This is a genomic window from Nocardioides sp. (assembly GCA_037045645.1).
Lineage (GTDB): Bacteria > Actinomycetota > Actinomycetes > Propionibacteriales > Nocardioidaceae > Nocardioides.
In genome coordinates, this window is sequence record JBAOIH010000001.1 from 687194 (window position 1) to 744864 (window position 57671).

Annotated in this window: 58 protein-coding genes and 2 pseudogenes (2 of these 60 running past the window's edge); 45 read left to right on the forward strand and 15 right to left on the reverse strand. The window is 67.3% G+C overall.

From position 1 onward, the window contains the following. The 3 genes from V9G04_03315 to V9G04_03325 all read left to right on the forward strand — a co-directional run. Positions 1-150, forward strand: the end of a protein-coding gene (locus V9G04_03315) for a class I SAM-dependent methyltransferase (GenBank protein ID MEI2712334.1). 1254 nt of this gene lie to the left of the window's left edge; 150 of the gene's 1404 nt are visible here — the last part of the coding sequence; the start codon falls outside the window, past its left edge; it ends in the stop codon at positions 148-150. A gap of 116 nt (positions 151-266) precedes the next feature. Continuing rightward, positions 267-827 carry an NADPH-dependent FMN reductase gene (locus V9G04_03320; protein ID MEI2712335.1) on the forward strand — a complete coding sequence of 187 codons (561 nt, stop codon included), beginning with the start codon at positions 267-269 and terminating at the stop codon, positions 825-827. A gap of 21 nt (positions 828-848) precedes the next feature. After that, positions 849-1907 carry a family 43 glycosylhydrolase gene (locus V9G04_03325; GenBank protein MEI2712336.1) on the forward strand — a complete coding sequence of 353 codons (1059 nt, stop codon included), beginning with the start codon at positions 849-851 and terminating at the stop codon, positions 1905-1907. Between the two features lie 64 nt (positions 1908-1971). Here the strand turns inward: V9G04_03325 and V9G04_03330 are convergent, their stop codons facing one another. After that, entirely contained in the window at positions 1972-2295 is a 324-nt protein-coding gene (locus V9G04_03330; protein MEI2712337.1) for a multidrug efflux SMR transporter, read from the reverse strand. Between the two features lie 75 nt (positions 2296-2370). On the opposite strand from V9G04_03330, the gene V9G04_03335 reads away from it, so the two are divergent. From V9G04_03335 to V9G04_03345, 3 genes and pseudogenes are all read left to right on the forward strand, one after another. Continuing rightward, on the forward strand, positions 2371-2922 hold the full coding sequence (locus tag V9G04_03335) for a TetR/AcrR family transcriptional regulator (GenBank protein MEI2712338.1): 552 nt from the start codon (positions 2371-2373) through the stop codon (positions 2920-2922). 24 nt (positions 2923-2946) lie between these two features. Continuing rightward, positions 2947-3519, forward strand: a pseudogene (locus V9G04_03340) (thioesterase family protein). Between the two features lie 112 nt (positions 3520-3631). After that, positions 3632-3742 carry a hypothetical protein gene (locus V9G04_03345; GenBank protein MEI2712339.1) on the forward strand — a complete coding sequence of 37 codons (111 nt, stop codon included), beginning with the start codon at positions 3632-3634 and terminating at the stop codon, positions 3740-3742. Positions 3743-3754: 12 nt separating this feature from the next. Here V9G04_03345 and V9G04_03350 read toward each other — a convergent pair whose 3' ends face one another. Next, a complete protein-coding gene (locus V9G04_03350; GenBank protein MEI2712340.1) occupies positions 3755-4930 on the reverse strand; it encodes a hypothetical protein in 1176 nt (391 codons plus the stop codon). A 54-nt stretch (positions 4931-4984) separates the two neighbouring features. Here V9G04_03350 and V9G04_03355 point away from each other — a divergent pair, with 54 nt between their 5' ends. From V9G04_03355 to mmuM, 5 genes are all read left to right on the forward strand, one after another. Continuing rightward, positions 4985-5263: a hypothetical protein gene (locus tag V9G04_03355; protein ID MEI2712341.1), complete on the forward strand. Its 279-nt coding sequence runs from the start codon at positions 4985-4987 to the stop codon at positions 5261-5263. 5 nt (positions 5264-5268) lie between these two features. Next, positions 5269-6171 carry an N-acetyl-1-D-myo-inositol-2-amino-2-deoxy-alpha-D-glucopyranoside deacetylase gene (mshB, locus tag V9G04_03360; GenBank protein ID MEI2712342.1) on the forward strand — a complete coding sequence of 301 codons (903 nt, stop codon included), beginning with the start codon at positions 5269-5271 and terminating at the stop codon, positions 6169-6171. A 66-nt stretch (positions 6172-6237) separates the two neighbouring features. After that, positions 6238-7977, forward strand: coding sequence for a VanW family protein (locus tag V9G04_03365; GenBank protein MEI2712343.1), 1740 nt, complete (start codon positions 6238-6240; stop codon positions 7975-7977). A 4-nt stretch (positions 7978-7981) separates the two neighbouring features. Next, positions 7982-8158, forward strand: a complete 177-nt coding sequence (locus tag V9G04_03370; protein MEI2712344.1) for a homocysteine S-methyltransferase family protein — start codon at positions 7982-7984, stop codon at positions 8156-8158. After that, positions 8130-8840, forward strand: coding sequence for a homocysteine S-methyltransferase (gene mmuM, locus V9G04_03375; protein ID MEI2712345.1), 711 nt, complete (start codon positions 8130-8132; stop codon positions 8838-8840). The genes V9G04_03370 and mmuM overlap by 29 nt, the downstream gene beginning before the upstream one ends. Here the strand turns inward: mmuM and V9G04_03380 are convergent, their stop codons facing one another. Next, positions 8841-9671, reverse strand: a complete 831-nt coding sequence (locus tag V9G04_03380) for a GNAT family N-acetyltransferase (protein MEI2712346.1) — start codon at positions 9669-9671, stop codon at positions 8841-8843. A 169-nt stretch (positions 9672-9840) separates the two neighbouring features. Here V9G04_03380 and fdxA point away from each other — a divergent pair, with 169 nt between their 5' ends. The 4 genes from fdxA (at position 9841) to V9G04_03400 (ending at position 13432) form a co-directional block, all read left to right on the forward strand. Then, entirely contained in the window at positions 9841-10167 is a 327-nt protein-coding gene (gene fdxA, locus V9G04_03385) for a ferredoxin (GenBank protein ID MEI2712347.1), read from the forward strand. Further along, positions 10164-11267, forward strand: a complete 1104-nt coding sequence (gene dapC / locus V9G04_03390) for a succinyldiaminopimelate transaminase (protein MEI2712348.1) — start codon at positions 10164-10166, stop codon at positions 11265-11267. The genes fdxA and dapC overlap by 4 nt, the downstream gene beginning before the upstream one ends. A 147-nt stretch (positions 11268-11414) precedes the next feature. Beyond that, positions 11415-12983, forward strand: a complete 1569-nt coding sequence (locus tag V9G04_03395) for a nidogen-like domain-containing protein (GenBank protein ID MEI2712349.1) — start codon at positions 11415-11417, stop codon at positions 12981-12983. Continuing rightward, a complete protein-coding gene (locus V9G04_03400; GenBank protein MEI2712350.1) occupies positions 12980-13432 on the forward strand; it encodes a hypothetical protein in 453 nt (150 codons plus the stop codon). Before V9G04_03395 ends, V9G04_03400 begins: the two co-directional genes overlap by 4 nt. Positions 13433-13497: 65 nt before the next feature. Here V9G04_03400 and V9G04_03405 read toward each other — a convergent pair whose 3' ends face one another. Beyond that, on the reverse strand, positions 13498-14373 hold the full coding sequence (locus V9G04_03405; protein MEI2712351.1) for a hypothetical protein: 876 nt from the start codon (positions 14371-14373) through the stop codon (positions 13498-13500). Positions 14374-14481: 108 nt separating this feature from the next. Then, positions 14482-15417 carry a 2,3,4,5-tetrahydropyridine-2,6-dicarboxylate N-succinyltransferase gene (gene dapD / locus V9G04_03410; GenBank protein ID MEI2712352.1) on the reverse strand — a complete coding sequence of 312 codons (936 nt, stop codon included), beginning with the start codon at positions 15415-15417 and terminating at the stop codon, positions 14482-14484. Between the two features lie 152 nt (positions 15418-15569). Here dapD and V9G04_03415 point away from each other — a divergent pair, with 152 nt between their 5' ends. The 10 genes from V9G04_03415 to V9G04_03460 all read left to right on the forward strand — a co-directional run bounded on the left by V9G04_03415 (position 15570) and on the right by V9G04_03460 (position 27328). Continuing rightward, positions 15570-16730, forward strand: a complete 1161-nt coding sequence (locus V9G04_03415; GenBank protein ID MEI2712353.1) for a hypothetical protein — start codon at positions 15570-15572, stop codon at positions 16728-16730. Positions 16731-16741: 11 nt separating this feature from the next. After that, on the forward strand, positions 16742-17953 hold the full coding sequence (locus tag V9G04_03420) for a hypothetical protein (GenBank protein MEI2712354.1): 1212 nt from the start codon (positions 16742-16744) through the stop codon (positions 17951-17953). A gap of 104 nt (positions 17954-18057) precedes the next feature. Then, positions 18058-19203: a hypothetical protein gene (locus V9G04_03425; protein ID MEI2712355.1), complete on the forward strand. Its 1146-nt coding sequence runs from the start codon at positions 18058-18060 to the stop codon at positions 19201-19203. A 552-nt stretch (positions 19204-19755) separates the two neighbouring features. Beyond that, on the forward strand, positions 19756-20388 hold the full coding sequence (locus V9G04_03430) for a hypothetical protein (GenBank protein ID MEI2712356.1): 633 nt from the start codon (positions 19756-19758) through the stop codon (positions 20386-20388). A gap of 345 nt (positions 20389-20733) precedes the next feature. Next, positions 20734-23934: an isoleucine--tRNA ligase gene (gene ileS / locus V9G04_03435; protein MEI2712357.1), complete on the forward strand. Its 3201-nt coding sequence runs from the start codon at positions 20734-20736 to the stop codon at positions 23932-23934. A gap of 74 nt (positions 23935-24008) precedes the next feature. Beyond that, the gene (dapE, locus tag V9G04_03440; GenBank protein MEI2712358.1) at positions 24009-25106 is read left to right on the forward strand and encodes a succinyl-diaminopimelate desuccinylase; all 1098 of its coding nucleotides are present in this window, start codon (positions 24009-24011) and stop codon (positions 25104-25106) included. Beyond that, the gene (locus V9G04_03445; protein MEI2712359.1) at positions 25099-25851 is read left to right on the forward strand and encodes a TIGR00730 family Rossman fold protein; all 753 of its coding nucleotides are present in this window, start codon (positions 25099-25101) and stop codon (positions 25849-25851) included. The genes dapE and V9G04_03445 overlap by 8 nt, the downstream gene beginning before the upstream one ends. Further along, positions 25851-26153 carry a DivIVA domain-containing protein gene (locus tag V9G04_03450; GenBank protein MEI2712360.1) on the forward strand — a complete coding sequence of 101 codons (303 nt, stop codon included), beginning with the start codon at positions 25851-25853 and terminating at the stop codon, positions 26151-26153. Before V9G04_03445 ends, V9G04_03450 begins: the two co-directional genes overlap by 1 nt. Positions 26154-26155: 2 nt before the next feature. Next, positions 26156-26575 (forward strand): hypothetical protein, encoded by a 420-nt coding sequence (locus V9G04_03455; protein MEI2712361.1) that lies wholly within the window; start codon positions 26156-26158, stop codon positions 26573-26575. Next, positions 26576-27328 carry a M14 family zinc carboxypeptidase gene (locus V9G04_03460; protein ID MEI2712362.1) on the forward strand — a complete coding sequence of 251 codons (753 nt, stop codon included), beginning with the start codon at positions 26576-26578 and terminating at the stop codon, positions 27326-27328. It begins immediately after the preceding gene. Between the two features lie 4 nt (positions 27329-27332). On the opposite strand, the gene V9G04_03465 is transcribed toward V9G04_03460, so the two are convergent. Then, positions 27333-28133 carry an enoyl-CoA hydratase-related protein gene (locus V9G04_03465; protein MEI2712363.1) on the reverse strand — a complete coding sequence of 267 codons (801 nt, stop codon included), beginning with the start codon at positions 28131-28133 and terminating at the stop codon, positions 27333-27335. A 146-nt stretch (positions 28134-28279) separates the two neighbouring features. Between V9G04_03465 and V9G04_03470 the strand changes: the two genes are divergently transcribed. After that, a complete protein-coding gene (locus tag V9G04_03470; protein ID MEI2712364.1) occupies positions 28280-28447 on the forward strand; it encodes a DUF3117 domain-containing protein in 168 nt (55 codons plus the stop codon). A 4-nt stretch (positions 28448-28451) separates the two neighbouring features. Then, the gene (locus V9G04_03475) at positions 28452-29993 is read left to right on the forward strand and encodes a leucyl aminopeptidase family protein (GenBank protein MEI2712365.1); all 1542 of its coding nucleotides are present in this window, start codon (positions 28452-28454) and stop codon (positions 29991-29993) included. A gap of 6 nt (positions 29994-29999) precedes the next feature. Here V9G04_03475 and V9G04_03480 read toward each other — a convergent pair whose 3' ends face one another. Next, positions 30000-30674: an O-methyltransferase gene (locus V9G04_03480; GenBank protein ID MEI2712366.1), complete on the reverse strand. Its 675-nt coding sequence runs from the start codon at positions 30672-30674 to the stop codon at positions 30000-30002. Positions 30675-30788: 114 nt separating this feature from the next. On the opposite strand from V9G04_03480, the gene sigE reads away from it, so the two are divergent. Genes sigE through V9G04_03495 form a run of 3 tightly spaced genes read left to right on the forward strand, consistent with a single transcriptional unit; the run spans position 30789 to position 33435 of the window. After that, positions 30789-31460, forward strand: a complete 672-nt coding sequence (gene sigE / locus V9G04_03485) for an RNA polymerase sigma factor SigE (protein ID MEI2712367.1) — start codon at positions 30789-30791, stop codon at positions 31458-31460. After that, positions 31457-31942, forward strand: coding sequence for a zf-HC2 domain-containing protein (locus V9G04_03490; GenBank protein MEI2712368.1), 486 nt, complete (start codon positions 31457-31459; stop codon positions 31940-31942). The genes sigE and V9G04_03490 overlap by 4 nt, the downstream gene beginning before the upstream one ends. Continuing rightward, positions 31939-33435, forward strand: a complete 1497-nt coding sequence (locus tag V9G04_03495) for a trypsin-like peptidase domain-containing protein (protein ID MEI2712369.1) — start codon at positions 31939-31941, stop codon at positions 33433-33435. The genes V9G04_03490 and V9G04_03495 overlap by 4 nt, the downstream gene beginning before the upstream one ends. A gap of 25 nt (positions 33436-33460) precedes the next feature. Here V9G04_03495 and V9G04_03500 read toward each other — a convergent pair whose 3' ends face one another. Beyond that, the gene (locus V9G04_03500) at positions 33461-33700 is read right to left on the reverse strand and encodes a helix-turn-helix domain-containing protein (protein MEI2712370.1); all 240 of its coding nucleotides are present in this window, start codon (positions 33698-33700) and stop codon (positions 33461-33463) included. A 151-nt stretch (positions 33701-33851) separates the two neighbouring features. On the opposite strand from V9G04_03500, the gene V9G04_03505 reads away from it, so the two are divergent. Together V9G04_03505 and V9G04_03510 are read left to right on the forward strand one after the other, a co-directional pair. Beyond that, positions 33852-34544 (forward strand): hypothetical protein, encoded by a 693-nt coding sequence (locus V9G04_03505; protein ID MEI2712371.1) that lies wholly within the window; start codon positions 33852-33854, stop codon positions 34542-34544. A gap of 10 nt (positions 34545-34554) precedes the next feature. Then, positions 34555-35826, forward strand: a complete 1272-nt coding sequence (locus V9G04_03510; protein ID MEI2712372.1) for a hypothetical protein — start codon at positions 34555-34557, stop codon at positions 35824-35826. Here the strand turns inward: V9G04_03510 and V9G04_03515 are convergent. Both V9G04_03515 and V9G04_03520 read right to left on the reverse strand, forming a co-directional pair. Beyond that, positions 35789-37117, reverse strand: a complete 1329-nt coding sequence (locus V9G04_03515) for a hypothetical protein (GenBank protein ID MEI2712373.1) — start codon at positions 37115-37117, stop codon at positions 35789-35791. The two genes, V9G04_03510 and V9G04_03515, sit on opposite strands and share 38 nt — an antisense overlap. A 1-nt stretch (position 37118) precedes the next feature. Further along, positions 37119-37556 (reverse strand): hypothetical protein, encoded by a 438-nt coding sequence (locus V9G04_03520; protein ID MEI2712374.1) that lies wholly within the window; start codon positions 37554-37556, stop codon positions 37119-37121. Positions 37557-37685: 129 nt separating this feature from the next. On the opposite strand from V9G04_03520, the gene V9G04_03525 reads away from it, so the two are divergent. The 4 genes from V9G04_03525 to V9G04_03540 are packed head-to-tail and all read left to right on the forward strand — an operon-like array spanning position 37686 to position 41380. Beyond that, positions 37686-39131, forward strand: a complete 1446-nt coding sequence (locus V9G04_03525; GenBank protein ID MEI2712375.1) for a wax ester/triacylglycerol synthase family O-acyltransferase — start codon at positions 37686-37688, stop codon at positions 39129-39131. A gap of 1 nt (position 39132) precedes the next feature. Next, positions 39133-39456, forward strand: a complete 324-nt coding sequence (locus V9G04_03530; GenBank protein ID MEI2712376.1) for a hypothetical protein — start codon at positions 39133-39135, stop codon at positions 39454-39456. Between the two features lie 41 nt (positions 39457-39497). Continuing rightward, complete coding sequence (gene pruA, locus V9G04_03535; GenBank protein MEI2712377.1) at positions 39498-41132, forward strand: L-glutamate gamma-semialdehyde dehydrogenase; 1635 nt, start codon at positions 39498-39500, stop codon at positions 41130-41132. Positions 41133-41164: 32 nt separating this feature from the next. Then, complete coding sequence (locus tag V9G04_03540) at positions 41165-41380, forward strand: hypothetical protein (protein ID MEI2712378.1); 216 nt, start codon at positions 41165-41167, stop codon at positions 41378-41380. On the opposite strand, the gene V9G04_03545 is transcribed toward V9G04_03540, so the two are convergent. Together V9G04_03545 and V9G04_03550 are read right to left on the reverse strand one after the other, a co-directional pair. Then, positions 41337-41813, reverse strand: coding sequence for a DUF2505 domain-containing protein (locus V9G04_03545; GenBank protein MEI2712379.1), 477 nt, complete (start codon positions 41811-41813; stop codon positions 41337-41339). The genes V9G04_03540 and V9G04_03545 overlap by 44 nt on opposite strands. Next, positions 41813-42292 (reverse strand): DUF2505 domain-containing protein, encoded by a 480-nt coding sequence (locus V9G04_03550; protein ID MEI2712380.1) that lies wholly within the window; start codon positions 42290-42292, stop codon positions 41813-41815. The genes V9G04_03545 and V9G04_03550 overlap by 1 nt, the downstream gene beginning before the upstream one ends. Positions 42293-42381: 89 nt before the next feature. Here V9G04_03550 and V9G04_03555 point away from each other — a divergent pair. The 3 genes and pseudogenes from V9G04_03555 to V9G04_03565 all read left to right on the forward strand — a co-directional run bounded on the left by V9G04_03555 (position 42382) and on the right by V9G04_03565 (position 49623). Next, positions 42382-47323 (forward strand): annotated as a pseudogene (locus V9G04_03555) (NAD-glutamate dehydrogenase). Positions 47324-47335: 12 nt separating this feature from the next. Beyond that, positions 47336-48739 (forward strand): amidase, encoded by a 1404-nt coding sequence (locus V9G04_03560; protein MEI2712381.1) that lies wholly within the window; start codon positions 47336-47338, stop codon positions 48737-48739. A gap of 11 nt (positions 48740-48750) precedes the next feature. Further along, positions 48751-49623, forward strand: coding sequence for an SDR family NAD(P)-dependent oxidoreductase (locus V9G04_03565; GenBank protein MEI2712382.1), 873 nt, complete (start codon positions 48751-48753; stop codon positions 49621-49623). An 80-nt stretch (positions 49624-49703) separates the two neighbouring features. Here V9G04_03565 and V9G04_03570 read toward each other — a convergent pair whose 3' ends face one another. Both V9G04_03570 and V9G04_03575 read right to left on the reverse strand, forming a co-directional pair. Next, entirely contained in the window at positions 49704-50570 is an 867-nt protein-coding gene (locus tag V9G04_03570) for a Ku protein (protein MEI2712383.1), read from the reverse strand. A 1-nt stretch (position 50571) separates the two neighbouring features. After that, positions 50572-51330 carry a VOC family protein gene (locus tag V9G04_03575; GenBank protein ID MEI2712384.1) on the reverse strand — a complete coding sequence of 253 codons (759 nt, stop codon included), beginning with the start codon at positions 51328-51330 and terminating at the stop codon, positions 50572-50574. Positions 51331-51391: 61 nt separating this feature from the next. Between V9G04_03575 and V9G04_03580 the strand changes: the two genes are divergently transcribed. Genes V9G04_03580 through ligD (V9G04_03590) form a run of 3 tightly spaced genes read left to right on the forward strand, consistent with a single transcriptional unit; the run spans position 51392 to position 54820 of the window. After that, on the forward strand, positions 51392-52987 hold the full coding sequence (locus V9G04_03580) for an AMP-binding protein (protein MEI2712385.1): 1596 nt from the start codon (positions 51392-51394) through the stop codon (positions 52985-52987). Positions 52988-53000: 13 nt separating this feature from the next. Next, positions 53001-53927 (forward strand): non-homologous end-joining DNA ligase, encoded by a 927-nt coding sequence (gene ligD / locus V9G04_03585; protein ID MEI2712386.1) that lies wholly within the window; start codon positions 53001-53003, stop codon positions 53925-53927. Beyond that, positions 53924-54820, forward strand: coding sequence for a non-homologous end-joining DNA ligase (ligD, locus tag V9G04_03590; protein MEI2712387.1), 897 nt, complete (start codon positions 53924-53926; stop codon positions 54818-54820). Before ligD (V9G04_03585) ends, ligD (V9G04_03590) begins: the two co-directional genes overlap by 4 nt. 15 nt (positions 54821-54835) lie before the next feature. On the opposite strand, the gene V9G04_03595 is transcribed toward ligD (V9G04_03590), so the two are convergent. Then, complete coding sequence (locus V9G04_03595) at positions 54836-55288, reverse strand: gamma-glutamylcyclotransferase family protein (protein ID MEI2712388.1); 453 nt, start codon at positions 55286-55288, stop codon at positions 54836-54838. A 47-nt stretch (positions 55289-55335) separates the two neighbouring features. Between V9G04_03595 and lpdA the strand changes: the two genes are divergently transcribed. The 3 genes from lpdA to V9G04_03610 form a co-directional block, all read left to right on the forward strand. Next, complete coding sequence (lpdA, locus tag V9G04_03600) at positions 55336-56742, forward strand: dihydrolipoyl dehydrogenase (protein ID MEI2712389.1); 1407 nt, start codon at positions 55336-55338, stop codon at positions 56740-56742. A 149-nt stretch (positions 56743-56891) separates the two neighbouring features. Further along, on the forward strand, positions 56892-57521 hold the full coding sequence (locus V9G04_03605; GenBank protein MEI2712390.1) for a hypothetical protein: 630 nt from the start codon (positions 56892-56894) through the stop codon (positions 57519-57521). Positions 57522-57606: 85 nt separating this feature from the next. Then, positions 57607-57671: the 5' portion of an NAD(P)H-quinone dehydrogenase gene (locus tag V9G04_03610; protein MEI2712391.1), read on the forward strand. Its footprint extends 1336 nt past the window's final position; 65 of the gene's 1401 nt are visible here — the first part of the coding sequence; the start codon lies at positions 57607-57609; its stop codon lies off the right edge, out of view.

A 57671-nucleotide genomic window follows, 5' to 3' on the forward strand; every position in this document is an offset into this window, starting at 1 on the left:
ATCATCGGCGTGCAGAATCTGGCTGCCGACGAGTCGCTCGTCCCCGAACTCCAGGCGTGGGGCTACCGCGTCGCGGGGGAGACCCGCCGACCACACCGGACGAGCGGGCTGACGTACACCGCGTTCTGGATCGACCGCCCCGTGGAATGAATCCGGATCGAGGGTGGTTGAGCCTTCAATCAAATCCCGATAGTCCAGTGCGAAATGGTTGCCCTCGGCACGAAAATACGACCATTTCGCACTGGACTACCCAAGAAGGAGCAAGCATGAAGATCGCGATCATCGTCGGCAGCACCCGCCCGGGCCGTGCTGGCTCAGCCGTTGGCGCCTGGGTCAAGGAGCAGGCCGATGCCCGCGGTGGTCAGGCGACCTACGACCTGCTCGAGCTCGCCGACTTCGAGCTCGACCTGCTCAACGAACCCACGGTCCCCGGTGCCGCGAACCGGGAGTACGAGAACCCGAAGACGCGCGAGTGGAGCAAGGTCATCGACTCCTACGACGGCTTCGTCTTCGTCACCCCGGAGTACAACCACGGAGTCCCGGCAGCCCTCAAGAACGCCGTCGACGTGCTCTATCCCGAGTGGAACCACAAGGCGATCACGTTCGTGGGGTACGGCGCCGCGTCCGGTGTCCGCTCCGTCGAGCACTGGCGCCAGATCGTGGCCAACGCGATGATGCAGGCCACCCGGGCCCAACTCGAGCTCTCGGTGTTCACCGACTTCGGCGAGAACGGCTTCGCGCCGAGCGAGCGCCGTGAGGGCGAACTGAAGACCGCCCTGGATCAACTCGAGGCGCTGACCGGCGCGGTGAAGCAGCTTCGCGGCTGACCACCGCCTACCATCCGCCGCGTGGACAGGCGCGGCGGATGGGGATTGGTCGGTCTGCTGGTGGGCGCTCTGGTCTGGACCGCGGGCCCGGCAGTGGCCAAGCCCGAGCCTCCGCGGCCGATCCTCAACGAGAACTTCCCCGATCCGGCGGTCGTGGCGACCGGCTCGGGCCTGGTCGGTTTCGCGACCGGCGAGTTGACCCCGGCCGCGTGGGCGACGAGTGAGCGTGGCCGCTGGCAGCGCAATGGTCCGGCGCTCACGCGCCTGCCCGATTGGTCCAGCGAGGGCGGCGTGTGGGCCGTCGATGTCGTACGCGCTGGCGGTCAGTGGGTGATGTACTACGCGGCGCCGGTCGACGGGATCGTCGAGTACGGCCGGTGCATCGGCGTGGCGGTAGCCGCACGGCCGCGCGATCGCTTCCGACCGGTCGGCGGACGACCGCTGGTGTGTCCGGAGTACGCCGACACCCCGCGTGCGGAAGACACCATGGAGCCGGTGGACGTCAGCCTTCCGCGGGCCGGTGTGATCGACCCGAGTCACTTCACCGACCTCGACGGCATGCCGTACCTGCTCTACAAGACCGACCGGATCCCCTCGTCGATCCGGATCGTGCCGCTGTCCGACGACGGCCTGCACGTACGCAAAGGGTTGATCAGCCAGGAACTCTTCCGCGTCGACGGAGTCTTCGAGAATCCCCACATCATCCGTCGCCCTCGCGACTTCGTGATGTTGGTGTCGCGGGGCGACTGGACCAAGTGTGAGTACCGCACGGACTGGATCAGGTCGCCGTCGCTGGTCGATTGGTCGGTCGTCCAGTCCGGCATCCTGCTGGAGAAGCGCACCTCGGGGCTATGCGGTCCAGGCGGTGCTGATCTCGTCGAGATCCCGGGGAAGAAGCAACCGCGACTGTTCTTCCACGCGTGGACGTGTCATCGCCGCCCCGAGCCGTGCCGCGGTCCCAAGGAGACCAAGTGGGATCACCACTGGAAGCGCTACCAGGGCGTGCGCGCCCTCTATGCCGCGCGCGTCGGGTGGCGCCAGGGGCGGCCACGCATCGCCGGCTGGGTCTCCGGCCGCTAGCCCGCGTGCGCGACCCGGTGGTTGCGGAGGGTGCTGAAGGCACCCGTCTCGAAACCACCACCGCTCAGTGCGCACCTACCAGGTTGAGGCCGATCACCCCTGCCACGATCAGCCCCAGCGACGCGGCCTTCCACGCCGACATCTGCTCGCCGAGCGCCAACACGCCGATCACCGCCACGAGTGCGGTGCCCAGGCCAGACCAGATGGCGTACGTCGTGGACACCGGGATGGTGCGGACGACCAGTGTCAGCAGCCAGATCGACACGGCGTAGCCCGCGACGACCACCGCAGTCCAACCAGGGTTGGTGAAGCCCTCCGCGCGGGGCAGGAGCGCGGTCGCCACCACCTCCACGGCGATCGCAACAGCGAGCAGCAGGGCGGCGCTCATGACAGGTTCTCCTCGAGTTCATTTGTAGCGGTCGCTACATCAGTGCAGAAATGTAGCATCTGCTACGTTGCGAGTGTGAGTCGTCGCGACGAGATCTTGGACGCCTCGGTGGCGTACGTGCTCCAGCACGGCCTGATCGGGTTGACCTTGCGACCTCTCGCCGCGGAGATCGGCACCAGCGACCGGATGCTGATCTATCACTTCGAGTCGCGTGATTCCCTCGTCGCCGCAGTCGTCGCCAGAATCGGCGACCAGGGGACTGCCGCGTTGGACGCGATGCCGGCCGCACCATCCGTACGTTCGGCAGTCAACCGGCTCTGGGCGGCCTTCCAGAAAGACCCGCTGCGGCGCTGCCAGGACGTCTATCTCCAGGCCGCCGCAACCGGCCTGATCGGCACCGAACCCCACCGCACGCTGGCGAGGGAGTCCAATGCGCGCTGGACCGAGGCGCTGGCGTCGTACCTGCGCCGCAGTGGCGCACCGCCGCGGCGCGTCCATCGCATCGTGACCCTCGTGGACTCGGCGCTCTACGGCTTCCACCTCGACCTCGCCACCGACCGGCCGGACGAACTCGCGCGTGGCGTGGATGATCTGGCGCGGGCCGCCCAGGCGCTCGCCATCGCCTGAACAGCGCTGACTACGCTGCGACGCGTGACAGCTGAATTCGACCGCGACACCGCCATCACCCGCGTCGACAACACCACCTTCACCGCGCAGATCAGTGCGGGCTGGGCCATCGGCGAGGCCGTCAACGGTGGCTATCTGCTGGCCCTGCTCGGGCGGGTTCTGCGAGAGGTCACCGACAAGCCGGACCCGTTGGTCGTGTCGGCCTACTACCTCGGCCCCACCCTGGGCGGCGAGGCGACGATCTCGACCCGAGTGGTGCGCGACGGCAAGGGCACCGCCACGTTGGCCGCCGATCTGGTCCAGGAGGGCCACACCCGGATCACCCTGTTGGCGACCTATGGCCGCCTCGACGTGCTGCCCGACGACGTCCGCACCACCGCCGTCGAGCCCGACCTGCCGCCTTTGGAGAAGTGTCTCGGCCCGGGTGACGCGCCCGGCGCGGTGGTGCCGGAGATCATGAATCGCTTCGACCTTCGCCTCGACCCCGACACCGTCGGCTGGGCGTTGGGAGCGCCGAGCGGGCGCGGCCTGCTGCAGGGCTGGTTCCGTCTCCACGACGAGCGCGAACCCGATCCACTCTCGCTGCTGCTCGTGGTCGACGCACTTCCGCCGGTGACCTTCGACCTCGGCATGATGGGTTGGGCCCCGACGATGGAGGCTCACCGCGCACGTACGCGCAGAGCCCGCGCCCGGCTGGCTCAAGGTCAAGATCACCACGCACAACGTCGCGGGCGGTCTCTTCGAGGAGGACTGCGAGGTCTGGGACTCGACCGGGCGACTGGTCGCCCAGAGTCGGCAGCTGGCCAAGCAGCCCCGTTGAGTCGGGGCAGCGTCACCCGCGACGCCCGAAGCGCCCCTTGATCAGCCGCTTCCAGGACCGCTCCAGATGCAGCGGCAGATCGCGTACCCAACCCTGCTTGTCCAGCCAGCGTTGGCGCTCCAAACGGCGCCGCTTCATCGCATAGACCCAGCGCCGACGAGGGTGCTCACTGACCGACCACAAGGTGTCGGTCTCGGGCCAGTACGACAGATCCTCGGGCCCCATCGGAGTCGCGAAGAGATGCTCCCGCATCCGCGTGCCGGATCCGACGAACATCGAGCCCGGAGCCCAAGGCCCGCGCGAGACGCTGACGTAATACTGCCCCCCGACGAGCACGGCCCCCTGCATCTGCCGGATGCCGCTCTCGTCGATCGCGATCGGTCGTGAGAAACCGTCCTCACCCGTCTCCAGGAGTCGAGTCGAGGCATCGAGGTGGAATCGCGCCAGTCGGGTCGACTGCCTGCCCCGGCCGTACTCCCCGGCGACGATCACCGGCGGCTCGGCGCTGCGATCCAACGACAGGAACGAATAGCGCAGTTGCTCGCGCTTGTCGTGCGACACCGCCTTGTAGCGAAAACGCACCGGCAACACGAAGTGGTGGCCATAGGACGCAACGCGGCCGTTGTCGAGGATCCCGAACTTCTCCGGCACCTCGTTGTCGTTGTCGACTCGCATGATGTCGTCCACCCGGCAGGTCACGAACCCGCGCGAGGTCGCGGCGATGTGCAGATAGGGACCGCACCACACGATCCCTCCGGCGTGGATGCGTACGGGTTCCAGGCGCAACCTCTTGTCCTTGCCGAGGATCGGCTCCACCAGCAGCACGTGGCGATAGCGCAGCGTGTCGAGGTCCAAGAAGGTCACCCGCGAACCCATCTTCGCCTTCGAATACCAGGTCAGGACCACCACATTGCGATCCAGCGCGATCACCTCGGGGTCGCTGGCCTCCGAGGAGTTCGTGATGCCTTGGGGCCACCACGACTCGTCCCGCTGGTCATAGCGGTCGAAGGCGTACGCCCGACTCACCGCGCGCCCGATCCGGCGTGGGACGACCGCTCGGCGCGCCCGGTACTTGAGGTTGTCGAGCACCTCGTCGAGACCGGCGGCGCCACCCAGCAGACCAGCGAGCGCGGCGATCTCGTCGACATTCTCGTCGGTGCGCTCCAGATGCAGGCCGGAAGTGGTCACGGCGAGCAGGCTAACGCGCTCCCCGGCGAGGGATGTCGCGCTAACGTCGCGCTCGTGCGCGGCATCTTCTTCGACCCCGACGACGCCCAGAGGGTGGCGGCTCGACTGCGTACGGACGGGTACTGCGCCGAGGTCGCCCAGGAGCGCCTGGCCGGAGAGGACGACGACGAGGGCCATCCGTGGGCCGTCCTCACCGACGCTCCGGAGTTCGTCCTGGAGATGCTGGTCGACGAGTACGACGGGTGGCTCGACACAGGGGAGCCCGAGCAGCCCGCGACTGCGCTGACCCTCCCCACCGCCCCTCAGCGGATCAAGCGCCGGCCTTTAGAGTGACGGCCGTGTCTGACAAGCGACTGCTCCTCGTCCACGCCCACCCCGACGACGAGTCGATCAACAACGGCGCCACCATGGCCAAGTACGTCGACGCGGGCATCGACGTCACGCTGGTCACCTGCACGGCAGGAGAGATGGGTGAGGTGCTGGTCCCCGACCTGGCACACCTGGCGTACGAGCAGGACGGCGGACTGGGCGAGCACCGCAAGGACGAGTTGGCCGAGGCGATGGCGGTCCTCGGCGTCACCGACCACCGATTCCTGGGCGGCTTCGGGCGCTTCCACGACTCCGGCATGGCCTGGCACGAGGACGGCCACGCCGTGGCCGGTGAGGTTCACGCCGACAACGCGTTCTGGCACGCCGACCTCACCGAGGCCGCCGACGAGTTGGTGAAGGTGATCCGCGAGATCAAGCCGCAGGTGCTGGTGACGTACGACCAGTTCGGCGGCTACGGCCACCCCGACCACATTCAGGCGCACCGGGTCGCGATGTACGGCGCACTGCTCGCTGCCGCCCCCTCGTACCGTCTCGACCTCGGCGAGCCGCATGACATCGCCAAGATCTATTGGACTGCGATGAGTGAGGGCCGGATGCGCGAGAGCCTGCGCCAGCTTCGCGAGTCCGGTGACACCGAGACCTTCAAGGGCATGGAACCCGACGGCAAGCTGCCGCCGTTCGTGACACCGGACGAGTTGATCAACGCACGCATCGACGGCGCCGCGACCGTGGGGCGCAAGATGGAGGCGCTGGCCAAGCATCGGACTCAGGTGCAGGCAGACGGACCCTTCTTCCAAGGTGCGGAGTCGGGACACTCGTGGTGGTCAGACGAGTTCTATCGCCTGGTCAAGGGCACCCCAGGGCCGGTCGACGACGAGGGATTCGAGCCCGATCTCTTCGCCGGAATGTGACGCGCCGCGCAGTCTGAAGAATCGGCTTGCCCAAGGCTGCGCCCGTAGGCTGACGCGGTGATCGGCATGAGGGACGCGAGTGAGCAGAAGAAGGAGAAGAAGGGCTACGGAGCCGTCTTCTTCGTCGTGACGATGCTGCTCGCGCTAGGCGCCGGGGGATATGTCGCGGCCTGGTATTTCGCCAATGACCGCACCCCGCACGGCACCGTCGTGGACGGCATCCGCCTGGGCGGCATGACCCACGACAAGGCGATCAAGACCCTCCAGGACGGCCTGGCCGAGCGCGCCGAGCAGCCGTACGACATCCAGGTCGGCGCGGAGACCGAGCGCGCCACCGCCGACGAGTTCGGTCTGTCGGTGGACTACGAGGCGACCGTCGACGAGGCGGGAGCGCAGCGCAGCTGGGATCCCGAGTGGCTGTGGCACTTCTACACCGGCGGCGACGACATCGAGGCTGTCAAGGCCGTGGACGACACCGACATGGACGCCTTCCTCAGCCGGCTCGCCGACACGGTCGACAAGCCCGCCAAGGACGGAGCGGTGAAGTTCCGCCCCGATGGGTTCAAGGTCGACCAGGCCGTCGACGGCGTCGAACTCGATCGCGCCACCGCTCGCACCGCCCTCCGGGACGCCTTCCTCGGTGAGGACACCGACATAAGCCTCCAGGTCGAGACGGTCAAGCCCGACATCGACGCGGCGGCAGTGCAAAGGGCCGTCGACGAGTTCGCGAACCCGGCGATGTCCGCGCCCGTGACCGTACGTTTCGGCCAGGCCGAGGTGCGGCTCAAGCCCAGTGACTATGCGACCGCGCTGAGCCTGGAACCCAAGAATGGCGAACTGACCCCGACTCTGGACGCCGAGGTGCTGGGGGAGAAGCTCAGCGGGTTGGTCTCCGGCAACGCTGCCCCGGTCGACGCCTCGATCAGGCTCGTCAACGGCAAGCCGGTGATCACCGACTCCAAGCCCGGCGTGACGTACGACCCCGCAGACCTCAACAAGCGCTTCCTCAAGCTGGTCACACGCCCCGAGGACAAGCGTGAGATCAAGGTGAAGTCGACAGTCGCGGAGCCGGAGTTCACCACACAGGACGCCAAGGCGCTCGGCATCAAGGAGCAGGTGTCGACCTTCACGACCTACTACCCGCACGCCGACTACCGCAACATCAACATCGGTCGCGCCGCAGAACTGGTCAACGGGACCGTCCTGGAGCCGGGGGAGATCTTCTCGCTCAACGACACGGTGGGCGAACGCACTGTGGCCAACGGTTTCACCGAGGGCTACATCATCTCCAACGGCATCCTCGTACAAGACCTCGGCGGTGGCGTCTCCCAGATGGCGACGACGACCTTCAATGCGATGTTCTTCGCCGGTCTGAAAGACATCGAGCACAAGCCGCACTCGTTCTACATCGACCGCTATCCGGTCGGTCGTGAAGCGACGGTGGCCTGGGGGGCGGTGGACCTGAGGTTCCAGAACGACACCCCCTATGGCATTTACATCAGTGCCCACGTCACCCCCAGCACGTACTCGTCCTCGGGCGTCGTCACGGTGTCGATGTATTCCACCAAGATGTGGAACATCACCACCAGCAACAGCGAGCGCTACAACTTCACCCAGCCCAAGGTGCGCAAGATCGACACCCAGAAGTGCCACCCGAACACCGGGTACGGCGGCTTCGAGATCAACGTCTATCGCAACTTCGCACCCGTGGCACCCAACACCGAGACCCGCGCTCGCGAGACGTTCCACACGACCTACACGCCCAGCGACACGGTCATCTGTACGCACCCCAACCCGGTCGACTGATCTGATGGACCTGGTCGAGGCCATCGCTCAACGCACTGTCGTCCTCGACGGTGGGCTGGCCACCTTGTTGGAGGCCCACGGCCATGATCTGTCGTCCGATCAGTGGTCGGCGCGGCTGCTGAGCGACGACCCGGACGCGATCCGGCGGGCGCATCTGGAGTTCTTCGCAGCCGGGAGCTGAGGTCGCCACAACGGCGTCCTATCAGGCCGCACCTGATGCGACCGAGGACCTTCGGCTCAGTGTGCAGCTGGCCCGGCAAGCCCGCGACGAGCATGGCTCCGGCTGGGTGGCTGCCAGCGTCGGACCCTATGGCGCGATCCTCGCCGACGGCTCCGAATACCGCGGGGACTACGGCCTATCGGTGAGGCAGTTGCGTGACTTTCATCGTCCGCGCCTCGACACGCTCATCGACGCCGGAGCAGATGTGCTGGCCATCGAGACCGTCCCCTGTTTGACCGAGGTCGAAGCGGTGCTGGCGCAGATCGCGGGCTCAGGAATGCCCGCGTGGTTGTCATTGACCTCAGCAGACGGCCGCACCACGCGAAATGCGGAGCCTCTCCGCGATGCTTTCGAGATGGCGTATTCGATCGACGAGGTGAAAGCGGTCGGAGTCAACTGCTTGCCTCCCGCGCACGTGTTGGCGGCTCTGGACGTTGCTTCGGTCGCTGGCAAACCTCTCGTGGCATATCCCAACTCGGGCCAGGGTTGGGACGCGCAAGCGCGTACCTGGACCGGGGAGTCGGCATTCACAACCGACGACGTCACGTCGTGGCAGCAGGCCGGCGCGCGCCTGATCGGCGGCTGCTGTCGAGTGGGACCGGCCGACATCAGCGCGGTCGCCGCTCAGGTAGTCGCGGATTGACTAAGGAGCCAGATAGCGATAGCGGTGATGGACGGTGAACCCGAGCCGTTCATAGAGCCCCAGAGCGGGCGTATTGTCCGCGAGCACCTGGAGATAGGCCGTACGCGCGCCCTGCTCGGCACCCCACTCGAGAAGGGTCGCCACCATGGCCAGGCCGATGCCGTGTCGGCGACGGTCCGGTGTGACCTCCAGACCGGCAAGTCCCACCCAGTCGTGCGACAACACCGCGCGCCCGGAGGCATCGTCGCGGAAGGTGGCGTACGCCTGCTCGCCTTCGTCCAGGAGTTCGATAGCGAACGAGGGCGGGTCCCCGAGCAGTCGCGCGGCCCGGGCGATGGAGCCGATCATGAACAGACTGTCCGCGTCAGTGCTCTCGGGGCCCCAGCCGTGCTCCAGGAGAAGTCGCTCCTCGTCGGAGTCCGGCAGGACGCACGCGATCGGTCGGCGGCCACGCGCCGCGTACCAACTCGTCACCGCGCTCACCGACGGGTGTGGCCCGGTCAGCGCGAGCACCGAGTTGGGTCGCCGGCGCTGGGCGAAGGCAGCCGAGCTGCGCAACAACCACGGCCCGAGGGCCTCGACCTCCAGATCGGGGAACAGGGTCGAGGCGATCTCGTGCACTTCGCGCGGTGAGAGCCTGGAATGCACAGGTGGTCGCGGTGGCACCGGTTTGCCCGAGACGATGTCGCGGATCAGGAAGGTCGCAGCCGACCCGTCCTCGCGACGTACGACGACCGAACCGTCCTGCCAGGACTCGCAGACCCCGAGCACATCGGTCATGGCGGGACCGCCCGTGGGCCCGACCTGCCCGGTGAGGAGTCGACGGATCACGACGCGTTGTCCGACTACGTGGGGTCCCAGAAGGTGGCGACCCGTGGCTTCCATGGCAACGGATTCTCCCATCCTCGTCCCGAATGGCGGGGTTGGGCCATGTAGTCCTCGGCCAAGGTCTAGGCTGCGAGGTAGTGCATCGCCCTCATGACCAGTTTGGAGGACTCAGGTGACCTACGTCATCGCTCAGCCGTGTGTCGACCTCAAGGATCGTGCCTGTGTCGACGAGTGTCCGGTCGATTGCATCTACGAGGGAAAGCGGATGCTCTACATCCACCCCGACGAGTGCGTCGACTGTGGTGCGTGTGAGCCGGTCTGCCCGGTCGAGGCGATCTTCTACGAAGACGACACTCCGGAGGAGTGGAAGGACTTCTACGACGCCAACGTGCACTTCTTCGACGACCTCGGCTCACCCGGCGGCGCCGCCAAGTTGGGCGTGATCGACAAGGACCACCCCATCGTTGCGGCACTCCCGCCGCAAGAGCACGACGAGTGACGGTCTCGTCCCGACTGCCTGACTTCCCCTGGGATGGGTTGGCCGAGCATGCAGCTCGCGCCCGGGCCCACGAAGGTGGAATCGTCGATCTCTCGGTCGGGACTCCGGTCGACCCCACCCCTGAGGTCGTCCGAGATGCGCTCGCCGCAGCCGCTGACTCGCCGGGTTATCCGGTCACCATCGGTCTGCCCGAGACGCGGCGTGCAGCCGCGCGCTGGCTCGAACGCCGTTTCGGTGTCGTGGGCCCACGAGCGGACTGGGCACTCGACGGCGTACTCCCCACGATCGGTTCCAAGGAACTGATCGGCTCGCTGCCGGTACACCTCGGCGTCGGCGCAGGCGACCTGATCGTGCAACCTGCGCTGGCCTACCCGACGTACGAAGTGGGCGCCGCGCTCGCCGGCGCGCGCATCCTGGCCGCCGATTCGTTGACCGCGATCGGGCCGGAGCGTCCCAAGATCATGTGGATCAACTCGCCGTCCAACCCGACGGGCAAGATCCTTCCGCTGGAGCACCTGCGCAAGGTCGTGGAGTGGTGTCGCGACCGAGGCACCCTGCTGATCTCCGACGAGTGCTATCTGGAATGTGCCTGGGACGAGCAGCCGCTCTCGGTGCTGCACCCCGATGTCTGTGGCGACAGCCACGACGGCATCTTGACCGTGCATTCACTCTCCAAGCGCTCCAACCTCGCCGGCTACCGCTGTGCCTTCGTCGCCGGTGACCCGGCCGTCGTGGCCGAGTTGCTGGCCGTACGCAAGAACCTCGGCCTGCAGGTGCCTGGACCGCAGCAGCACGCGATGATCGCCGCCCTCGACGACGACGCCCATGTGGTCGCGCAGCACGCGACCTATGCCGCTCGTCGCGTCAAGTTGCGCGAGGCACTCGATCGCGCGGGTTTTCGGATCGACCACTCGCAGGGCTCGCTGTATCTGTGGGCGAGCCGCGACGAGGACTGTTGGACGACGGTCTCGTGGCTGGCTGATCGCGGGATCCTGGTCGCGCCGGGTGCGTTCTACGGCTCCGGCGGCGCTGCGCACGTCCGGGTGGCGTTCACCGCTTCCGACGAGCGGATCGAGGCGGCGGTCTCGCGGCTGACCTGACTCCGGACCACGCGCTGGCAAAGGTGTCGCAAAGTTTGTGCGGTTCTCGCCCGGCAGCGTCTTCGCGGGCCTAGCGTCCCTCTATTCACCCGCGCCCGCGGGTTTCGGAAACAGGGGGATTACGTGAAACGCAAATGGTCTTCGTTAATGGCGAGCACGGCCCTCGTGGCCGGCATGCTCGTAACGGGTGTGATGCACGCGGCGGACGCGGCGGGCTCGGGCGCCGTCCAGGACCTGGCAGGCTGCCGGGCCAACAGTCTGGCCGCGAACGACGACGGGTCGACCGCACTGGTGCCACTCGGGTTCCCGATCAGAATGAACGGCGTCGAGCACTCCGAGGTCTATGTCAACAACAACGGCAACGTCAGTTTCGACAAGCCCTATTACGAATACACGCCGTTTGACTTCACCGCCACCGGCAGCATCATGTTCGCCCCCTTCCTGGCCGATGTCGACACCCGTGCGGGAAACGTTGTCACCTATGGCCAGACCAGCGTCGCTGGTGCGCCGGCATTCTGCGTGAACTGGATCGGTGTCGGCTATTTTGCTGAGCACATCGACAAGACCAACAGCTTTCAGTTGCTCATCATCAACCGAGGCAACGGCGACTTCGACCTGGTCTACAACTATGACCAGATCCAATGGGAGACCGGAGATGCGAGCCAGGGGGACAACGGCCTCGGTGGCACGTCAGCGGCGGTCGGGCACAGTTCTGGGGACGGCGTTCCTGAGACCAACGTCATGTTGCCGGGGTCGTTCGTCAACGGGGCGCTGCTCGATGGTGGAGCGCAGTCCTTGGTCGGGCACGGCACTGGTGCGATGCCCGGACGCTATGTGACCGAGTTCCGCGACAACGGAACGCAAGCAGGCACCGTGCACGGAGTGGTGCGCTCGGGTGCCTCGGGTGCGGCCGAACCGGTGTCTGGGGTCAGCGTCCAGTTGTGCGACTCGGCAGGACTGTGTCGCGTCGTCTTCTCGGGCGGGCAGGGCCAGTACACGTTCGCTCGGGTTCCAGCGGGCACCTACACCGTAACCACGGGTGCCACCGGCTACTACGAAGGGAGTTCACGCACGGTCACGGTGAACTCCGGCGCGGGCGACTATGTCTTGGACCTCACGATGGGTGCTGCGCTCACACCGCTGCCTTCGGGCTGGTTCACCGATGGGAACTCCACCGAAAGTGACGTGCCGATCACCTGGACCAACCAGCCGACCACTGTGACCTCTCCGCCGATGTGCGACGGAGCTGGCACGTGGGAGGTGCGCGCACGCAACACCGTCCTTGCCAGTGGGGTGCTCACCAAGACACCGGACCCGGATAACCCGGGCAAGATCATCTACAGCGCCACGGTGCCGCCCCTGACAGCCAATGTGGGCGTGGCGCGCGTGTTCACCGTCATCCGCTGCGTTGGCGGGCGCAGTGCGCCGCTGGCCTCCACTGCTGAGGCTGACGACATCGTGGAAGAGTTCTCGCTCTTCGTGAACCCGGCCATCAGGGTGCTGGATTCGGCGGGCGCGACGGTGAGCGGTGCACAGGTCACCTTGGAGCGGGCAGCGGAGGCCGGGGGCAGCTTGCGCCGATCCCCATGGATTCGCCGCTGCTGGCAGCCAGTTCCACGGACAACCCGCAGACCACCAATGCCGCGGGCGTGGTGGGTTGGGATGTCGTGGCCGGCTATTACCGAGTGGTCGCCGAATTCGCCCACTGCACGGTGACCTCGCCGATTCGCAATGTGCCACACCAGTCCCTGGAGTTCGACATTGCCTTCGCCCAGACGCGGGCGGGCTGCGAGGGTGCGCCCGAACCCTCCACGAGCCCGACGGTCGCCCCGACGACCAGCCCCACCGCGGTCCCACCGTCCCCCACGCCCAACCCGCAATGTGCGGTCAACCAGGCGGCGTACGACTCCCTGGTGGCGCAGCTCGCCACCGCGACCGGCCAGCAGGCCAAGGCGGTGAAGAAGGTCAAGAAGCTGACCAAACAGGTCAAGAAACTGAAGCGAAAGCTGAAGTCGGCCACGGGTGCCACGAAGGTCAAACTGACCAAGCAGCTCAAGAAGGCCAAGAAGAAGTTGGCTAAGGCGAAGAAGGTCCGCAAGGCGGCGAACGCCAACGTCAAGGACCTGACCGCGAAGGTCGCAGCCGCCAAGGCCAAGTTGTGCTGACGACTGTCTGATCGGGGGCGGGGGTGGTCTCGTCGAGGCGACTCGGCGGGCCACCCCGGTCCGACTTATTCGAACACGTCGACGTGGACGTGGTCACGGTGCTCAAGGATCGCCTGGTCACCCTTCGAGGACGACGGGATCCGATAGTTGGTCCACCCGTCGGCCGATCTCGATCCCGCATGCCAGATGCGGTCGTCGAAGATCACCGTGGCGATGTCGAGACGCTCGGCCTGGGCGATGAGATATTGCGCGATCGCCCATCCACGACGCTTGTTGGCGGTGCTGATCGGGCGTACGAAGATGTCGAGCGCGCGGCCCTCGTAGTGAGCCGAACCGGACATGTGTCCCGACGAGACGCCACGCGGCTCGAATCCCCCCAGCGGCACGTCGCCGAAGACCTCCAGCACCTCCTGGCGTACGACATCAGCACGCGTGGTCAGACCGACAGCGTTCAGCGCGGCCGACGATCCTTTCGCGTCCGGGTGGAGTGTGCAGGTGAAGGCGCCGCCACGGGTCTCGCCCGTCAGGGCGCTGGCCAGCGCGCGCGCATCCTGCTCGTGATCGGCGTACGCCTCGGGGAAACCGGAGCGTTGCACCTCCTGCGCCGCCTCGGTGATCCGCATCGTCTCGTAGCCGGGCACCTTCACCAGTGCGTCATAGAACTTGTTGATCGCATACTCGCGATCCATGATCTGCGCGCGGCTGCCCCACCCCTGGGACGGTCGCTGCTGGAAGAGCCCGATCGAGTCCCGGTCGCCATGGTCGAGGTTGTAGAGCTTCGATTCCTGGTACGCGGTCGCCAGTGCGATCGAGGCGGCCCGCGCAGGCAGCCCCCGACGTACGGACATGGCTGCGATCAGGGCGGCGTTCTCGGCCTGTTCCGGGTCGATCGTCACCTCGTGGCCGTTCACTTCGGCGCTACAGCCATCGGGGTCGGGCAACGGCCCTACCCCCTCGCGCAGTGCCACGAAGGCTGCGACGACCAGCACCAGGGCACCGATCGCGACGAACACGATCTTCGCCAGCCGCCTGACCACGAGCTTCCCGGCCTAATTCGCGTGCAGGGCCGCGTTGAGCTCGATGCCCTGGCCCTGGCGCGCGACAGCCTCGACCGCGCCGCTGACCGAGTTGCGACGGAACAAGATGTTGGGCAGGCCAGAGAGTTCGGCCGCCTTCGCCACGCGCGGCTCGGCACCGACCACCGTGACCTTGGTGCCGGCGGTCAGGTAGAGACCGGCCTCGATCACGCAGTCGTCCCCGAGCACGATGCCGCAGCCGGAGTTGGCGCCCAGCAGGCAACGTTCGCCGATGGAGATCACTGTGGTACCGCCACCGGACAGGGTGCCCAGGATCGAGGCGCCACCGCCGATGTCGGTGCCATCGCCCACGACCACACCCGCCACGATGCGGCCCTCCACCATCGAGGTGCCCAGAGTCCCGGCGTTGAAGTTCACGAACCCCTCGTGCATCACGGTGGTGCCCGACGCGAGGTGGGCGCCGAGCCGGACGCGGTCGGCGTCGGCGATGCGTACGCCGCTGGGCACGACGTAGTCGACCATCCGCGGGAACTTGTCCACTCCGAACACGGTCACGTGATGGCCGCTCGCGCGTAGGCGCGCGCGGGTCGCTTCGAAATCTTCGACGGCACATGGTCCGGCACTGGTCCACACCACGTTGGTCAGCAGCCCGAAGACGCCGTCCATGTTGAGGGTCTGCGGCTGCTTGAGACGAGTGGAGAGCAGGTGGAGTCGCAGCCACACGTCCGCGGTGTCGACGGCCGCCGAGGACAGGTCGGCGATCTCGACCAGCCGGACCTCACGGCGTACGCCTCGAACCTCATCGGTGCCCTCCAGAGCAGTCAACTCGGAAGGAGTCACGCTGCCGTCGAACGTACCGAGCGCGGGGCGCGGGAACCACGCGTCGAGCACGGTTCCGTCGTCGGTCACAGTGGTCAGCGCGTGGCCCCAGGCAGCGTTCAGTGTCACCCGGAGGAGTGTACGGAGCACGGGGTCACCCACGGCCACGACCTCGCGGTCAGCGGGCGGAAGTTCTCCCCGTTCGGTAGTGGGCGCGAACCACTTTGCCCTAGCGTGCGTCCAACTGCTGACGTGCTCTCGCGAGTTGAGGAACGATTCCCATGCCACACCCCCTTCGCCACTACGCCACCGGCCTGATTGCGGCCGGAGCACTGGCCGTATCCCCCTTGGCCGTATCCCCCTTGGCCGTCACCCCCCTGGCAGCGTTCGCCGCCCCGGCCGATCCGACTCCCCAGCAATACTCGGTGGCAGGCATCATCACCGACCACGCCGCCGGCATGCCGGTCTCGGGCGCCACCGAGAAGACGAAGATTGTCAGCGCGCGCGTCTCGGGAAGCTACGACGGCCGCACCGTGCTGCTCATCAACGTCGCAGGCGACGTGCCGCGCAGATCCGCGTTCCCCGTCGGCTGGGGAGCGGGGACCATGGTGGACGGCAAGTGTGAACTCGCCATCACCAAGACCGAGAAGATCCAGACCGACTACTTCGGGGCTAGGAATTCCTTCGAGATCTTCAGGACTTGGGACGGCTACGACCGGTCCTGGAACTGCGTGGCGGCCTGGACGCTGTCCGAGCAGGGCGTCGAGCAAGACCGCGTGTTCGGCACCGCGTACCCGCAGAGCGCGATCCCGGCCATCAACCCGTGGGGAGGCGGGCGCAAGCACATCGTCCCCGTCGGCAAGTGGGTGCGCATCCCGGTCGAGTACTGGTCGCCTTCCCCGGCACCTGCCAACAACGTGACCATCACTGTCGAGGGCAAGGGCGTACGCGGTCGCACCGTGACCGCGAACGAACTCCGCCGTGAGGACAAGTGGCTGTTCGCGGAGTTCAAGGTGCGCGGGACCAGGCCCCGCGAGATCACGGTGACGGCGACGCCTTCCGGCGGCGAGACCAAGTCCGCTCAGGTCAAGATCGTGCCCAAGCGCCTGGCACGCTCCTTGAAGCCGGGCCTCTACCACGCCAAGCGTGGCGCGAAGGCGCTGCGCTTGCGTGTCACGGAGTCCGGCCGAGTCAAGGGGTTGCGGATCACTCTGTCGATCTCGGACGGAGGTAGCGAGATGCCGACCTTCGACCGGTTCAAGTTCCCGGGCTTCAAGATTCCCAAGTCGGGCTACGTGCTGAACGACGACGCTTTCAAGGGCGCCCAACGCGTGAGCGTGCTGCGGGTTCTCGACCGGCGTACGGTCTCCGTCACCGGGTTGTGGGACGTGCCCAACGGGCCGGGGATCCGATTCTTGCGGGCCCACTGGGTCAAGAAGTGAGGGGCAGCACGATGAGCGGTCGTACGGGCATGAGGTACGCAGTGAAGACCACGTTCGCGGGGGCGCTGACGCTGGCGCTGATCGGGCCGGCGGGTCCGGGGCAAGCGGTGACGGCCCCGGCCGAGACCACCCAGGTGATGTACGCCTTGGCAGGCACCTCGTTCCACCATGGCGCCGGTCAGCCGACCAGCACCGAACCGGCCCGGCAATACCTCAATGCCGGGGTGCGGATCTACCGCTACGAGGACTACGTGACCGTCCAGGCACAGATGCGCGGCGATGCGAGCACGTTGTCCGACCCAGGGCCCGTCGTGCAGACCTACACGGTGGGGACCATGGCGGCCGGGCGGTGCGAGCCGGCCGTCGAGGGGACCTACCTGCTCAACGAAAAGTGGATCAAGCAAAACCCGACGGGATACGGCATTCACACGACGCGCGACGCCGACGTCGCCTTCGACGCGGGTTGGGACTGCTTCACGCTCAGCTACACCCGCGCCGACACAGACGGCCACCCCGTCGGGCCGGTGCTCGATCAGATCGTGGGTGAGTTGGCACCCGAGAGCGCGACGCCGCACGCAGGGGCCACCCTGACGGTGCGCAGGGCACCCGACGAGCGGGTCATCCCCGTTCGTCGCGGCGGGTGGACGGCCGTGCCTCTCGAAGTCTGGATGAACACGCCCGTCCTGGAGGGCGATGTCACCGTCACGGGTGAGGGACGGCGTACGGAGGTCCGCGCCGCCACCTACCGCACCGAACGGTCCGACCTGCGCAAACTCTGGATCCGTGCGCGCGGCAACAAGCCCCGCAAGCTCACGCTCACCGTGACTGCCGCCGGTGGTGAGTCGTCTCTGGTCAGGGTGCGGGTAACGCCGAAGGCGCCGACCTCTCGGCTGCGACCGGGGCGCTACGAGTCGAAGAACCGGAAGTTGCGGTTCACCGTCACCGGTGACCATCGCGTCGTGAAGGTGCGCGGCAGGCTCTTCTTGGACGTCGGTGGCAGCGGCATGCCGTACACCGACTGGTATTCGTTCAAGTCCTTCAAGCTGCCTCGCTCCGGGTGGAAGACCACGGTGCGCAACTCCAACCGCTGGAACCTGATCGATCACGGGACGCAAGGCGTCTTCCTTCAGCCGCTGTCGGCGCGGCGCGCGTACGTCTATCTCGTGGAGTTGGGCGGCGCCGCGGCTCACCGAGCACTGCGGGTGCGTCGCGTCGCTGACTGAAAATCTTCGAATCGGGTGAACCACCCGGTCGCCTCTCGCGTCACACCTGTTTCAGACACAGTGAACCCGAGATGCGACCGGGCCTCCCGGTCGGAGAGGAAGCCGTGACTTCACGTTCCCACGCAACACTCCTTCGTACGAGCCTGAGCCTGGGCGGTGCCGCCGTGCTCGCACTGGCTCTCTACGCGCCCGGCAATGCGGTGGGCTCAGTGCCCGCTGCTGCCGCTGAGCCGACCGCGACGGCGACGACCAGTCCGACAGCAACGACCAGCCCGACAGCAACGGCCACGACCAGTCCGACCGCGACCTCGACCCCTACGCCGCCCGACACGACGCCGCCCAACACGGTGATCAAGGCAGGACCGACGGGTCAGACCAGTGACAAGTCGCCGGTCTTCGAGTTCTCCGCCAACGAGGATGGTGCCACCTTCGAGTGCCGCCTCGACGGGCCCGGCACCACGGCCGGAACGTGGGCCGCGTGCACGAGTCCCAAGCCTTATGTCGGTCTTGCCAACGGCGAATACACCTTCGCTGTCCGCGCCACCGACGCGGCCAAGAACGTCGACCCGACCCCGGCGACCCGAGGCTTCAAGCTCGACTCCACACCGAGCGAGAAGGTCTGCCCCAAGGGCAACTCGGCAGGCGTGAAGTGCTGGGTCGATGCCGGTGTGATGCACATCCAGGGCACCGACGGTGACGACACGATCGTCGGCACTGAAGGCGCCGACGTGGTCAAGGCAGGCGCGGGGGCCGACAACATCACAGTGTTCGGCGGCAACGACGTCGTACGCGGTGAGTCCGGGGACGACGTCCTCGACGGCGGTGCCGGCGACGACGAACTGCGCGGCGGTCCCGGAGCGGACAAGATCCTCGGCGCCGCGGGCGTCGACAAGATCCACGGTGGCGCGGGCGCTGATGTCGTGCGCGGTGGCAGCGATCGCGACACCATCGTCGGCGGTGCCGGTGACGACGTGTTGGTCGGCGCCTCGGGTGACGACGTGATCCGCGGCAGTTCTGGTGACGACGTCCTTCGTGCCGGCCCCGGGGCCGACGAGGTCCGCGGTGGCTCCGGTGACGACGTGCTCAAGGGTGGTGCCGGCGAAGACAAGCTCTACGGCGGATCCGGCCGCGACATCCTGCGTTCGCGTGATGGCGCCAAGGACCTGCTGTTCGGCGGCACACAGTACGACGAGGCGTACGCCGACTCGTACGACGAGATCCACGGCATGCAGAAGGTTCGCCGCTCCTGATTGCGTAGTCCAGTGCGAAATGGTCGTGTTTCCCGCTCTGGGACAGCCATTTCGCACTGGACTACCCCACGGGGGGATGCGGTCGGAAACAGCCCCTGTGGATAACCGCCCGGAGTGTCGGTGAGTTGAGGCACCGTGTCTTGGGTGTCGTACGTTCCCGAGTCATTCCACCCCAGTCGTCCTGGGCTCATCGCGCCTGTTCGCGTCGACGGCAGTGGCGTGTCAGGGCCTACGCGCGGCCAAGCGCGAGCTGCCTCTTGGCGGCGTTCCAGCCAGGGCTTTTACGTGCCTGCTCACATCGAACTCACGACGCAACAGCGCATTCTCGAAGCCGCCGCCGTCCTCGGCTCTGATGACGCAGTCACCGGCTGGGCGGCGTTGCATTGACAGGGTGCCAGGTGGTTCGACGGCTTCGACGGTACGGGTCGTCCCCGCGACGTGCCCGTCGTGGGAAAACTCCACATCCGACCCCAACCGGGCTTCGCAGTGAGCCAAGAGTTTCTGAACCCGAGTTTGAGCGTGGAGGTTGATCGTCTCAGGATCACTCAGGCCGTGCGATCCGTGGTGTTCGAGATGAGGTACGCCCCGACGTTGAGCCGTGCCGTCGAGGCCCTCGACATGGCGTGTTATGACGATCTTGTCGACCGCGAGGAAGTGGCTCAGGAGATCGCCCGGATTGGGGCCATGACCGGTGTTCGCCAGGCGAGAGAGGCGCTGGTCCACGGTGACGAGAATGTGTGGTCTCCTCAGGAGAGCCGGATGCGTGGGCTGTGGACGCGGATAGCCGGCCTGGCGTCGCCCCTGTGCAATCGTCCGGTCTTCTCTCGTGACGGACGGCTTATCGGCACCCCCGACGTCATCGATCCGATCCTCGGTCTGCTTGGGCACTACAACGGGCGGGTGCACCTGGTCGGCACCCAGCATGCGCAGGACCTTCGCAAGGAGGAGGCGTTCAGGGCGGTGGGCCTCGAACCGATCACCATGGTCGCCGAGGACTGGGCCGACGTGGATGATTTCGTACGCCGTCTTCACGCCGCAGCAGAGCGCGCACAGCGCCGAGCCCGAGAGCCACGGGCATGGACGGTGGAGCCACCCTCGTGGTGGACCCCTACCTGGACGGTTGCGCAACGACGCGCACTCGATGCCGAGCAGCGCTTGCGCTGGTTGGGCTACCGGCCCGCCTGACGGGCGCGATTCTTCTCTCCCTTCGAGGTAGTCCAGTGCGAAATGGTCGTGAATTCCCCAGCGGGACGACCATTTCGCACTGGAGTATCCGAGTGGGGCAGGGCAATGGATTGGCCCCGCCCTCGCCCGGCGCCGTACGATCGACCGCACTGCGTCCGAGCCGTCATCAGCGGCGAGCATCCGGAAGAACGACCACCGCACGCCAGCGGTGAGTTCACTAGACCCGGACGGGGAGGCCCGTCACAGCCGAGAACGAGCGGCCCGCCTACGGTGGGCAAGCGAGGTGGTACCGCGGTCGCCCGATCGTCCTCGTGGAGATCTACAACCCACGAGAGAAGGCCCGTGATGACGTACCCCAAGGTCGCGACCGGACAGTCCGGCGAGCACCACGCTGTGCCGAGCCAGCCGAACTTCCCGGCGATCGAGGAGCGCGTACTGGCGTACTGGAAGGAACACGACACCTTCCGCAAGAGCGTTGAGCAGCGCGACGCGGGCGAGCACGGCGAGAACGAGTTCGTCTTCTATGACGGCCCGCCGTTCGCCAACGGGCTGCCGCACTACGGGCACCTGCTCACCGGCTACGTCAAGGACCTGATCCCGCGCTACCAGACGATGCGCGGTCACCGCGTCGAGCGCCGCTTCGGCTGGGACACCCACGGGCTGCCCGCCGAACTCGAGGCGATGAGCCAACTGGGCATGAAGACCACTCAGGAGATCGTCGACCTGGGCATCGAGAACTTCAACGCAGAGTGCCGCCGCAGCGTGCTCACCTACACCCAGGAGTGGCAGGACTACGTCACCCGCCAGGCGCGCTGGGTCGACTTCGAGAACGACTACAAGACCCTGGACCTCGACTTCATGGAGTCGGTCCTGTGGGCGTTCAAGACGCTTTATGACAAGGGCTACGTGTACGAGGACTTCCGCGTGCTGCCCTACTGCTGGAACGACGAGACCCCGCTGTCCAACCACGAGTTGCGCATGGACGAGGACGTCTACCAGAACCGGCAGGACCCCGCCGTCACTGTGGGCATGCGGCTGCTCGACGGGCCGTACGCCGGTGCGTTGGCGTTGATCTGGACCACGACCCCGTGGACGCTGGTCGCCAACCTGGCGATCATGGTGCACCCCGACATCGACTACGTCGTCGTCGAGAGCGCCAAGCCGACGGGCGCGACCGAGCGTTACATCCTCGGCGAAGAGCGGCTTCAGGCGTACGCCCGCGAGCTCCAGGAGGATGACCGCGAGCTCGCCGACCAGGTGGTCGCGCGGCTCAACGGCGCGGACCTGCTCGGTGCCTCGTACACCCCGCCGATGACCTACTTCGAGGGCCACGCCAAGGCCTTTCGCGTGGTCGAGGCCGACTTCGTCACCACGACCGACGGCACGGGGCTAGTCCACACCGCCGGTGCGTTCGGTGAGGACGACAAGTTGATCACCGACCGCGAGGGCATCGAGGCGGTCGTCCCGGTCGCCAAGGACGGGCGTTTCACGTTCCCCGTCACCGACTACGACGGGGTGCATGTCTTCGACGCCAACGCGCCGATCATCGACCATCTCAAGCACGGTGCGGGCTCGGTGTCCCCGGGCACCGTTCTGGTCCGCCGCGAGACGTACGAGCACTCCTACCCGCACTGCTGGCGTTGCCGTCAGCCGCTGATCTACATGGCCGTGTCGAGCTGGTTCGTCGACACCCGCAAGTTCCGCGATCGCATGCTGGAGCTCAACCAGGAGATCCGCTGGGTCCCCGACCACGTCAAGGACGGACAGTTCGGCAAATGGCTGGAGAACACCCGGCCCTGGTCGATCTCACGCAACCGTTTCTGGGGCAGCCCGATCCCGGTGTGGCGCTCGGACAACCCCGAATACCCGCGGATCGATGTGTACGGCTCGCTCGACGAACTCGAGCGCGACTTCGGCGTACGCCCGACCGATCTGCACCGCCCGTTCATCGACGAGCTAACGCGTCCCAACCCCGACGACCCGACGGGGGAGTCGACGATGCGCCGCGTCACCGACGTCTTCGACTGCTGGTTCGAGTCCGGCTCGATGCCGTTCGCCCAGGTGCATTATCCGTTCGAGAACACCGAGTGGTTCGACGGTGTCGACGGCATGGGTGGGCACTTCCCGGGAGACTTCATCGTCGAATACATCGGTCAGACGCGCGGCTGGTTCTACACCATGCACGTCCTGGCCAGCGCACTGTTCGACAAGCCGGCCTTCTCCAGTTGTGTGTCCCACGGCATCGTGTTGGGCTCGGACGGCAACAAGATGTCCAAGAGCCTGCGCAACTACCCCAACGTGTACGAGGTGTTCGACCGCGACGGCGCGGACGCGATGCGGTGGTTCCTGATGTCGTCGCCGATCCTGCGTGGCGGCAACCTGATCGTCACCGAGCAGGGCATCCGGGAGTCCGTACGCCAGGTGCTGATCCCGCTGTGGAACAGCTACTACTTCTTCACGTTGTACGCCAACGCCGCCGGCTACGACGCGAAGCCGGTGTCCACGTCCGACAACGCCATGGACCGCTACATCCTGGCCAAGCTGCGCACCTACGTCGACGACATGACCCGTCAGCTCGACAACTTCGAGGTGGCGAACGCCTGCGACTCGACGCGGACGTTCCTGGAGGTGCTGAGCAACTGGTACATCCGTCGCAACCGCGACCGATTCTGGGGTGACGACGCTGCCGCCTTCGACACGCTCTTCACCGTGTTGGAGGCGGTCTGTCGGACCGCCGCGCCGCTGTTGCCGTTGACCACGGAGGAGGTCTGGCGTGGCCTGACCGGTGGCGAGTCGGTGCACCTGACCGACTGGCCCGACGTCTGCGCACTCCCGGCCGACGACAAACTCGTCAGCGCCATGGACGAGGTCCGCGACGTCACGTCCACCGGCTCCGCGCTGCGCAAGGCGGCCGGTTTGCGCAACCGACTCCCGCTCGCAGGTCTGACGATCGTCGTCGACGATGCCTCGGCGCTGCGCGGGTTGGAGTCGATCGTGGAGGACGAACTCAACCTCAAGTCCGTCACCTTGGTCGAGGCCGGCTCCGAGCAGGCTTCGGCGTACGACGTCTCGCAGCGCCTGACCGTGAACGCCCGCGCGGCGGGCCCGAGGCTGGGCAAGGACGTCCAGACGGTGATCAAGGCGTCGAAGACCGGTGACTGGTCGGTCGAGTCGGACGGCACGATCGTGTGTGGCGGCGTGCCGCTGACCGAGGGCGAGTTCACCTTGGAGACGATCGCGGGCGAAGCCGACAGCGACGCCGCCACGGCGGTGCTGCCGAGAGGTGGTTTCGTGGTGCTCGATACCCATGTCACCGCTGAGTTGGAAGCCGAGGGTGTCGCGCGTGACCTGATTCGTACGGTGCAGCAGGCGCGCCGCGACGCGGGCCTGGACATCTCCGATCGCATCGCGCTGACGGTGTCCGGACCGCAGGACGTGGTGGCTGCTGCGCGCGCTCACGAAGCGTTGCTCACCAGCGAGACGCTGGCCACCAGCGTGTCGTACGCCGATGCGACTGAGGTCGACGTGCAGGTCAGGCGCGCCTGACGAGCACGGCTCCACGCCCGCGAGCAGGGGGCCGGCCCGTCGACATTGACGTCGGATCGGTCGCGCCTGACACCATGGGCCCCGTGAGCCCCGAAGTGACCCTTGACCTGACCGCCGATGTCGTCGACCTGACCGAACAGCTCGTCAACATCGAGTCGGTGAGTCGCGACGAGCAGGCGATCGCCGATGCCGTCCAGGCCGCGCTTGAGGCGTTGCCCCACCTCAGCGTGAGCCGCCACGGCAACACCGTGGTTGCGCGTACGAACCTCGGCCGCGCCGAGCGGGTCGTGCTCGCCGGCCACATCGACACGGTGCCGGTCAACGCCAACTTGCCTGCACGGCGCGACGAGGAAGCCGGGATCCTGCACGGCCTGGGCACCTGCGACATGAAGGGCGGAGACGCGGTGCTGCTCAAGGTCGCGGCCACGGTCCCCGAGCCGAACCGTGACCTGACCTTCGTGTTCTACGAGTGCGAGGAGATCGACTCCGAATTCAACGGGCTGCGGATCCTGGCCGAGAGTGACCCCGAGTTGCTCCGAGCTGACTTCGCGATCCTGGGCGAACCCAGCAACGGGGGAGTAGAGGCCGGCTGCCAAGGCACCCTGCGTGCCGAGGTGCGTACGTCTGGAAGCCGCGCGCACTCGGCGCGAAGTTGGCTCGGCGACAACGCGATCCACAAGGCCGCCGAGATCCTCAACCGGCTCGCCACGTACGAAGCGCGCACCCCGGAGGTCGACGGGCTGACCTATCACGAAGGCCTCAACGCCGTCGGGATCAGCGGCGGAGTCGCGGGCAACGTGATCCCCGACGAATGCGTGGTCGAGGTCAACTTCCGCTTCGCCCCTGATCGCAGTGAGGCCGAGGCGGAGCAGTTCGTACGCGACTTCTTCGACGGGTTCGACGTCACGATCACCGACTCCGCGCCCGGTGCCCGGCCTGGCCTGGACCGCCCGGCCGCGCAGGCGTTCCTCGCCGCTGTCGGTGGGCCGGTCAACCCGAAGTTCGGCTGGACCGACGTAGCCCGATTCACCGTCTTGGGCGTCCCGGCCGTCAACTACGGCCCGGGAGATCCCAGCTATGCACACCGCGCCGACGAACTCGTGCCGATGGACCAGATCGTCGCCTGCGAACGCGGCCTGATCGCGTGGCTCACGGGAGGCGACGATGCCTGACCGGAGCCGTCGTCGGGGCAAATACCGCGGCCCCGTCCTGATGCGCGGTTCGCAGGTCGACCACACCACCACCGACCAGCGGCTGCTCGACAACCGCGGCCCCAGCGACTGGGTGCACTCCGATCCCTGGCGGGTCATGCGGATCACCGGGGAGTTCGTCGAAGGATTCGGAGCGCTGGCCGAACTCGGTCCTGCGATCGCGGTCTTCGGCTCCGCACGCACCCCGACCGACAATCCCTACTACGCGATCGCCGAAGAGGTCGGCCGCAAGCTGGTCGAGGCCGGCTTCGCCGTCATCACCGGAGGCGGACCGGGCGCGATGGAGGCGGCGAACAAGGGCGCGAGCGAGGCCGGGGGCGTCAGCGTCGGTCTCGGGATCGAGTTGCCCTTCGAGACCGGTCTCAACCAGTGGGTCGACAAGGGCATCAACTTCCGCTATTTCTTCGCCCGCAAGACGATGTTCGTCAAGTACTCCCAGGGCTACATCGTGATGCCCGGCGGGCTGGGCACCTTCGACGAACTCTTCGAGGCACTCACGCTCGCCCAGACCAAGAAGATCTCCCAGTTCCCGGTTGTGTTGATGGGCACCGAATACTGGGGCGGGCTGCTCGACTGGCTGCGCAACACCGTGCTCGCCGAGGGCAAGATCAACGAATCGGACCTCGACATGCTGGTCGTGACCGACGATATCGACCAGGCCGTACGCCTGATGGTCGAGCAGAGTTCGAAAGGTGGCACCCGCTGATGCTGTGGTTCTTCGTGATCCTCGGGGTCGTCGTCCTCGGCGGGATCGCCGCTGTGGCGTCGGGCCGTGGCGAGTCGTTGTCCACCGCGTACGACGACCGCCCCGATGCGGTGGTGCCGGCGGAGGGAAGACTGAGCGCGACCGATCTGCGCAACGTACGGTTCTCGCTCGCCTTCCGCGGCTACCGGATGTCGGAGGTCGACGAGTTGCTCGACCGACTCGCGGCTCAAGCAGATGACGAGCGCCCAGATGACGAGCGCCCAGACCACCCCTCGTCCGACGACGCGCCTGCGGGGGGCTGACCGTGCCGATCGTGGTGTTCTATGTCCTCGCGGTGGTCGGGTTCGTCATCGTGGCGTTGACCCGGCTGCGCCTGCACGATGGCGAGGCAGGCGGCAGGCACGCCTACAGCCCACTGCTCGTCCACGCGCACACGATCTTCGGTGTGCTGGGCCTCAGCCTCTGGACCTACTTCCTGGTGGCGCACGACAAGTTGCCGTTCGGAGAGGTGTGCGGGGTCCTGGGCCTGGGCCTGGTGTGGATCACCTCAGTCGTGGGTCTGGCACTGCTGGTGCGGTGGCTGCCCTCCAAAGGGCGGCACGCGGCTGATGATCTCGCCGACGATTGGTGGGGCAACGGCGCCGGCCTGTCCCTGATCGCCCACCTGGGCATGTTCTTCGGCACGCTGTTCACGACCTGGGCGTACGTCACCGGGGCGATCTGAGTGACTCGGCTGTTCGGCGTGTTCGTGATGCTGCTCGCCGTGCTGGTCCCGGTCACCCCGAGTGTGCAGGCGTCGGCAGCACCGAACGCCGTCCTCGAAACCCGGGTGATCGGGCACTCGGTCCAGGGGCGGCCGATCAAGGCCTACCGGCTGGGGGAGCCGGGCAAGCCCACGTATGTCCTGATCGCCACCATGCACGGCAACGAGCGCCACACCCGCCAGATCCTGCACGCCCTTCGCGACGGCGACCCGATCGCGAACGTGGACCTCTGGGTCGTGCCCGACTACAACCCCGACGGCCTCGCCCGCGGCACCCGACGCAATGCGCGCGGCGTGGATCTCAACCGCAACTTCCCGTACGACTGGGCACCGTTGAGCGGCAATTACTGCTCAGGGCCGCGACCGGCGTCGGAGCCGGAGACGCGCGCGATGATGGGCTTCTTGCACGACATCAGACCTCGTCGAGTGCTGAGTTTCCACCAGCCACTCTTCGGCGTCGATGTGGCGACCAAGGATCCTCGTTTCGCGCGCCGGCTGGCCCGCGCCCTGCGCCTGCCCACGACCAATCTCGACTGCAACGGGATGTGCCACGGCACGATGACGGGCTGGTTCAACCACCGCTTCGCCGGCGCCGCACTCACGGTGGAGTACGGCTACCGCCCGCATCGACACACGCTGCGTCGGCAGGCGCCACCTGCAGTGCTGCACGTGCTCGGTGGCGTGTACGCGCGGCTCGGCACGGTCGCACCCTGAGGGATCAGCGACCCTCGAAGACCGGCGGGGTCTTGGCGATGAACGCCTCGACCGCGGCACGGTGATCTGCCGTGGCGCCCGTGCGAGTCATCATCTGGCTCTCGTACGCCAACGAGTCCTCGAAGGAGTGACTCGCGGAGAAGGCCACCGACGATCGGATCGAGGCGTACGCCACGGTCGGGCCCGCGGCCAACCGCCGGGCCAGGTCGCGCACGGTGTCGGCGAGTTCGGCTGCGGGCACCACTCGGGTGGCGATCCCGATCTCCAACGCCTCGTCAGCGGGGACCGTACGCGGGAAGTAGAGCAGGTCCATCGCCCTGGTCTGGCCCACGAGTCGCTGCAGCGTCCAGCTGGCGCCGGTGTCGCATGAGAGCGCCACGCCGGCGAAGGCGAGATTGAAGCCGGCCGTGTCGGCGACGATGCGTACGTCACAGGCGAACGCCAGGGAGGCACCTGCCCCGGCAGCCACGCCGTTGACGGCCGCGATGACGGGTTTGTCCATGGCAGCCAGCGTCGAGACGATCGGGTTGTAGTGCTCGTCGACCGTGCGGAACAGCGAGTCGCTGTCGCTGGAGTTGAGCACCTCGATGTGCTGCTTGAGATCCTGACCGACACAGAACGCCCGACCAGTGGCGCTGAGGACGACACACCGCACTGCCGGGTCGTCAGCGACCTGGCGTACGACCGACAACAGGGACTCTTTGGTGGCGATGTCGAGCCCGTTCATCGCCTCGGGGCGATTAAGCGTGATGGTCGCGACTCCCTCGGTCACGTCGAGCAGAACGGAAGCATTCGAGTCAGCCATGAGCGCAATCTAGCCCCGCCTGCGGACACCATCGCTGGGTTGTGCTCCGGGTCACGTGGGTCATAGGGGATAATGAACGCGGAGAGGGCGCCCCGGGTGCGTCCGTCTTCGTGAATGACACCAAGCAACAAGGAAGAGGTGTACGGATGGCGGCGATGAAGCCCCGTACCGGCGATGGTCCGCTCGAGGTCACCAAGGAGGGGCGCAGCATCGTGATGCGCGTTCCGCTCGAAGGTGGTGGCCGGTTGGTCGTCGAGCTCAACGCCGAGGAAGCCGGCAACCTGGGAGACGCGCTGAAGGCCGTCGTCGGCTGACCGCGTGACCTCAGTTCGTTCCACTCTTCCGCCGCAGGTCTCCCCGCCGCAGTTCGCCGTCAGCGCGCTGCGCCCTGACGAGATCGGCGGTGCCGACGCGGTCGCCTTCCCGGTGCTCGCCGAGGCTGGCGCGCTCGTGCTCGGCCCCGGCGCCGACCAGGCGAGCCAAGCCTGGTCGGTCGATCTGCTCGATCTGCTCGACGCGGTGACCGGCGGCTCATCCGCAGCCGCCACCGCCGGGCACGTCGTGGCCACGGCTGTGGTCACGGCGCAGGGTCCGAGGCCGGTCTTTTTCGTCGGTGTCGGGGACGCCACGCCCGATCACGTACGCCGTGCCGCGGCCGCGTTGGCGCGCGCGGTGAAGGACCGCGAATCGGTGGTCTCGACCATCGCCAGCGTCGGCGACGAGGACGTGCTGGCGGCCTTCGTGATCGGCATGATGCTCGGCTCCTTCTCCTTCGATCTGCGTGCCGACGGCCCGGGCGCCCAGCCAGTCGCACGCGTGGTGTGTGCGGCTCAGCCGGATGCCGCCGAACGTGATGGCACCTTGGCTCGCGCGGTCGCGATCGGTGGGGCTGCCTGGCGCAGTCGGATGTTGGCGACGGTGCCCGCCAACATCAAGAACCCACCCTGGCTGGCCGAGGTCGCACTCGAGCTGGCCGACGAGGCCGGGCTCCAGGTCGAGGTCTGGGACGAGACCAAGCTCGCCAAGGCCGGCATGGGCGGCATCCTCGCCGTCGGTCAGGCCTCGGCGACCCCGCCGCGGCTGATCCGTCTCGACTACGCCCCCAAGGGCGCGTCGCGCAAGACCCCGCGCGTCGTGCTCGTCGGCAAGGGCATCACCTTCGACACCGGTGGCTTGAGCATCAAGCCGGGCGAGGGCATGGTCACGATGAAGCGCGACATGACCGGGGGAGCGGTGGTGATGGCGACCATGGCAGCACTCGCCGCCGTCGGTTGCCCGGTGCGAGTCACCGGACTGATCGCCGCCGCGGAGAACGCCGTCGGTGGGGACGCGATGCGCCCCGGCGACGTGATCACCCACTACGGCGGTCGCACCACCGAGGTCACCAACACCGACGCCGAGGGGCGCCTGGTGATGGCCGACGCCTTGGCGTTCGCCGTCGACAAACTCGACCCGGCTGCGCTCGTCGACGTCGCGACGTTGACCGGCGGGATCAAGGTCGCGCTCGGTCAGACGCTGGGCGGGCTCTTCGCCGACTCCGACCCGCTTGCCGAGGTCCTGCTCCTCGCCGGCAGGAGTTCCGGGGAGCCGTTGTGGCGGATGCCGTTGGAGGAGGCGTACGTCGACCGGCTGGCCTCCAAGATCGCCGACGCCGACAACTCCGCAGGCGCTCCGCAGTCGATCATGGCGGCGCACTTCCTGCACGCCTTCACCGGCAACGTGCCGTGGGCGCACCTCGACCTGGCGTCGGTGGGCGATGCCCGCAAGGACGAGTACGAATGGACCGCTGGCCCGACGGGCTTCGGTGCCCGGGTGCTGTTGACCTGGCTCGGCTCGCCAGACCCACTGGACGGGATCTAGGAGCCGTCAGTCCGCTTCGGGTGACCATTCCTTCTTGGCCAAGAGCAGGCCGTCTCCGACCGGCAACAACACCGGCGTCAGGCGCTCGTCCTCGGCGATAGCGCGGCCCAGGTCGCGGATAGCGACGGTCTGCTCGTCGCGTACGACCGGGTCCGCCACGCGGTCGTGCCACAGCGCGTTGTCGAAGGCCACCACGCCACCGGGGCGCAGCAGCCGCAGTGCCGCGTCGAGATAGGCGGCGTACTCGCGCTTGTCGCCGTCGCAGAACACCAGGTCGTAGTGACCGTCGGTCAGCCGGGGGAGCACCTCCAAGGCGGCTCCGGAGATGGTGCGTGCTCGCTGGTGCGCGATGCCCGCCTCCGTGAACGTCTCTCGTGCCAGCCGCTGATGCTCGGCCTCGATGTCGACGGTGGTCAGCACGCCGTCGGCACGCATGCCGCGCAGCAGCCACAGCCCCGAGACGCCGGTGCCGGTGCCGACTTCCACCACGGCGCGGGCGTCGAGGACGGAGGCAAGGAAGCGCAGTGAGGCACCCACGCCGCTGCCGATGGGCGAGACGCCGACCTCTTCGGCGCGAGCACGCGCGTTGGCCAGGATCTCGTCCTCGGCGACGAATGACTCGGCGTAGGCGAGACTGGCGGGCTTGAGCGTGGTGGTGATGACGGCCTCCTGCGTCGGCAACGGATCATGGCTGATCCGACCCTATCGCTGAGGAGTCGGCAGCCGGGCAGATCCGCTGTCCGGAACAACGCCACTCAGTGGTTCGTTAGTCACTCACAGGTTCCCCTCAGGCTGATGCCCAGGTTCCTCTCAGTCGCACTCCCTACGTTTCAGGAGCACACCCTGTTCGACACGTTGATCCGCGCCCGTGGCGCGAGCACCCAGCCCGAGAAGTTTCTGGAGGCCCCGATGGACGAGACGGTTCCCACGTGGACCGAGATCGTCGAACGCCATTCCGACCGCGTCTACCGCTTGGCCTACCGGCTCACCGGCAACAAGGCGGACGCGGAGGATCTGACCCAGGAGGTGTTCGTACGCGTCTTCCGGCGGCTGGACACCTACTCTCCCGGCACGTTCGAGGGGTGGCTGCACCGGATCACCACCAACCTCTTCCTCGACGGGGTGCGGCGCAAGAAGCGGATCCGCTTCGACCTGCTTTCGGACGAGCGCACCGAGAGGATCAGCGCGCCCACGCCGGCGCCCGAGACGGCGTACGCCAACACGATCTTCGACGCCGACGTCGAGTCGGCCCTGGCCGCGCTGCCGCCCGACTTCCGCGCCGCCGTGGTGCTGTGCGACATCGAGGGGTTGACGTACGAAGAGATCGCCGACGTCCTCGGCGTGAAGATGGGCACCGTACGCAGCCGCATCCACCGGGGCCGCTCAATGCTGCGTGAGGCGCTGGCCCACCGGGCGCCGACTGGTGACCGAGTGCGGTACGCCGGACCTGCCGAGGCGACGCTATGACCGACCACCTCGGCGCCAAGGTGAGCCTGCTGCTCGATGGACAACTCGGCCCCGACGAGACGGAGGCTGCCTGGGCGCACGTCGCCTCGTGTGACCGGTGCAGCGACGCCGTCGCGCGTGAGGGCTGGGTCAAGACCGCACTCGCGGGCATGTCCGAGCAGGCGCCGGGTCCCTCGTCCGACTTCCGTGGTCTGCTGGCGAACGCCCCCGTCGACTCGGGCTTTCTCGGGGGTCACATTCCGAGTCGAGTTGCCGTCCTCGGTGGCGGTGCGGTGGGCATGGTGATGGCCGGGTTCGTGGCCCTGGCAGTCGCGCCCGGTGCAGTCTCCGGTGACCTGCGACCGCCCGTCGCGCAGGTGCGTGGCGCCTCGGGGAACGTCGGGATCAGCGTGGTCTCCGACGTCTCGGCCAGGACCGGTTCGCTCCGGATCACGCCCCAGCGGGTTTCCGCAGGCGTGCCCGGGGTGAAAATGGTCCCGTGACCGATCCACAGCAGCCGTCCGACCCCGCCGACCGCGACTCCTCGTCCGAACCCACGGCGCCGATCACCGGCCTGCCGGACGGTGCGCGTTCGGTCGGCGGCAGTTGGACCCCGCCGTCGGGACAGCCCCCGATCCCGCCCAATGCGATCGGCCCGACCGCACCTCGACCCAAGAGCGTCGCGGCACAAAACCCAGCCCAAAATCCAGCCCAGAGTCCAGCCCAGGGTCCAGTCCAACCTTCCCAGCTTCATCCTCAGCCGGTCCGGCAGCTTCCCCAGCAGTACGCCGCGCCCTGGGCGCAGCGCCCACAGGCGGATCAGGGAGCGTACGGCCCCGCGGGCCAGCCCAACTGGGGACCGCAGCCGACCCTGCCGCTCCACCTCGGCACTGCCTCGCGTCGACGCTCCACCGTCCCCGGTTGGCTGTGGCCGGCCGTCGCGACCCTCGCGCTGTTTGTCGGGCTTGCCGGAGGTGCCCTCGGCGGCGCGATCCAAGACTCACTCGCCGGATCCGACGAGCCCGGCACCGGCATCGAGAGCACCGGTGCGCAGACCGATGCGCCCCTGCCTGCCGCGAACGGCTCGGTCGCGGCAGTGGCGGAGAAGTTATTGCCGTCGACGGTCCAGATCGTCGCCGAATACCAAGGCGAGTCGGACGGCGCGACCGGCTCGGGCTTCGTGCTCGACCGATCGGGCCACATCGTCACCAACAACCACGTCGTGGCCAGCGCAGCCGAGGACGACGGATCCGTCGAGATCGTCGATCAGGAAGGCAACCATTTCACCGCCGAGATCCTGGGTCGCAGTGCTGTGTACGACCTGGCCGTCCTGCAGGTCGAGGGTGCCAAGCAACTTCCACCGGCTGCCCTGGGAAGTTCGACCGCGCTCAACATCGGTGACCCGGTGGTGGCGTTCGGCGCCCCGCTCGGCCTGACGTCCACCGTCACCGCCGGCATCATCTCGGCACGGGATCGCCCGGTGACGACCGGAGATTCGGCCGATGACGCCTCCTACATCAACGCCGTCCAGACCGACGCGGCGATCAATCCCGGCAATTCCGGAGGGCCGCTCGTCGATCTTCAAGGGCGCGTGATCGGAGTCAACTCCGCCATCGCGACGACGGGTGGGTATGGCGAAGCCGGCAATATCGGGGTCGGGTTCGCCATCCCGATCGAGCAGGTCAAGGTCACCGTCGACCAGATCCTCAAGACCGGGCAGGCGCGCTACCCGGTGATCGGTGCCAAGGTGCAGACGGGCGGCAAGACCGATGAGGGGGCCGAGATCAGCGAGGTGCTGCCCGACTCGCCCGCGGAAGAAGCTGGTCTCAAGCGGGGCGATGTCGTGACGCGCATCGGCGAGGACCGCGTCACCGATGGCATCGCCTTGATCGTCAAGATCCGGACTCATCAGCCCGGCGATCGGGTCGACTTCACGGTCGAACGAGACGGCGAGCAACGCCAGGTGTCCCTGACCCTGGACGGCGAGGTGGGCTGAGTGGCAACGCTGCAGGGGCGGTCGCTCAGGCGTCCTGACGTGAGTCGCTGTCCAGCGGATGCGACTCGACGAAAGCCGCGGTCTCGTCGTAGAGCTTGGCGATGAACGACTCCAACTGGGTCGACTCGACCCGCCACTGCCCGCGACCTCCGAGTTTGATCGCGGGCAGTTCTCCGCGGCGTACGAGCGCGTAGACCTGCGCGCTCGAGGTGTTGAGGACCTCGGCAACGTCCGCGAGCGTGAGGAAGCGGGGGGTCGTGGGCATGACTCCACTGTGCCACTTCGCCCCAGTCGTAGACACCCACCAGAGGGTGAGCTGTGCATAACCACCGGGTTGACTGTATTTGCGGCCGCGGTCATCCACAGGCGTACGAGAAGCGGGTTTGGTCGGCCTGCTGTACGGACACACTGCGCAGGTGGCAGTTCTCGGCGCCCTCTCCCGTTCACGTACGCCCACGCGTACGACGTCCACCGCGACCGCACCCACAGCGACCCGCGCCCAGTCCCCGACCTGGCGAGACCCCAGACTCTGGCTGGGGCTGCTGCTGGTCGCCGCCTCCGTGGCGGTCGGCGCGCGACTGCTCGCGGCGGCCGACGAGTCGGTCTCGGTGTGGTCCGTTGCGCAAGACTCTGGCAGCGGCACCGTGATCGACCCGAGTGCTCTGGAGGCGCGCCGAGTGCGGTTCGTCGAGGACGCGGATCTGGCTCGCTACTTCCTGACGTCGGCGGAATTGCCTGCCGAGCTCTATCTGACTCGGCCGGTCGGAGCCGGGGAACTGCTGGCACGCTCGGCGATCGGCTCCAGTGCCGACGAGCCGTCGTTGCAGTTGCCGGTGAAGGTGTCGGTCGAGGCGGTGCCACCGTCGGTCAAGGTGGGCAGCCGAGTAGACCTCTATGTCAGTGACGCCACGGACACCAAGGCCGACGCGCGCCTGCTGCTGCAGGACGTCGTCGTGGTGGCCGCACCGACAGCCGGAGACCAGTTCGGCGCCACCACCGATCGTCGACTGGTGCTCGCGGTCCCGGAATCGAACGCAGACGAACTCACCGAGATCATCGCGGCCACGACCTCGGGCAGCGTGACGGTGGTCAGACGGAACGCTGGATGAGGGGCGTCGGATGATCTGTGTCCTGGTCGTGGCATCCGGCTCGTCGTGGGAGCCGCGTGCGCTGGAGGTCATCTCGTCCGACCGCGAGCTGGTGCTGATCAAACGTTGTGTCGACATCGCCGACCTGCTGGCTGCGGCGACAGCGGGCCAGGCTGACGCCGCGCTGGTGTCGCTCGATCTGCCGGGCTTCGACGCCAGTGCGACCGACCTGCTGCGCCGACACCGCGTGCATTCGGTCGGCATCGTCGGTCCGGGCGGCGGCGCGCTCGACCAGCATCGCCTGCGCGGTAGTCGGATCGGGGTCTCGGCGGTGTTGGACCAGGCGGAGATCGACTCGCTGCCCTCGCTGCTCGCCGAACTGGCTCTAGACGCGGACGGCGACGTCGACCCCCCGCCGGTCGCCACACCCGGCACGGCTGGCGACCTGCCCCTGGGCGCAACCGTGGCACCTGGTCGGCCTGGACGGGTGATCGTGGTGTGGGGCCCGGCAGGGTCTCCGGGACGTACGACCGTCGCGTGCGGTCTGGCGGCGGTCTTGGCGGAGCGCGGACGGCGTACGACGTTGGTCGATGCCGATCCCTACGGCGGTTCCGTCGCACCGACCTTGGGCATCCTCGACGAGGTCAGCGGCATCTTGTCGGCCGCCAGGCTGGTGTCGTCGGGACTGATCGAGGAGCGACTCAGCACGGCGCAGCGGGCGTTGAGCCCACACCTGACCGTCGTGACCGGGCTGCCCAGGCCCGATCGCTGGATAGAGGTGCGCACCGGTGCCGTCGAAACCCTCGCCGAAGAACTTCGTCGTCATGGCGACGTCGTGATCGATACCGGCTTCTCGCTGGAGGAGGACCCGGGCTCCGACTTCGGCTCCCGACCGGGCCGGAACACGATGAGCCGCGGCGCGATCGAGGTGGCCGACGAAGTGGTCGTCGTGGGAGCGGCAGACCCGGTCGGCCTCGCCCGGCTCGCCCGTGCGCTCGTAGAACTGCGCGACACCCGAGCCGACGCCCCGGTCCGTGTGGTGGTGAACCGGATGCGCGGGTCGCTGGGGTGGCCCGAACGCGATATCGCGGGCATGGTGGAGGGTTTCGCCCGCGTCGAGTCGATCACCTTCGTGCCCGACGACCAGCCCGGTGCCGACCGCGCGTTGGCCGGTGGGCGACTGCTCACCGAATCAGGCGAATCCAAACTCCTGGCAGGGCTGCGAGAGTTGGCGGAGCGGATCGTGCCCGACCAGAGCGCAGGTCCTAAGAGGAGAAGAGCAGGTAGAGCCCTCCGGCCGTGAACATCAGCATGGCCGCCAGGAGCGACAGTTGGCCGGTCACCTGGTGCTTCCTGGGCAGCAGAGCCACTGCGCGGTCATGGGCGGCCACCACGCCCAGCACGTGCCCGACGACCACGCCGAGCACCTTGGTCACCGCCACGAACGTCGGGTGGTCCGACAGCCAGTAGTTGACCTGCCAGTCGGCGGTGCCGAACAGGTTCGTGCCGTTCGACATCGGATCACTCATCTGGATCAGCGTCTGAGTGCCGACCTCGACCAGATAACGCAGATAGTGCGCGAAGATGTAGCCGACGATGATCGGCACGATCGAGTGGGCGAACAGCATCGGCAGGTCTCGCCGAGCGACGTTGTCGCCGACGCCGGTCGCCATCGTGCCACCGACGATGATCAGTCCGACGAGCACGCACATGGTGATCAGGAGTGCGAATCCCGGCCACGTCGGCGACATTTCGCGTTCTTGCAAGAACAGGATCCAGCGAGGCGACTCCCGGAAGGAGTCGAAGGCGGTCGAACCGAAGAGGACCGCCACCACCGCGACCAGTCCTGGCGCCGGGGTGATCGTGGAGAGGTTGGCCAGCGGATTGCGTACGACCAACGCGCCGTCACGCCGTCCCCAGACTGACAGATGGGAGACCAGCGTCGAATAGACCTCGAAGGGGTCTGCTCGCGCGAACCAGCGTTGACCGAAGATCGCGCCTCCGACTACGAGCACGGCCGCCCAGACCGCGATCCACAAGCGTACGGCGCTGAGGCTGGTGTTGTCGGGTGAGACCAGTTCCATCCACACGAACGCGAAGAGACCGAGCGCTCCTGGCCAATAGCCCAGCCTGGCGGGATAGTCGAGGATGCCTCGGTCTGGGTCTGTCCCGGCCAGCCTGGACAGACCCAGGTGCAGGGTGCGCACCGGGCTGATCGCCTTCCAGACCGGTCCGAGGACAAGCGAGGCCGGCACGATGCCTACCCACAACAGGATGTAGAACATCCCGAAGATCGGATTGATCAGCAGGTCCTGGCCCCAGACCGCCGCCCAGATCGTGTACGCGAACAGCAGCAGGCCGAACGCGCGCAGCAACGCGACGAACCAGGCCGAGTCGACGATTCTTTGCAGCGCGGGCACCGCCCGACCGGACCGGGAGTCCTCGAAGCGTGGCCGACGCCAGGCGAGAGCGAGCACGCCGAATGACACGACGAGCGCTGCGACCGCGCCCGCGATGGCCAGCGAGGCCGGAATCGGGAGGTCGCGCGCCCCGCCGACCCCGTGCATGGGCAACACGAGTGCGAGGTGTGGCACGTCAGCGAACTTCGAGTGAGACCACGGGCACGCCCAACTCGTGCAGTTCGATCTCCACGATTCCGGGGCGCTCGATCGTCAACTCGAAGGTCTGCTCGCCCGGTGCCACTTCGAAGCTCTGCTCGGGTGAGGAGTGCACGTGCAACTCGTCGGCCGCGTCGGAGGTCACGTGGAGAGTGAACGGCTCGTCCACCGGCACCTGGATGCGCTCACCAGCGCCGGGGCTGACCTTGCTGCCCTCGATGGTGATGTCGATGCGTACGCCCTGCGCGGACTCGTTCTCGGTGGCCGCCGTCTCCTGCGTGGTGGCGTCGTCCGTCGGAGTCGCCGCAGTGGTGGTCTGCGCCGGCTCGGGGCTCTCGTCGCTGCTGCAGCCCGCGCCCAGCACGGCCACAACGGCGAGGACGGGGGTGAGACGGCGGGCGGTACGGCGGTGCATCAAGGGTCCTTCCGGCAGAATCAGCAGAGTCGGCGTACGAAGGCGCCGAGCGTGATGAAAGACTCTCACGCGGACGAAAAACTTCGACGCCACCCCTGCGGCGGTGGTGCGGAGGGGAGAGGTGGCGCAGTGAGTCAACGGTTGCGGACGCGCGATCTGCCGTTCCTGGCGCTGGAGACACCGAGCGCCCCCATGCACAATGCCACCGTCGAGATCTTCGACCCCGGCGAAAGTGCCTTCGACTATGCGGCGCTGGTCGACCTGATCGCCGACCGGATCGCGTTCGTGCCGCGCTACCGGCAGCGCTTGCACCACGTGCCGGGTCACTTGGCCAATCCGATCTGGCGAGACGATCCAGATTTCGACGTGGCCTACCACGTCCGCCGTTCCGCACTGCCGCGCCCGGGCACCATGGACCAGTTGCGCGAACTCGTCGGTCGCATCGTCAGCCGGCCCCTGGATCGCAACCGCCCGTTGTGGGAGGTCTACTTCGTGGAGGGCCTGGAAGGCGGCCGGGTCGCGGTGTTGTCGAAGTCGCACCAGATCCTCGTCGACGGCGTCGAAACGGTGGATCTGGGCCAGGTTCTGCTCGATACCAGTCCCGAGCCCAAAGAAGTCGAACACGACCCCTGGCAGCCCAAACAAGCCCCGACTCCGGGCGGCCTGCTCGCCCACGCGCTGGCCGAATCCGTGCAGCATCCGACCACGCTGCTGAACACGGTGCGCGCCAACGCCGATTCGCTCGTACGCCAGTCGGGCGCCGCAGCGACCCGGCTGGGGCACCTGGCCAGCGCGCTGTCCAACCGGCGTCCAGAGCACGACTCGCCGATCAACGGTGAACTGTCGCAGCAGCGCCGGTTCCTGGCCGTACGCACCAGCCTGGCCGACTATCGCAAGGTGCGCCGCGTGCATGGCGGCACGGTCAACGACGTCATCCTGGCCACGATCACCGGTGGGTTGCGCGCCTGGTTGATGACGCGCGCGGAGTCGCTGGGTGGGCTCAAGCAATTGCGTGTCGTCGTGCCGATGTCCGTAATCGACGACGAACTCGAAGCGACCTCGCTCGGCTCCCAGATCGCCGCCCACCACGTGGAGCTGCCGATCGGGGAGAACAGTCCGGTCGTTCGGTTGCACCAGGTGTCGTACTCGTTCGAGTCCCACGAGGTGTCGGGACGCGCGGTGGCCGCCAACCGGCTCGCCGGGATCGCGGGGTTCGCGCCGACGACCTTCCACGCGCTCGGGTCTCGGGTCGCGATGGCGGAGTTGCGACGGGGTTTCCACCTGTCCATCACCAATGTCCCGGGGCCGCAGTTCCCGCTGTTCGCGGCGGGCGCCGAGATGGAGGAGACCTATCCGGTGCCGCCGCTGCTGCCTGGGCATGCGATGGCGATCGGTGTGACGTCGTACGACGGCGGCGTCTTCTACGGCGTCACGGCGGACCGCGACCTGCTGCCGGATATCGACACCTTCGGGGCGTGTCTGACCGAAGCGCTCGACGAACTCCTCGACACCACCACCGAGTCGCGGCGCCGAGCGCCCCGAGGCCGCCGCAAGCCTGCGCCCAAGAAGGCCTGACGTGCGGGTCTACATCGCGACCACGCTTCCAGAGCTGGCCGTCTGGCACGCCCAGGGGCTGGTGCCTGCGGACGGCGTACGGTTCGTGGCTCCCGACGAGTCGGAGGAAGGGGAGTACGCCGCACTCGAAGCTGCCGCTGAGGCTTCGTCGGAGTTGCTCGGTGGCCTCGGACGCCGGGTCGTGGTGGTGGCGGAGACAGCTGACGAGGACGCCGAGGTGCCCTGGTCGCGGGTCGAGGCCGTGCATGCGGGTGCCGTCGACGACGACCACCGCGAGGACCTCGGGTGGTATGCCACCCAGGAGATCGCCGACCTGGTGAAGTGAGGCGGGTGGCTCGCCTGCGCATCGTCTGACACGATCGCGATATGGACGCGATCACCCACCCGCCGCTTCCCGTCAACGAGCCGAACCTCACCTACGCACCGGGGACCCCGGAGCGCGCCGAGCTCAAGGCCGAACTCGCTCGTCTGGAACGCAAGCAGCACCCCCTGCGTGCCTACGTCAACGGTCGCTGGCGCCACGGCGGCGGTGCGGAGATCAAGGTCGTGCAGCCACACGACCACCAGCACGTGCTGGGCACGATGAAGAACGCGACCGTCAAGGACGCCGAGGCGGCGATCAAGGCTGCCCAGGCCGCGGCGCTGCCCTGGCAGCGCCTGCCCTTCGACGAGAAGTGTGCGATCCTGCTCAAGGCGGCTGACCTGCTCGCCGGACCCTGGCGACAGCGGATCAACGCCGCCACGATGCTCGGGCAGTCCAAGACCTGCTTCCAGGCTGAGATCGACTCGGCGTGCGAGTTGATCGACTTCTGGCGCTTCAACGTGCACTACGCGCGAGAGATCCTGGCCCAACAGCCGATCGCGAACTCGCCGGGCGTGTGGAACCGCACCGACTACCGGCCGCTGGAGGGCTTCGTCTACGCGATCACTCCCTTCAACTTCACCGCGATCGCGGGCAACCTGCCCACGGCCCCCGCGCTGATGGGCAACACCGTGATCTGGAAGCCCTCGCCGACCCAGCAACTGGCCGCGTCGCTGACGATGGAGTTGCTGGAAGAAGCGGGCCTGCCGCCCGGCGTGATCAACATGCTGCCCGGCGACGGCCTGGACGTCTCCAAGGTCGCGCTCACCCACCCGGACCTGGCCGGCATCCACTTCACCGGCTCGACCGCGACCTTCCAGCACCTGTGGCGCACGGTGGGGGAGAACATCTCGGGCTACCGCACCTATCCGCGCATCGTCGGGGAGACCGGCGGCAAGGACTTCGTGGTGGCCCACCCGTCCGCGGACCCGGACGTGCTCCGCGTCGCCTTGCTGCGCGGCGCCTTCGAGTTCCAGGGACAGAAGTGCTCGGCGGCCTCACGGGCGTACGTCGCCAAGTCGGTCTGGGACCAGATGAAGGACGAGTTCCTCCACGAGACCGACAACATCACGGTCGGCGATGTCACCGACTTCTCCAACTTCATGGGCGCCGTGATCGACGACCGCGCGTTCGCCAAGCACAAGAGCGCGCTGGCGCGGGTCTCGCGCAACAAGCACCTCACGATGTTGGCCGGCGGCACGTGTGACGACACAGTGGGCTATTTCGTACGCCCCACGGTCGTGCAGTCGACCGATCCCACCGACCAGATGTTCAGTGAGGAGTACTTCGGTCCGATCCTGGCCGTGCATGTCTACGACGACGCGAAGTACGAGACGGTGCTCGCGCAGATGGAGTCGTTCGCGCCGTACGCGCTGACCGGGGCGATTATCGCCCAGGACCGGCGCGCCATCGCGGACGCTCGTCGCGACCTGCGCTTCGCGGCGGGCAACTTCTACATCAACGACAAGCCGACCGGCGCGGTGGTGGGCCAGCAGCCCTTCGGCGGTGCGCGGGCCAGCGGCACCAACGACAAGGCCGGGGCACCGCAGAACCTGCTGCGGTGGACCTCGCCGCGCTCGATCAAGGAGACCATGGTGCCGCCGAAGGACTACCGCTATCCCTACCTCAGTGCGGAGTGAGGCAGGCCCGATAGTCGTGGGACGATGGGCACGTGGACGTCGTGCTGTTGATCGTGTGGCACCTGGGTGCGCTGCACCCGGTGGAGAAGATCCTGACGTTCGTGCTCGCCTTCGGCCCGTTCGTGTTCCTGGGCTTCGTGATCTGGTGGCGCAAACGCCAAGACGAGGAAGACGAGCCCGAGGTCGCCGACGAGTCGGCGACGCTCAGCGAGCCAACCAGTCCGCGCCCACCTGTTCCTGGATCTTGAGTACGCGCCCCAGCGCGCGCCCGATCACGGCCTCGACGGCGCCGGCGAAGAGCGGGATGTTGGCCTTGATCTCGGCCTCGACCGCCTGCACGATCTCGGCTCCCTCCACCTGCAACGTGATCGCGCCGCTGATCTGACCGGGGCGTCCGGGGATGGATGCTGTCAGGCGCGCTTGGGTGTCACCGACCCAGAGTTCGACCTGTCTGATCTCCATTGTGGAGCCGAGCACCTTGGTCGCGGCCGACGGCAGGCCCTCGGTGGAGGAGACCGACACCAGGCTGGCCTGCCAACCTTCGTCGGTCTCCTCGATGCTGATCTCGTACGACTCGGCGCCGGTCGCCTCCGCGACCTCGGCCCGGAAGTCGGCATCCAGGAGCATCTCCCAGACGGTCTCGAGATCGCCGGCGAAGCGGATCTCCTTGTGGAATCGCATCACTCACCGGCCAACCAGGCGGCTCCGACCTCCTGCTCGATCCGCATCCCGGCGATGACCAGGTCGCCCATCAGCCTCTCTATCTTGCCGCCGATCAACGGGACCGGGAACCTGACGTCGAGTTCGACGATCTCGAGGCAGCCGGCACCGTCGTCCTCCAGTGTGATCGTGCCGCTCATGGAGCCGGGCTTGCCAGGCGTCTCGATGACCAGCGTCGCGTGCCGCTCGTCTGACCACTCCTCGCGCTGGATCGCCCGTGTGGTGTCTCCGGCGAACTTCTTGGCGAAGGACGGCAGGCCCTGCGTACGCTGGATCTGGTCGACCACGACACTCATCGCGCGATCGGTCTCGGTGATCGTGACGTCGACCGACACACAGTTCTGGGCGTCGGCGGAGGCCTCACGGAAGGCCGGGTCCGCGAGCATCGCGTAGACCTCGTCGGCAGTGGCGTCGTACGACGACTCGTGGCGCATTCTCATGGGCGCATCTTGGCACGGCGACACCCACTGTGGCGGCGATCGTCGACCGATCTCAGCGATCCAGGAGAGTTCTCGCGCTCGGGGCCGATATGGTCGGAATCGTGACAATGACGTCCACCGATGACCGCAAGTCCGAACTGCTCGCCCGAGCCGCTGAGCTGGCCAGGAAGTCGCGTGGTGGCGGTGGTCCCGCCGCTGCCGATGTCGAGGCACTGATCGCCGCCTACTTCCGCCACATCGCCGACGAGGACGTGGTCGAACGCAGTGAGGTGGACGTCTATGGAGCGTTGACGTCGCACTACAAGTTCGCCGCGTCTCGCCCTCAGGGCACCGCCACGATTCGGGTCTTCAACCCCTCGATCGCGAGCACGGGATGGTCGGCCGCCGGACACACGGTCGTCGAGATCGTCACTGATGACATGCCGTTCCTGGTCGACTCGATGACGATGACCCTCAACGAGCTCGACCACAACGTCCACGTCGCGCTGCACCCGCTGTTCGAGGTGCGCCGTGACCTCGCCGGTGAGTTGCGCGACATCGAGATCAGCGGTGTCGATCTGGCCGAGTCCGCGGACAACGCCGCCGAAGGACATATCGACGAGAGTGGACTCGAAACGATCCGTGAGTCGTGGATGCACCTGGAGATCGACCGGGTCAGCGACCCGGCAGAACTCACCGCCATCGAAGAGGCGCTGCACAAGGTGTTGCGCGACGTGCGTGACGCGGTCGAGGACTGGCCGCGGATGCGCGCCAAGGCGCTGGAGATCGTCACCGAGTTCGAGAAGAATCCCCCAGCAAGATCGATGCCGACGAGTTCGCCCATGGACTCGACTTCCTGCGCTGGCTGGCTGACGACCACTTCGCCTTCTTGGGGTTCCGCGAGTACGAGTTGCGCGCCGAGGGCGACGAACTCGCCCTCGCCGCCGTGCCCGGCACCGGATTCGGCATCCTGCGCGGGGACCAGGTGCGGTCCAAGTCATTCCAGAGCCTGCCGCCGCCACAACGCGAGCGGGCTCGCGAGCAGCACCTGCTGGTGCTGGCGAAGGCCAATTCCAAGGCGACCGTGCACCGCAATGCATACCTCGACTACGTCGGCGTCAAGAAGTTCGACGAGGCCGGTGACGTGATCGGTGAGCGGCGCTTCCTCGGGCTGTTCTCGGCCGCGGCCTACACCGAATCGGTCTTGCGCATCCCGCTGTTGCGGGAGAAGGCCCAGCGTCTGCTCGACAACGTCGGCATCGACGACTCCAGCCACACCGGCAAGCAGTTGCTCAACGTGCTGGAGAACTACCCCCGTGACGAACTCTTCCTGACGCCGAGCGACGAGATCCTGCCGATCGCCGAGTCGGTGATGCTCACGCGCGAACGCCGACAGTTGCGGCTCTTCATCCGCCGCGACACCTATCGGCGTTATGTCTCGTGCCTGGTCTACCTGCCGCGCGACCGCTACAACACCGCGGTGCGGGAGAAGATGGCGCGCACGTTGCGCGACGAACTCGGCGGTGAGAGCGTCGACTTCAGCGTACGACTCGGCGAGTCGAGCATGGCGCAGGTGCACTTCGTGGTGCGGCCCGAGAAGGGCGAGTTGATCAAGGACTTCCGCCAGCCCGAACTCGAACGCAAACTCATCGACATCACGCGTTCGTGGCGTGACGGTCTGGCTTCCGCGATCAACGCCGACTTCGGAGAGGAGGTCGGCGCCCGGCTGAGCCGCAAGTACGTCAACGCGTTCCCGGAGGCGTACAAGGAAGACTTCGCGTCCGGCATCGGTGCCGCCGATGTCGCGCGCCTGGAGGATCTGCGCCCGGACGCGAACGGGGATGCGATCGACCTGATGCTGTTGGAGAAGATCGACTCGGGTCGTGGTGAGGCCCGCCTGAAGATCTTCCGGATCGGCTCGCCGCTTTCGCTGTCAGCCGTCTTGCCGATGATCTCCTCACTGGGTGTCGACGTGGTGGACGAGCGGCCGTACGGCTTGATGCTCGACCAGCCGACCTACATCTACGAGTTCGGCCTGCGCTATCCCGGTGACGCGCTTTCCCTGGACGATCGGGAGCGATTCCAAGACTGCCTGCGCGCGATCTGGGACGGTCGCAACGAGATCGACGGCTTCAACACGCTGATCCTCAAGGCCGGGCTCACCTGGCGACAGGTGGCTGCGCTGCGCGCCTGCGCCAAGTACATGCGCCAGGGCAGCAGCCCGTTCGCGTACGACTCGATCGTGGACGCGCTGCGTCTCGAACGTCGACATCGTGCGCCTGCTCGTCGAACTCTTCCGCGCCAGGTTCGACCCCGAGGCCTTCAACGGCGGCGCCGACGACGAGCGGCGTACGACGGCCATCGCCGACCTCCACGAGCGCATCGGTGCAGCCTTGGAGGACGTGGCCAGCCTCGACCACGACCGGATCCTGCGGTCCTATCTGGCCCACATCGAGGGCACGCTGAGGACCAACTACTACCAGCCGGATGCCGACGGGCAGCCCAAGACCGTACATCTCGTTCAAGCTCGACCCGTCCGAGATCCCGGACCTCCCGGCCCCGCGTCCGAAGTTCGAGATCTTCGTGCTACTCGCCTCGTGTCGAGGGAGTGCATCTGCGCTTCGGCTCGGTCGCGCGCGGTGGCCTGCGTTGGTCGGACCGCCGCGACGACTTCCGCACCGAGGTCCTGGGCCTGGTCAAGGCGCAGATGGTCAAGAACACCGTGATCGTGCCGGTGGGAGCCAAGGGCGGCTTCTATCTGCAAGCAGTTGCCTGACTCCAGTGACCGCGAGGCGTGGCTGGCCGAGGGCATCGCCTGCTATCGCACCTTCATCTCCGGCCTGCTGGACGTCACCGACAACCTCGTCGAGGGGGAGACGGTGCCGCCGCGCGACGTCGTACGCCACGACGGCGACGACGCCTATCTGGTCGTCGCGGCCGACAAGGGCACGGCGAGTTTCTCCGACATCGCCAACGGAGTCTCCCAGGACTACGGCTTCTGGCTCGGGGACGCGTTCGCCTCGGGCGGCTCGGTCGGCTATGACCACAAGGCGATGGGCATCACCGCGCGCGGTGCCTGGGTCTCGGTGCAGCGACACTTCCGCGAGCGTGGGATCGACTGCCAGACCGAGGACTTCACGGCCGTCGGCATCGGCGACATGTCCGGCGACGTGTTCGGCAACGGGATGCTCTGCTCGGAGCACACCCGGCTCGTCGCGGCGTTCGACCACCGCGACATCTTCCTCGACCCGCAGCCCGACGCGGCCGCGTCGTACGCCGAGCGCAAGCGGCTCTTCGAGTTGCCGCGGTCGTCGTGGCAGGACTACGACACCTCACTGATCTCCAGCGGCGGCGGCGTGTTCTCGCGTGCGGCCAAGTCGATCCCGCTCAACGACGCGATCCGTGAGGCGCTCGGCATCGACGAGGGGGTCGACAAGCTGACCCCGGCCGAGTTGATGCGCGCGATCCTGGTGGCACCGGTCGACCTGCTCTGGAACGGCGGCATCGGGACATACGTCAAGAGTTCCGACGAGTCGAACGCCGACGCCGGCGACAAGGCCAACGACCCGATCAGGGTCAACGGCGAGGACCTGCGCGCCGAGTGCGTAGGGGAGGGCGGCAACCTCGGCTTCACCCAGTTGGGCCGCATCGAGTACGCACGGCGCGGCTGCGGTGGCGAGGGTGGTCGGATCAACACCGACTTCATCGACAACTCGGCCGGTGTCGACACCTCCGACCACGAGGTCAACATCAAGATCCTGCTCGATCGCGTGGTGGCTGCTGGCGACCTCACCCAGAAGCAGCGCAACAAGCTGCTTGGCCGAGATGACCGACGAGGTCGCCGAACTCGTGCTGCGAGACAACTACGAGCAGAACCTTGCTCTGGCCAACGCGGCAGCCCACGGCGCGCCACTGCTGCACGTGCACGAGTCGTGGATGAAGAAGCTCGAGGCCGATCACGTGATCGACCGCGAGTTGGAGGGCTTGCCGTCCTCGCGGGAGGTGCGTCGCCGTCTCGACCGCGGCCAGGGTCTCTCGGTGCCCGAACTCTCGGTGCTGATGGCGTGGACGAAGATCGTCTTGGCTGACGAACTGCTCGCCTCGGATCTGCCCGACGACCCGTTCCTGCACACCGATCTGTTCGTCTACTTCCCGACGAAGATGCGGCACGGGTATCGCGAGCAGATGCTCGACCACCCGCTGAAGCGGGAGATCATCGTGACCCAGGTCGTCAACGACCTGGTCAACGGCGCCGGTCTGACCTTCTGGCCTCGGCTGGCGGGGGAGACGGGAGCAACGGCGGCCGAACTCACCAACGCCAACTTCGTGGCGCGCGAGATCTTCGGCTCGCTCGCGCTGCGAGACGAACTCAAGACCTACGACAATTCGATCGATGCGGAGCTCCAGACGCAGATGCGCATCGAGATGCGTACGCTGGTCGAGCGGGCCTCGCGTTGGTTGATCACCAACCGGCGCGCTCCGCTGGACAGTGAGGCGACCAGCGAGTTCTTCTCGGTGCCGGTGCAACGTCTGATGGCCGACCTGCCGGAGATCATCACCGGCGGCGAACTCGCCGCCTTCGAGGCGCGTCGCGATGGCCTGGTCTCGGCAGGCGTGCCGGAGGAACTCGCGACCAAGGTCGCGGTGCTGCACCCGGCCTACCACCTGCTCGGCATCGTCGAGATCGCGGACCGTCTCGGCGGGGACGCCTTGGAGATCGCCAAGCTGCACTTCGCGCTCGGGGAGCGGTTGGGTCTGCCGGCATTGGTGTCGCGGATCTTGGCGCTGCCACGCGACGACCGCTGGCAGACGATGGCGCGATCGTCCCTGCGCGACGATCTCTACGCGGTGCACGCAAGCCTGACGGGAGAGATCCTCCAGTCGACGCAGTCGGGATCGGCAGCCGATCGGGTTGCCGAATGGGAGGCCGGTGACGAGGTGCTGATCCAGCGCGCGACGTCGACGCTGACGGACATCACCAAGGAGGAGGGCGGCGACCTCGCCCGGCTCTCGGTGGCGCTGCGCGTCGTACGCGGCTTGGTCGGGGCGTGAGCCAGGATTGCCATGAGCGCTCCCGATTCCGGGCCTTCGCCGACCGCCTCCGTCGCCGAGATCGTGCTCGCGACCCAGGGGGGCACCTGGACGGCCGGACAGGTCACCGAGGCGACTCTGGAAGCGATCGGTTCGGGCAACCCGGCGCTCAACGCCTTCTCTGTGGTGCTCGCCGAGCAGGCCCGAGAGCAGGCAGTCAGACTCGATGCGCTCCCGGCCGAGGCGCGTGGCCCCTTGCACGGGGTGCCGCTGGCCATCAAGGAGGAGGTCGACGTCGTCGGCTGTGTGACGACGTTCGGCGGCCGGGCCAACTCGACCCCTGCCTCGGCCGACGGCGAGGTCGTACGCCGGCTGCGCGCGGCCGGTGCGGTGATCGTCGGGAAGACGTTGATGCCCGAGTTCGGTGCGTTTCCCTATACCGAGTCCGATGCCTACGGGCCGACTCGCAACCCGTGGAATCCGGCGCGGTCGCCGGGTGGCTCGAGTGGGGGTACGGCCGCCGCAGTCGCGGCCGGGCTCGTCCCGGCGGGCATCGGCGGTGACGGGGGCGGTTCGATCCGCATCCCGGCTGCCGCGTGCGGTCTCTTCGGGCTGAAGCCGCAGCGCGGTCGGGTCACGACCGCGCCGATGGAGCACCTGTGGTGGGCACTCGGCACGGCTGGCCCGCTCACCCGCACCGTCCTCGACTCCGCGCTGCTCTACGACGTCATCCAGGGCAATCTCCCCGCTGACCGCTATCAGGCCAAGCCCGTCGGCTCGTTCGCGGAGGCCGCTCGCCGGGATCCGGGACGGCTGCGTGTCGGATGGTCGACCAAGCCGGTGGCACTGGGCGTACGGCCCGATCCGCTGCACGTGCAAGCCGTCCACGACGCGGCCGATCTGCTGGCCGAACTCGGCCACGAAGTCCGGGAGGTCGACCCGCGCTACCCCGATCCCACGGCGGCCTTCGTACCGCAGTTCTTCGCCGGGATCCGCACCGAAGCCGATGAGGTGGAGCATTTTTCTCGACTCGAACGCCGCACCCGCCAGACCTATCGCCTCGGCACCTGGGTGACGCCGAAGGTGATCGAGTGGGCGCTGCGCCGCACCGAGGCGGTGTCGGCCAAGGCAAACCGGATCTTCGAGGAGGTCGACGTGTTGCTCACGCCTGCGATCGCGCACCGCCCACCCAAGGTCGGCATCATCGACGGCACCGGCACCATCCGGTCCTCGTTGCGAGCGATGCCCGCGATCGCGTACGCCGCGCTGTGGAACGTCGCGGGCAACCCGGCCGCATCGGTGCCGTGTGGGGTCGCCGACGACGGTCTCCCCACCGCCGTGCAACTGGTCGGGCCTACTGACGGCGAGCCCACCTTGTTGTCGCTCTCGGCTCAGATCGAGCAGGCTCGCCCCTGGCCGCTGATCGCTGCGGGCTAGGGTCACCCGCCGTGGGACTTCTCTTCGAGACACCTCGCCAACGCGCCCTGCGTCTCTTCGATCGTGCTCGTGGGACCCAGGGCCCCTCGCCGCTGACCGGCAAGGTCGTGCTGATCACCGGCGCGTCGTCAGGCATCGGTGCTGCCACCGCACGTGCTGTGGCCGCCCGTGGCGCCACGGTGCTGCTGGTGGCGCGGCGCGCGTACGAACTCGCGATCACCGCCGAGTCGATCGAGGACGCGGGCGGGGTGGCGTACACCTACCCCTGCGACCTCACCGATGCCGACTCGGTCTCGGCACTGGTCGAGGCGGTGCTCGATGAGCACGGCGCGGTCGACTACCTCGTCAACAACGCCGGTCGTTCGATCCGCCGCTCGGTGGAGTTGTCGTACGACCGCTTCCACGACGTCGAGCGGACGATGGCGATCAACTATTTCGCGCCCGTCCGGCTCACCCTGGCGCTGCTGCCCGTGATGCGCGAGCAGCGGTTCGGTCATGTCGTCAACGTGTTGTCGTGGGGGGTGCAGCTCAAGGCGCCGAAGTTCAGCGCCTACCTGGCCTCCAAGACCGCCCTCGACACCTGGTCGCGCATCGTCGGGCGCGAGACGTACGACGACAACGTCACCTTCACCAACCTGCGCCTCGGTGCGGTCAAGACCAAGATGCTGGTGCCGACCGGAGCAGGGGAGGACAACCGGGCGATCACCGCGGTCGAAGCGGCCGAGCGCGTCGTACGCGCGCTGGAGGATCGCCCCGTCGTGGTCAACGAGCGCGTCGGCACCCCGGGCGAACTTCTCGGCGTGCTAGCGCCGAGGCTCTCGGACGCGGTCTTCGCCCGGTTCGTGGGGCGTACGCCCGACACCCCCCAGGCCCGCGGCGAGTAGCCGAGTCAGCAGATATCCCCGCCGAGTCGGCAGTAATTCCCGCCGAGTCGGCAGTAATTCCCGCCGAGTCGGCAGAAGTTTCAGCCGGCCTTCTTCTTGGAGGTCTTCTTCGCCGGTTTCGCCTCGGTCGCGGCGGCAGTCGCGCTCTTCTCGCCGCTCTCGCCGCGCGACTCCTTGGCAGCGGCGACCGACTTCTGCAGGGCCGCGAGCAGGTCGACGACCTCACCGGACGACTTGGTCGACTTCTCGGTCTTCTTGACCTCGCCGCCCTCGATCTTGGCCTTGACCAGAGTCTCGACGGCCTCGGCGTAGTCGTCCTCGAACTCCGCCGGGTCGAAGTCTCCCGCGAGCGTCTCGACGAGCAGATGCGCCATCTTGACCTCGGCGTCCTTCACCTCGCCGGCCTCCACGGAGAAGTCGGGCTCACGCACCTCGTCGGGCCACATCATCGTCTGCAGCACGATCACGTCACCGTTCTCGGTCGGCTTGACCCGCAACACCGCGACGCTCTTGCGCTGACGCAGGGCGACCGTGGCCAAGGCCACGCGGTCGGTGTCGGTGAGTGCCTCGCGCAGCAGGGCGTACGCCTTGGCGCCGCTCTTCTCCGGCTCCAGGTAGTAGGACTTCTCGAACAGCATCGGGTCGATCTGCTCGCGCGGGACGAACTTCTCCACGCCGATCTCACGGCTGGCGACTGCGGGCAACTGCGCCAGGTCGTCGTCGCTGAGAATCACCATCTCGCCGTCCTCGGTCTCATAACCCTTGGCGATGTCGGCGTACTCCACCTCCTCGCCGTCGATCGAGCAGACCCGCTGATACTTGATCCGGCCGCCGTCCTTGGCATGGACCTGACGAAACGAGATGTCGTGGGATTCGGTGGCGGCATAGACCTTGACCGGCACCGACACCAGGCCGAAGGAGACCGAGCCCTTCCAGATCGCGCGCACGTCAGGCTCCTTCGTTCGTGTCCTGGGACACCAAGAAGATCACGCCATTGGGGTCGACCAGCGTCGCCAATCGCCCGTACGGCGTGTCGTCGGGACCGATGATCAAGGCACCCCCGAGTTCGGTCGCCTGCTCGATCGCAGCGTCGGTGTCCTCGACCTGCACATAGAACTGCCAGCGGGCCGGGTCCTCGCCGAGGAATCCCGATGCATCCATGATCCCGGCCAACGACGACTCGTTCTCGCCGAGCGTGGCATAGCGGAAGTCGTCGGAGTCGCTCATCGTGTGCACGTCCCAACCGAAGACGTCGCGATAGAAGGCCACCGAGATCGCGTAGTCCTTGCTCAGCACCTCGAACCACATCGGCGCGCCGACCTCGCCGCGCGTGAGGAAACCGGGGAACGTGCCAGCTTCCCAGGCGCCGACCACCACGCCCGTGGGGTCAATCAATGTGGCGGAGCGGCCCATATCCGCGATTGGGACCGCCGGCTGCACGATCTGCGCGCCTGCGGCGGCAGCCTTCGCCAGTGTGGTGTCGAGGTCGTCGGTGGCCAGCGAGATGTTCCAGTACGACGGGCCTTCCGGCAGCGGCATCAGTCCGGCGATGGGCTGGTCGTCGCGAAAGAACATCCGGTAGCCGCCGAACTCCTGCGACGCCTCGCCGACCGTCCAACCGAAGAGCGTCGAATAGAAGGTTGCGGCACCGTCGGCGTCGGTGGTGAGCAGGTCGGTCCAGCACGGTGCGCCAGGAGTCGTCGTCATAGGTTCATCCTGCCTCATCGAAATGCTAGAACGTGTTCTCGTTTTCGCTTATCCTCGCGCCATGACGGACACCACGACGCCCGCCGCCCGCCCCCTGAACCTTGCCGACGTCCTCGAAGCGATGGCCGATTCCGTGCCGGATCGCCCCGCGGTCAAGACGATCGATCGCGACTACTCGTACGCCGAACTCGACCAGCGCTCCAACCGCGTCGCCAACCACCTGCTGTCGCTGGGCGTCCAGCCGGGCGAGCACGTGGCCATCCACAGCCACAACCGCATCGAGTGGGTCGACGCGTTCTACGGTGTGCTCAAGGTGCGCGCCGTGCCGATCAACATCAACTACAAGTACCTGCGCGAGGAACTCGAGTACCTCTACGACAACTCCGACGCCGTTGCCGCCATCGTCGGCCCGGAGTACGCCGCCGCGGTCGAGGAGGTCCGCACCGATCGGCTGCGCGACATCATCGTCCTCGATGACGACCTCGCCGCCACGCTCGCCGAGACGTCGGCCGAGCGCCCCGATGTCCAGCGCAGCGAGGACGACCTCTACATCGTCTACACCGGTGGCACGACCGGCAATCCCAAGGGTGTGATGTGGCGCAACGAGGACATCCTCAAGGCGGCGCTCAACGCCGGTCGCTATGGCGCCCCGATCGAGTCGGTCGAAAAGCTCGGCGAGGAGGCCGCGGCCAACGAGAACCCGATGGTGATCATGGCCGCCGGCCCGATGATGCACGGCGGCAGCCAGTGGATCATGGGCAACGCGCACGTCTCGGGTCAGAGCATCGCCTTCTACACCGAGCACAGTTTCGACGCGGCGAAGGTGCTCGACCTGGCCGCCAAGTCTCGCACGGTGTCGCTGGCGTTCCTCGGTGACGCCATGGCACGCCCGATCGCCGAGGCCGTGATGAACGAGCCCGAGCGCTGGGACCTCTCCGGCCTGGCCGCGCTCTCCAACGGTGCGGCTCCGCTGTCCCCGGCCGTACGTGCTGAACTCTACGAAGCCTTCCCCGGCAAGATGATCCTCGACATCTTCGGCTCGTCGGAGGGTGGCGCCTCGGGCAGCCACATCGACACCGGTGAGGGCAAGCCGGTGCGGTTCTCGATGACCGACGAGATGGAGGTGCTCAACGCCGACATGCAGCCAGCGGAGGTCGGCGAGCGGGGCATGTTCGCCAAGACCGGCCACATCCCGCTGGGGTACTACAAGGACGAGGCCAAGACCGCGACCGCGTTCCCGCAGGTCAACGGGCGTCGCTGGGTGATGCCCGGTGACTTCGCGCAGCGCGAGGAGGACGGCTCGATCATCCTGCTCGGGCGCGGTTCGGTGTCGATCAACACCGGCGGCGAGAAAGTGCACCCCGAAGAGGTGGAGGCGGTGCTCAAGCGCCACCCCGGCGTCTTCGACGCGGTTGTCGTCGGCACCCCGCACCCCCGCTGGGGCCAGCAGGTCACCGCACTCGTACATCCACGCGACGGCCACGAGGTCACCGAGCAGGAGCTGCGCGACCACTGCCACGCGTTGATCGCCAACTACAAGGTGCCCAAGCAGATCTTCGTCGTCTCCGAAGTGCCGCGCACTCCGGTGAGCAAGGTCGACTACCCGGCTTCGGCGGCATTGGCGCAAGAGCTGACCCAGGAGTCGGTCCAGGGCTGACACACTGACGGGCATGCGCCCGATGCTCGCCACCCCCACCGAACACCTGCCGGTGGGTGATGCGTGGGTCCACGAGGTGAAGTGGGACGGCGTACGCATCCTGCTCGAATCCGGCCCAGACGGCGCGCGGCTCTTCAGCCGCAACGGCAATGTCGTGACGCCTGCGTGGCCCGACGTCGCGCTTGCGTACGAACGCGACGTCCTCCTCGACGGCGAGATCATCGCGCTCAACGAGCGCGGCGTGCCGGATTTCCGGGTGCTGCAGCACCGCATGCACGTCCGCAAGGCGACCGAGGTCGCGCGACTGGTCGAGTCGATCCCGGTCGTCTTCATGTGCTTCGACCTGTTGCGCCTCGACGGCCGCGATCTGACCGATCGGCCCCTGGACGAGCGTCGCGAAACCCTCGAATCGCTCGACCTCGGCCCCTGGCAGGTGCCCGGGGCGTACGACGACGGCGCGATGCTCTTCGACGCGACCTTGGCCCAAGGCCTGGAAGGCGTGGTCTCCAAGCGACGCAGTTCGCGTTATCGCTTCGACCAGCGTTCGAAGGACTGGCTCAAGCGAGCACACCGGCACAGAGGGTCGTACGTCATCGGCGGCTGGCGCCCGCAGACGGACACCACCGACCGACTGGCCTCGCTCCTGGTGGGGGAGCCGACGACTGCGGGGCTGCTCTACCGCGGCCGGGTCGGCAGCGGCATCGCCGGGGCCAAAGCGAGGACCCTGCAGGAACTGCTGACGCCGCTGACGGTCGACGCCTCGCCCTTCGCCGACGAGGTGCCGAGCGCCGACGCCGCAGGCACCTTCTGGACTGAGCCGCTGGTCGTGGTCGACCTCGACACCCACGGGTTGGGGTACGACCGGCTGCGCCAGCCGTCGTACCAAGGTATCCGCAGCGACCTCACACCAGAGGATCTGCTCGGAGAGGAGGCACCGTGACCGAAGTCCGCGTCGAGGTCGAGGGCAAGGTATTGACCCTGACCAATCTCGACAAGGTGCTCTATCCCGCGACCGGCACGACCAAGGGTGAGTTGCTGAACTACTACGCCCAGATCGCGCCGGTGCTGCTGCCGCACCTGGCCGATCGGGCCGTCACCCGGATCCGCTGGCCACACGGGGTCGCGAAGAACTCGTTCTACGAGAAGAACGTCCCCGGCGGCACTCCCTCGTGGGTGCACACCGTGTCGGTGCCGACCTCCGGCTCTCGTACGGATGGCGAGTCCGGCACCATCGACTTCCCGATCGTCGACGACCTGGCCACCTTGACCTGGCTGATCCAACTGGCCGCGATCGAGTTGCACGTGCACCAGTGGACGGTCGACGCCGACGGGCGGCCCCAGCATCCCAACCGGCTCGTGATCGACCTCGACCCCGGCGAGCCCGCAGGCCTGCACGAGTGCGCGCGCGTGGCGCTGCTCGTACGAGACGCGCTCGCCGAGCGTGACCTCACGTGCACGGCCGTCACCTCCGGCTCCAAGGGGATGCATCTGTACGCGCCCCTCGACGCTACCCGTGACACCGAGACGACGACCATGCTGGCCAAGGAGGTGGCCGAAGAACTCCAGGCCGCCCACTCGACGTTGGTGACCGCGACCATGACCAAGACCCGGCGTACGGGAAAGGTGTTCCTCGACTGGTCGCAAAACGCCGGCTCCAAGACGACGCTGTCGCCCTACTCACTGCGCGGTCGCGAGCAACCGTGGGTCGCGACCCCACTCACCTGGGCCGAGGTCGAAGCCGGTGCGGACGATCCGCTGGAGATCCGGCAGTTCCGCTTCGAGGAGACCTTGGAGCGCGTCGCCGATCACGGCGACCTGTTCGCCGCGCCCTAATGCGAGGAGGCCCGCTCAGGGCCCGATCGAGCGACACGGGCGCATCCGCAGCCCGGTCACATAATCGGCGGGAGCGTCGGCGGCCTCGGCGGCGTCGGCCAGCAACCCCAGCGACGACGCGCTGGGCAGACCACCCTCGTACGCATCCAGCACATAGACCCACGCCACCTGCTCACCGGCCAGCGTTGCGACCCGCACGTGCAGCTTTCGGTAGAGCCCGGTGTCGGCCTGCTCCCACGAGTCGAGCGCGCAGGCATCCTCGTCGGTGACGTCATAGATCGCGACGAAGACCTGCTCCAGCGGATCCTCGACGATCGTCGGCAACGCGCCGTCCCAGCCGTGCTCCTCGCCGCCGAACGTCAGGCGCCAGCCGAGCAGCCAGCCCGTGGTCTGCAACGGCGAATGTGGGCAACGTTCGCTCATGCGCGCGGGGTCCAGGTTGGTCCCATAGGCGGCATAGAGCGTCACGAGAGGCAAGGCTACTCAGACTCGCGCCGACGGCTAGTGTGAGACCCGTGACTGACAACCACTTCGACGTCCTTGTTCTCGGTGCGGGCCCCGGTGGCTACGTCGCCGCCATCCGCGCCTCCCAGCTCGGCAAGAAGGTGGCCGTGGTGGAGAAGCGTTATTGGGGCGGTGTCTGCCTCAACGTGGGCTGCATCCCCAGCAAGGCGCTGCTCAAGAACGCCGAACTCGCGCACACGCTGACCCACGAGAAGGCCAAGTTCGGCATCGAGGGCGACGCGACGATGGCGTACGGCCCCACGCACAAGCGCAGCCGTCAGGTGAGCGCGGGCATCGTCAAGGGCGTCCACTTCCTGATGAAGAAGAACAAGATCACCGAGATCGACGGCTGGGGCACCCTGACCAGCGCGACCGGCATCGACGTCGAGAACGACGAGGGCGAGAAGTCGTCGTACACCTTCGACAACCTGATCATCGCGACCGGCGCGACCGTACGCATGCTGCCCGGCATCGAGGTCAGCGACAACGTGGTCACCTATGAGGAGCAGATCCTCGACGAAAACCTCCCGAGCAGCATCGTGATCGGCGGCTCGGGGGCGATCGGTGTCGAGTTCGCGTACGTGATGGCCAACTTCGGCGTCGACGTCACGATCGTGGAGTTCCTGGACCGGATGGTGCCGGCTGAGGACGCCGACATCTCCAAGGAACTTGCCAAGCACTACAAGAAGCTCGGCGTGAAGGTGCTGACCAGCACGGCCGTCAAGGGTGTCGAGGACACCGGCAGCGGCGTCAAGGTCACTGTCGCCGGAGACCAGGGCAAGGGGGATGAGGAGGTCCTCGAGGCCGACAAGTTCCTCTCCGCCTTCGGCTTCGCCCCGCGCGTGGAGGGCTATGGCCTGGAGAACGTAGGCGTCAAGGTCAGCGACCGTGGTGCCATCGAGATCGATGAGTTCGGGCGTACGAACGTCGACAACGTGTATGCGATCGGTGACTGCACCGGCAAGATGATGCTTGCCCACGTCGCCGAGGCGATGGGCATCGTTGCGGCCGAGACCATCGCAGGTGCCGAGACGATGCCGGTCAACTTCGACATGATCCCGCGTGCGACCTACTGCATGCCCCAGATCGGGTCCTTCGGTTACTCGGAGGCCCAGGCCAAGGAGAAGGGGTACGACGTCAAGACCGCGACGTTCCCCTTCACCGCCAACGGCAAGGCGATGGGCCTGGGCGAGGCGGTCGGCTTCGTCAAGGTCGTGGCCGATGCCGAGCACAACGAGATCCTCGGTGCGCACATGATCGGCCCGGACGTGACCGAGTTGTTGCCGGTGCTCACGCTGGCCCAGCAATGGGACCTGACCGCCGATGAGGTTGCGCGCAACGTCTTCGCGCACCCGACGCTGACCGAGGCGGTCAAGGAGGCCGTGCACGGCATCGCGGGCCACATGATCAATCTCTGATCCCTGGGGTGTCCGCCCGGGGCTGATCCGGTGTGGCGGTCGACATTTTACCCTTCCGGAGGTGGTGAGGAGGTTGAGTCCGACAAAGACTTGAGCCTCCGCGCGGGCGCCATGGGGGTGCCTGCGCAACGAATCCTGTGGGGGGACTCATGTCGCACGACCGACCTATCGACCAGACTCGGATGTCGAAGGCGGTGACTCGACGTGGGGTAGCCCGTGGTGCCGCCTGGACCGCTCCTGTCGTGGCCCTGACGTCTGCAGCTCCGGCCGTGGCCGCGACACCTGCGCCCACGTACGTCATCCACGGCAACACCACGATCAACAGCACGTGGAGGAGCACGACCGACCAGGACGGCCGATACCGCTATAAGGTCTACTCCTCCTACGTGTCCGCGCCGCCGCCCGCCCCTGGCTACTGCATCGAAAACAGCTTGACCACCACGACCGTGACGAACGTGAGTGTGACCTATTGGTTCTCGTCCAACTCGCTGACGTTCACGCGCAACACCACGTACGACACCGCGGGCCTGTGGACCACCCTGACCCGGGACACGACCAAGGCCAACAAGTCCTACAACAGGGGTACCTACTACGCCTACACCAGCACCTACACCGGTGCCTTCACGCCCGCTAACGGCACCGCCTGCCTGGCGACCTTCGCGTGGGAATCCGAGCAGCAACAGAGGTCGAGCACCAACTACTACATCAGTTCGAGTGCCACGGTGAACGGCGCAGTGCAAACGCTCTCGTACGGCCCGATCAGACTCGACATCGCCTGATCGCTCACGACCGGGTGGCGTCTCGTCCGGTGAAGGCAGCGGCGCGTGCGCCACGCCGGTGCCTGGTCCTTGCAAGAATGAGGACATGAGTCAGCAAAGCGCCGTTGTGATCATGGGCGGTGGCCCGGGTGGGTACGAAGCGGCGCACGT

Coding starts and splice junctions, on each gene's coding strand:
- V9G04_03450 (MEI2712360.1), top strand. CDS start 25,851: ATGCTGTGGTTCTTCGTGATCCTCGGGGTCGTCGTCCTCGGCGGGATC.
- V9G04_03420 (MEI2712354.1), top strand. CDS start 16,742: ATGAGCGGTCGTACGGGCATGAGGTACGCAGTGAAGACCACGTTCGCG.
- V9G04_03580 (MEI2712385.1), top strand. CDS start 51,392: ATGACGGACACCACGACGCCCGCCGCCCGCCCCCTGAACCTTGCCGAC.
- V9G04_03445 (MEI2712359.1), top strand. CDS start 25,099: ATGCCTGACCGGAGCCGTCGTCGGGGCAAATACCGCGGCCCCGTCCTG.
- V9G04_03550 (MEI2712380.1), bottom strand. CDS start 42,292: ATGAGAATGCGCCACGAGTCGTCGTACGACGCCACTGCCGACGAGGTC.
- V9G04_03415 (MEI2712353.1), top strand. CDS start 15,570: ATGCCACACCCCCTTCGCCACTACGCCACCGGCCTGATTGCGGCCGGA.
- V9G04_03395 (MEI2712349.1), top strand. CDS start 11,415: ATGGCGAGCACGGCCCTCGTGGCCGGCATGCTCGTAACGGGTGTGATG.
- V9G04_03470 (MEI2712364.1), top strand. CDS start 28,280: ATGGCGGCGATGAAGCCCCGTACCGGCGATGGTCCGCTCGAGGTCACC.
- V9G04_03560 (MEI2712381.1), top strand. CDS start 47,336: ATGAGCGCTCCCGATTCCGGGCCTTCGCCGACCGCCTCCGTCGCCGAG.
- V9G04_03605 (MEI2712390.1), top strand. CDS start 56,892: ATGTCGCACGACCGACCTATCGACCAGACTCGGATGTCGAAGGCGGTG.
- V9G04_03575 (MEI2712384.1), bottom strand. CDS start 51,330: ATGACGACGACTCCTGGCGCACCGTGCTGGACCGACCTGCTCACCACC.
- sigE (MEI2712367.1), top strand. CDS start 30,789: ATGCCCAGGTTCCTCTCAGTCGCACTCCCTACGTTTCAGGAGCACACC.
- V9G04_03320 (MEI2712335.1), top strand. CDS start 267: ATGAAGATCGCGATCATCGTCGGCAGCACCCGCCCGGGCCGTGCTGGC.
- V9G04_03500 (MEI2712370.1), bottom strand. CDS start 33,700: ATGCCCACGACCCCCCGCTTCCTCACGCTCGCGGACGTTGCCGAGGTC.
- V9G04_03465 (MEI2712363.1), bottom strand. CDS start 28,133: ATGGCTGACTCGAATGCTTCCGTTCTGCTCGACGTGACCGAGGGAGTC.
- V9G04_03365 (MEI2712343.1), top strand. CDS start 6,238: ATGAGGGACGCGAGTGAGCAGAAGAAGGAGAAGAAGGGCTACGGAGCC.
- V9G04_03490 (MEI2712368.1), top strand. CDS start 31,457: ATGACCGACCACCTCGGCGCCAAGGTGAGCCTGCTGCTCGATGGACAA.
- V9G04_03330 (MEI2712337.1), bottom strand. CDS start 2,295: ATGAGCGCCGCCCTGCTGCTCGCTGTTGCGATCGCCGTGGAGGTGGTG.
- V9G04_03545 (MEI2712379.1), bottom strand. CDS start 41,813: ATGCGATTCCACAAGGAGATCCGCTTCGCCGGCGATCTCGAGACCGTC.
- dapE (MEI2712358.1), top strand. CDS start 24,009: ATGGGCCCCGTGAGCCCCGAAGTGACCCTTGACCTGACCGCCGATGTC.
- ligD (MEI2712386.1), top strand. CDS start 53,001: ATGCGCCCGATGCTCGCCACCCCCACCGAACACCTGCCGGTGGGTGAT.
- V9G04_03510 (MEI2712372.1), top strand. CDS start 34,555: ATGATCTGTGTCCTGGTCGTGGCATCCGGCTCGTCGTGGGAGCCGCGT.
- V9G04_03520 (MEI2712374.1), bottom strand. CDS start 37,556: ATGCACCGCCGTACCGCCCGCCGTCTCACCCCCGTCCTCGCCGTTGTG.
- pruA (MEI2712377.1), top strand. CDS start 39,498: ATGGACGCGATCACCCACCCGCCGCTTCCCGTCAACGAGCCGAACCTC.
- ileS (MEI2712357.1), top strand. CDS start 20,734: ATGACGTACCCCAAGGTCGCGACCGGACAGTCCGGCGAGCACCACGCT.
- V9G04_03370 (MEI2712344.1), top strand. CDS start 7,982: ATGGACCTGGTCGAGGCCATCGCTCAACGCACTGTCGTCCTCGACGGT.